Annotated in this window: 39 protein-coding genes and 3 tRNA genes (1 of these 42 running past the window's edge); 17 read left to right on the top strand and 25 right to left on the bottom strand. The window is 64.2% G+C overall.

Annotated features, from left to right (window positions below; genetic code table 11):
• The first annotated feature begins 270 nt into the window (after positions 1-270).
• Positions 271-1,737 (top strand): beta-barrel assembly-enhancing protease, encoded by a 1,467-nt coding sequence (locus GTA51_RS08625; RefSeq protein WP_160960306.1) that lies wholly within the window; start codon positions 271-273, stop codon positions 1,735-1,737.
• Between the two features lie 22 nt (positions 1,738-1,759).
• Here GTA51_RS08625 and GTA51_RS08620 read toward each other — a convergent pair whose 3' ends face one another.
• Positions 1,760-2,617, bottom strand: a complete 858-nt coding sequence (locus GTA51_RS08620) for a hypothetical protein (RefSeq protein WP_160960304.1) — start codon at positions 2,615-2,617, stop codon at positions 1,760-1,762.
• A 124-nt stretch (positions 2,618-2,741) separates the two neighbouring features.
• On the opposite strand from GTA51_RS08620, the gene GTA51_RS08615 reads away from it, so the two are divergent.
• Together GTA51_RS08615 and GTA51_RS08610 are read left to right on the top strand one after the other, a co-directional pair.
• Positions 2,742-8,213, top strand: a complete 5,472-nt coding sequence (locus tag GTA51_RS08615; protein ID WP_160960303.1) for an alpha-2-macroglobulin family protein — start codon at positions 2,742-2,744, stop codon at positions 8,211-8,213.
• A gap of 10 nt (positions 8,214-8,223) precedes the next feature.
• Positions 8,224-9,444: a type IV pilus twitching motility protein PilT gene (locus tag GTA51_RS08610; RefSeq protein ID WP_160960301.1), complete on the top strand. Its 1,221-nt coding sequence runs from the start codon at positions 8,224-8,226 to the stop codon at positions 9,442-9,444.
• On the opposite strand, the gene GTA51_RS08605 is transcribed toward GTA51_RS08610, so the two are convergent.
• Positions 9,441-10,319, bottom strand: coding sequence for an esterase/lipase family protein (locus GTA51_RS08605; RefSeq protein WP_246198054.1), 879 nt, complete (start codon positions 10,317-10,319; stop codon positions 9,441-9,443). The genes GTA51_RS08610 and GTA51_RS08605 overlap by 4 nt on opposite strands.
• 136 nt (positions 10,320-10,455) lie before the next feature.
• On the opposite strand from GTA51_RS08605, the gene GTA51_RS08600 reads away from it, so the two are divergent.
• The 4 genes from GTA51_RS08600 (at position 10,456) to GTA51_RS08585 (ending at position 14,282) form a co-directional block, all read left to right on the top strand.
• Positions 10,456-10,531: transfer RNA gene (locus tag GTA51_RS08600), tRNA-Val, on the top strand.
• A gap of 18 nt (positions 10,532-10,549) precedes the next feature.
• Positions 10,550-10,626, top strand: a tRNA-Asp gene (locus GTA51_RS08595).
• Between the two features lie 91 nt (positions 10,627-10,717).
• Positions 10,718-10,794, top strand: a tRNA-Asp gene (locus tag GTA51_RS08590).
• Positions 10,795-11,255: 461 nt separating this feature from the next.
• Positions 11,256-14,282: a PAS domain-containing hybrid sensor histidine kinase/response regulator gene (locus GTA51_RS08585; protein ID WP_160960300.1), complete on the top strand. Its 3,027-nt coding sequence runs from the start codon at positions 11,256-11,258 to the stop codon at positions 14,280-14,282.
• A 26-nt stretch (positions 14,283-14,308) separates the two neighbouring features.
• Here the strand turns inward: GTA51_RS08585 and GTA51_RS08580 are convergent, their stop codons facing one another.
• Together GTA51_RS08580 and GTA51_RS08575 are read right to left on the bottom strand one after the other, a co-directional pair.
• Positions 14,309-15,631, bottom strand: coding sequence for a sensor histidine kinase (locus tag GTA51_RS08580; protein ID WP_160960298.1), 1,323 nt, complete (start codon positions 15,629-15,631; stop codon positions 14,309-14,311).
• Positions 15,624-16,331, bottom strand: a complete 708-nt coding sequence (locus GTA51_RS08575; RefSeq protein ID WP_160960297.1) for a response regulator — start codon at positions 16,329-16,331, stop codon at positions 15,624-15,626. Before GTA51_RS08575 ends, GTA51_RS08580 begins: the two co-directional genes overlap by 8 nt.
• Before the next feature lie 300 nt (positions 16,332-16,631).
• Between GTA51_RS08575 and GTA51_RS08570 the strand changes: the two genes are divergently transcribed.
• Entirely contained in the window at positions 16,632-17,009 is a 378-nt protein-coding gene (locus tag GTA51_RS08570; RefSeq protein ID WP_160960295.1) for a hypothetical protein, read from the top strand.
• Positions 17,010-17,209: 200 nt separating this feature from the next.
• Here the strand turns inward: GTA51_RS08570 and queC are convergent, their stop codons facing one another.
• The 3 genes from queC to GTA51_RS08555 all read right to left on the bottom strand — a co-directional run bounded on the left by queC (position 17,210) and on the right by GTA51_RS08555 (position 19,037).
• The gene (queC, locus tag GTA51_RS08565) at positions 17,210-17,917 is read right to left on the bottom strand and encodes a 7-cyano-7-deazaguanine synthase QueC (protein ID WP_160960294.1); all 708 of its coding nucleotides are present in this window, start codon (positions 17,915-17,917) and stop codon (positions 17,210-17,212) included.
• A gap of 10 nt (positions 17,918-17,927) precedes the next feature.
• Complete coding sequence (locus GTA51_RS08560; RefSeq protein ID WP_160960292.1) at positions 17,928-18,560, bottom strand: 7-carboxy-7-deazaguanine synthase QueE; 633 nt, start codon at positions 18,558-18,560, stop codon at positions 17,928-17,930.
• A 105-nt stretch (positions 18,561-18,665) separates the two neighbouring features.
• Complete coding sequence (locus tag GTA51_RS08555) at positions 18,666-19,037, bottom strand: 6-pyruvoyl trahydropterin synthase family protein (RefSeq protein ID WP_160960291.1); 372 nt, start codon at positions 19,035-19,037, stop codon at positions 18,666-18,668.
• A gap of 107 nt (positions 19,038-19,144) precedes the next feature.
• Here GTA51_RS08555 and queF point away from each other — a divergent pair, with 107 nt between their 5' ends.
• On the top strand, positions 19,145-19,573 hold the full coding sequence (gene queF / locus GTA51_RS08550; protein ID WP_160960289.1) for a preQ(1) synthase: 429 nt from the start codon (positions 19,145-19,147) through the stop codon (positions 19,571-19,573).
• 70 nt (positions 19,574-19,643) lie between these two features.
• Here queF and GTA51_RS08545 read toward each other — a convergent pair whose 3' ends face one another.
• Positions 19,644-20,498, bottom strand: a complete 855-nt coding sequence (locus tag GTA51_RS08545) for a tetratricopeptide repeat protein (protein ID WP_160960288.1) — start codon at positions 20,496-20,498, stop codon at positions 19,644-19,646.
• A 250-nt stretch (positions 20,499-20,748) separates the two neighbouring features.
• Between GTA51_RS08545 and GTA51_RS08540 the strand changes: the two genes are divergently transcribed.
• Entirely contained in the window at positions 20,749-22,035 is a 1,287-nt protein-coding gene (locus tag GTA51_RS08540) for an HD-GYP domain-containing protein (RefSeq protein WP_160960286.1), read from the top strand.
• 30 nt (positions 22,036-22,065) lie between these two features.
• On the top strand, positions 22,066-25,956 hold the full coding sequence (locus GTA51_RS08535; protein ID WP_160960285.1) for a class I adenylate cyclase domain-containing protein: 3,891 nt from the start codon (positions 22,066-22,068) through the stop codon (positions 25,954-25,956).
• A 175-nt stretch (positions 25,957-26,131) separates the two neighbouring features.
• Here the strand turns inward: GTA51_RS08535 and GTA51_RS08530 are convergent, their stop codons facing one another.
• The 6 genes from GTA51_RS08530 to rsfS form a co-directional block, all read right to left on the bottom strand.
• Positions 26,132-26,605 carry a hypothetical protein gene (locus GTA51_RS08530; RefSeq protein ID WP_160960283.1) on the bottom strand — a complete coding sequence of 158 codons (474 nt, stop codon included), beginning with the start codon at positions 26,603-26,605 and terminating at the stop codon, positions 26,132-26,134.
• Positions 26,602-26,853 (bottom strand): hypothetical protein, encoded by a 252-nt coding sequence (locus tag GTA51_RS08525; RefSeq protein ID WP_160960282.1) that lies wholly within the window; start codon positions 26,851-26,853, stop codon positions 26,602-26,604. Before GTA51_RS08525 ends, GTA51_RS08530 begins: the two co-directional genes overlap by 4 nt.
• Before the next feature lie 209 nt (positions 26,854-27,062).
• The gene (gene pgm, locus GTA51_RS08520; RefSeq protein WP_160960312.1) at positions 27,063-28,715 is read right to left on the bottom strand and encodes a phosphoglucomutase (alpha-D-glucose-1,6-bisphosphate-dependent); all 1,653 of its coding nucleotides are present in this window, start codon (positions 28,713-28,715) and stop codon (positions 27,063-27,065) included.
• A 408-nt stretch (positions 28,716-29,123) separates the two neighbouring features.
• A complete protein-coding gene (locus GTA51_RS08515; RefSeq protein ID WP_160960280.1) occupies positions 29,124-29,369 on the bottom strand; it encodes a hypothetical protein in 246 nt (81 codons plus the stop codon).
• The gene (gpmI, locus tag GTA51_RS08510) at positions 29,366-30,901 is read right to left on the bottom strand and encodes a 2,3-bisphosphoglycerate-independent phosphoglycerate mutase (protein WP_160960279.1); all 1,536 of its coding nucleotides are present in this window, start codon (positions 30,899-30,901) and stop codon (positions 29,366-29,368) included. Before gpmI ends, GTA51_RS08515 begins: the two co-directional genes overlap by 4 nt.
• Complete coding sequence (gene rsfS, locus GTA51_RS08505) at positions 30,898-31,365, bottom strand: ribosome silencing factor (RefSeq protein ID WP_160960277.1); 468 nt, start codon at positions 31,363-31,365, stop codon at positions 30,898-30,900. Before rsfS ends, gpmI begins: the two co-directional genes overlap by 4 nt.
• Positions 31,366-31,544: 179 nt before the next feature.
• Between rsfS and GTA51_RS08500 the strand changes: the two genes are divergently transcribed.
• From GTA51_RS08500 to GTA51_RS08490, 3 genes are all read left to right on the top strand, one after another.
• Positions 31,545-32,846: a phenylacetate--CoA ligase family protein gene (locus GTA51_RS08500; RefSeq protein ID WP_160960275.1), complete on the top strand. Its 1,302-nt coding sequence runs from the start codon at positions 31,545-31,547 to the stop codon at positions 32,844-32,846.
• A 33-nt stretch (positions 32,847-32,879) separates the two neighbouring features.
• Positions 32,880-33,311, top strand: coding sequence for an ACT domain-containing protein (locus GTA51_RS08495; RefSeq protein WP_160960274.1), 432 nt, complete (start codon positions 32,880-32,882; stop codon positions 33,309-33,311).
• A gap of 339 nt (positions 33,312-33,650) precedes the next feature.
• Positions 33,651-35,513, top strand: a complete 1,863-nt coding sequence (locus tag GTA51_RS08490) for a response regulator (RefSeq protein WP_160960272.1) — start codon at positions 33,651-33,653, stop codon at positions 35,511-35,513.
• An 82-nt stretch (positions 35,514-35,595) separates the two neighbouring features.
• Here GTA51_RS08490 and GTA51_RS08485 read toward each other — a convergent pair whose 3' ends face one another.
• Positions 35,596-36,186, bottom strand: a complete 591-nt coding sequence (locus GTA51_RS08485) for a TrmH family RNA methyltransferase (protein ID WP_160960271.1) — start codon at positions 36,184-36,186, stop codon at positions 35,596-35,598.
• Between the two features lie 56 nt (positions 36,187-36,242).
• On the opposite strand from GTA51_RS08485, the gene panB reads away from it, so the two are divergent.
• From panB to lgt, 3 genes are read left to right on the top strand one after another with little or no spacing between them, the layout of a single operon-like run.
• Positions 36,243-37,121: a 3-methyl-2-oxobutanoate hydroxymethyltransferase gene (panB, locus tag GTA51_RS08480; RefSeq protein WP_160960269.1), complete on the top strand. Its 879-nt coding sequence runs from the start codon at positions 36,243-36,245 to the stop codon at positions 37,119-37,121.
• Between the two features lie 40 nt (positions 37,122-37,161).
• A complete protein-coding gene (locus GTA51_RS08475) occupies positions 37,162-38,505 on the top strand; it encodes a tetratricopeptide repeat protein (RefSeq protein WP_160960268.1) in 1,344 nt (447 codons plus the stop codon).
• 36 nt (positions 38,506-38,541) lie between these two features.
• A complete protein-coding gene (gene lgt, locus GTA51_RS08470) occupies positions 38,542-39,336 on the top strand; it encodes a prolipoprotein diacylglyceryl transferase (protein ID WP_160960266.1) in 795 nt (264 codons plus the stop codon).
• Positions 39,337-39,489: 153 nt separating this feature from the next.
• On the opposite strand, the gene GTA51_RS08465 is transcribed toward lgt, so the two are convergent.
• The 10 genes from GTA51_RS08465 to GTA51_RS08420 form a co-directional block, all read right to left on the bottom strand.
• Entirely contained in the window at positions 39,490-39,729 is a 240-nt protein-coding gene (locus GTA51_RS08465; RefSeq protein WP_160960265.1) for a hypothetical protein, read from the bottom strand.
• Positions 39,730-39,929: 200 nt separating this feature from the next.
• Complete coding sequence (locus GTA51_RS08460; RefSeq protein WP_160960263.1) at positions 39,930-40,736, bottom strand: glutaminyl-peptide cyclotransferase; 807 nt, start codon at positions 40,734-40,736, stop codon at positions 39,930-39,932.
• The gene (locus GTA51_RS08455; RefSeq protein WP_160960262.1) at positions 40,720-42,096 is read right to left on the bottom strand and encodes a sigma-54 interaction domain-containing protein; all 1,377 of its coding nucleotides are present in this window, start codon (positions 42,094-42,096) and stop codon (positions 40,720-40,722) included. The genes GTA51_RS08460 and GTA51_RS08455 overlap by 17 nt, the downstream gene beginning before the upstream one ends.
• Positions 42,097-42,322: 226 nt before the next feature.
• Entirely contained in the window at positions 42,323-42,592 is a 270-nt protein-coding gene (gene rpsT, locus GTA51_RS08450; protein WP_160960260.1) for a 30S ribosomal protein S20, read from the bottom strand.
• Between the two features lie 82 nt (positions 42,593-42,674).
• Positions 42,675-44,768, bottom strand: coding sequence for a glycine--tRNA ligase subunit beta (glyS, locus tag GTA51_RS08445; protein ID WP_160960259.1), 2,094 nt, complete (start codon positions 44,766-44,768; stop codon positions 42,675-42,677).
• 12 nt (positions 44,769-44,780) lie between these two features.
• Entirely contained in the window at positions 44,781-45,653 is an 873-nt protein-coding gene (locus GTA51_RS08440; RefSeq protein WP_160960257.1) for a glycine--tRNA ligase subunit alpha, read from the bottom strand.
• Between the two features lie 85 nt (positions 45,654-45,738).
• On the bottom strand, positions 45,739-46,488 hold the full coding sequence (gene recO, locus GTA51_RS08435; RefSeq protein ID WP_160960255.1) for a DNA repair protein RecO: 750 nt from the start codon (positions 46,486-46,488) through the stop codon (positions 45,739-45,741).
• An 86-nt stretch (positions 46,489-46,574) separates the two neighbouring features.
• Complete coding sequence (locus tag GTA51_RS08430; RefSeq protein ID WP_160960254.1) at positions 46,575-48,056, bottom strand: RodZ domain-containing protein; 1,482 nt, start codon at positions 48,054-48,056, stop codon at positions 46,575-46,577.
• A gap of 73 nt (positions 48,057-48,129) precedes the next feature.
• Positions 48,130-49,125 carry a peptidylprolyl isomerase gene (locus tag GTA51_RS08425; protein ID WP_160960252.1) on the bottom strand — a complete coding sequence of 332 codons (996 nt, stop codon included), beginning with the start codon at positions 49,123-49,125 and terminating at the stop codon, positions 48,130-48,132.
• Between the two features lie 189 nt (positions 49,126-49,314).
• Positions 49,315-49,357 carry the 3' end of a peptidyl-prolyl cis-trans isomerase gene (locus tag GTA51_RS08420; RefSeq protein ID WP_343039501.1) on the bottom strand. Its footprint extends 1,706 nt past the window's final position, so the window shows 43 of its 1,749 coding nt (coding positions 1,707-1,749); the start codon falls outside the window, past its right edge — the gene reads right to left on this strand; its stop codon occupies positions 49,315-49,317.

The following is a 49,357-nucleotide window of genomic DNA, read 5'->3' as shown; positions in this document are numbered from 1 at the left end:
CCGGTCGCGCGCCGCCGCCGGGGCAGGGTCGTTTCCGGCCCAGGCCTGCCCACTGTTTTTCGCGCCGCAGCATTGCCGGAGTAGCACCACTTCCACGTCGTTTCCGGCGCGGGCCTGTTCCTTTCCTGCGCCGTTTTTGCCAACAGCCCCGCGCGCTGCGCCAGGCCCAAGCCGCCTGCCAAAGGCCGGGCGGCTGCGGCGCTGCCGCCCCTTGGGCCAGTCCCCATCGCGGCACTTTTCTTCGCTGCCGGATGGGCGTATAGGCGGACTATGTACGTCCCAAGCTTGCGTCACCGGCCGGGCGCGACCCGGCGACTGGCGGCGGCGGCTGCCGCTGTCTGGTTGGCAGTGTCCCTGGTGCTGGCCCCAACCGCCCAGGCCTCGTTTTTTTCCTTTGATCTCAAAGACGAACGAGAGCTTGGCGAAAAATTCAACACGCTGATTCGGGCCCGCATGCCGCTGATCGAGGACACCGAGATCAACGACTACATCAGCGGCGTGGTGGAACGCATCGTCAAAGTCATGCCGCCCCAGCCTTTTCCCTTCAACGTCGCCATCATCAACAATAACGCCGTCAACGCCTTTGCCGGGCCGGCCGGCTACGTCTTCGTCTTTACCGGGCTGATTCTGCAGATGGAGCACGAGTCCGAGATCGCGGGTGTTGTGGCCCACGAACTGGCCCACGTCAGCCAGCGCCACATCGCCAAGCGCGTGGGCGAGATGAAAATGCTTTCCATCGGCCAGCTGGTCGGCGTCCTGGCCGGCGCGGTGCTCGGTCAAGCCACCGGCAACCAGGATCTGGGCACGCTTATGGCGGTCGGCTCCCAGGCTGCCACGGCCCATGCCTATCTCAAATATTCCCGCGACGACGAACGCGAGGCCGATCAGGTGGGCATGAACTATCTGGTGGCCGCCGGCTATTCGCCCCAAGGGTTGGTGGAAGCCTTCGAGACCATGCGCAAACTCAAATTCATGCAGGGCGGCGGCGACATCCCCACCTATTTAAGCACCCACCCGGGCCTCAACGAACGCATGGCCTACTTAAAAGACCGGGTGAAGATGCTGCCCAAGGACGTCCAGGACCGCAAGGATCAGGACGCGGCTTTCAAACGCGCCCAGGTGCTGGTGCGCGCCCGCTATACCGACCCCAAAAACGCCGTGGCCTACTTTCGAAAGATTGGCGACAAGGCGACCTGCCTGGACAAGCTCGGCCTTGCCATCGCCCTGTCCCGGTCCCTGGAGGATATGAGCCAGGCCAAGGCGGCCTTTGATGCGGCTTTGGCCTGCGGCGGCACAGACCCGCTGGTGCTGCGCGAGTCCGGCCGCTATTATTTAAAGATCCGCGATTTCGCCCGGGCCAAGACCCTGCTGGAGGCGGCCCTGCGGCAAAATCCCGGCGACATCGATTCCAATTTCGAATACGGCCGCATGCTGGCCCAGGAAGGCAACCCCAAGGCCGCCATCAGCTATATGGAAAAGGTGCGCCTGCGCGTGCCGGAAAACGGCGAAATCCGCGCCATCTACGGCCAGATCCTCGGGCAGGCCGGGGATATTTTCCACGCCTACCTCAACCTGACCTACGCCGCCGTGTACGAAAACAACCCCATGCAGGTCAAATTCCAGCTGGAAAAAACCAAGGCTGCGGCCAAAACCGACGACGACCGCCGCGAGCTGGCCAAGCTGCAGGCGGCCATCGAAAAACGCGCCGAATTCTGGAAGAAAAAGATCCTGAATTAAACGCGCTGCGGTTAGCTCGCCCTTACGGCCAGCAGGTCTCCTTACCGGCCGCTGCCGCCTTTCCAGTCTTTAAGACCAGCGCCATGGGCCGCACCGCCGTCTTGCCGGCCGGACAGGCCGTTTTGCGCCCGGTCTCGGGGCGCTTTTCCGTATAGAACAGCCGCCCCTTGGCCACCGTTGCCCCCGGCGCAACCGTGGCGTCCAGGGTCTGCTTTCCGGCGGCCAGATCGACGGCCATCAGCCCGTGTATCTCTTGGGGCGCGCCGTTTTGCACCAGCAGCGTGTCGCCGGCCAGACCGGCAAAGGCGAAGTCGCCGCCGTTGGGGATCTCAAACAGCGGCGTGCCCTGGGCCAGTTCGCAGACCGCGTCCGGCGAATCGGCCCCGGTGTGGGCCGCAACCCGCAGGGTGTGGCCGTCGGAATAGGACGCCAGCGTCTCGACCACGGCGTAACGGGGGAAAAAATAACAGGTCTTGTTATGATAGGCGTGGACCTCGGCCGCATCGGTCCCGGGCAGGCCCACCGGCTGGTTGCGCGTGATGGTGGTGGCCCCGTATTCCGCCGTCAGAGGCTTTATCTCGTCCACGGCCAGAATGCGGTAGCTGACACCCTGGCGGTCCACGGTTTCGCGAACCACACCCACGACCCGGACCTTGATGCCCACCACCGAACCCATAATCGCCCCGGTATCGAAGGGAATATAGACCACGCCGGGCTCCTGGGGACTGGTCAGCTCGATGCCCCCCTGGGCACTCTGCCGAAACATGCCGTAAACCGTCGTTTTCCGGGTTTCGGCCTCGGCCTCGGCCGGCTCGGCCGCCCCCAGAAGGCAGCACAGCACAACAGCGAGCAGTACAAGCAGGGACTGGATGCGAAACATAGGGCCTCCTTGGCGTGATGGTCTGGGGTATCAGAGCGGCGACATTTTGCAAACGCGTCATTTCCTCGCATCGCAGTTGAAAAAATATGGAACGCGGGTATGAAGGTAAGCATCGGAGGCCGCAATGAACCAATCGCCCACAGACGGCACACGGCAGACCTGGAAAAACTGGCTTATCGCGGCCCTGGCCGTCATCGCCCTGGGCGAGTTTGCGCTGCTGGCACGCCAGCCGGCCCCGCCGCCAGCTGCCTCCTCCGAGCCGACAGGCCAGGTCGCACCCGCGCCCCAGGCCGCCCTGGACGCCGTGCGCGTGGCCGGTCTGGCCATGGACCCCGAACGCGGCCGCTATCTGCTGGCCGCCTTTGACCGGCCCGTGGGCGCGGCCAAGGAAGGGGCCTCACCGGCCGCCGATCCCGCGGTCATCGAACCGCCCATACCAGGGCGCTGGACCTGGATTTCGCCCTACATGCTGCGTTTTGAGCCCAAAGACGGTTTTGCCCAGGCAACGGTCTACACTGTAAAATTTTCCTCCCAGGCCCTGGTGGCCCCGCCCCAGGTACTGGCCGGCCAGGACAGCTGGCAGGCCAGCTACGGCAGCTTTGAAGTGGCGCGCCTGACCGCCCACCTGGAACCGGCGGCCGCAGGCGGGGCCATGGTGGTGGTGCGCGGCGAAGCGGCCTTTAACCGCTCCGTCGAGCCCAAGGCCCTGGTTGACCACATAAAACTCGTTGATCCCCGCGACCCGTTAAAACCCGTGGCCATTGCGCTGAGCACCACCCACAGCGCCAAAAAAATCAGCTTTGTCTCCGATCCCATCGAGAAAACGCCCCAACAGCGCGATGTCAAAGTCGTGATCACTCCGGGGCTGCTCCCGGATAAGGGCGACATCGCCCTGGCGCGCGAAGCCGTGGCCGTCATCCCCGTGGCGCTCGACCCCCATCTGCGCCTGCGCGAGGTCAAGGCTGCTTCCGAGGAAGGAACCGCCACCATCCGCCTCACCATGTCCACTCCGGTCGAGGCCAACGAGGAAACAGCCGGGCACATCCGCATTGAACCGGACATGGCCACGGAACTGGCGTCCGATGGCGCGGAGTTGCTCTTAAGCGGGGCCTTTGAGCCGGGCCGGGAATACAGCGTCGTCCTGGAAAAGGGACTCATCGCTGCCGACGGCGCGGTTCTTGACGCCGAGGTCACGCGCACGGTGCGCGTCCCAGACCTTGAGCCCAGCGTGGATTTTCGCGACCAGGGGTTGTTCCTGTCGCGCAACGGCTACAAGAATCTGGCTGTTAAAAGTGTCAACGCCACCACGGCCGAAGTCTCCATCGACCGGGTCTATTTCAACAACATGTGTCCGCTTTTTACCATGGACTACTCGGCTTTTGAGGACTTCTACGGCGGCGGCGGGATCAATTCCAGCCTGGGCGACCGGATAACAAGCGACCGGGTGCCCTTGCGCCACAAAAGCAACACCGTGGAGACCACGCCGCTTAATCTCGAAAAATTCATCCAGGGGCAGGAACCGGGCCTCTACCGCGTGGCCCTCACCGTTCCCGGCAAGTTCGAGGGCTTCCAGCGATTTGTGTGTATCACCGACATCGGCATCATCGCCAAGCAGGGACCGGGCGATCTGCTGGTCTGGACGGCCTCGGTGGCCAGCCTTGCCCCCCTCACCGGAGCCAGCGTCAAGGTCTACTCCCACCAAAACCAGGAACTGGCCGGTGGCACAACCGACGCCCAGGGCCTTTTCCGGGCCAAAATCAATCCCAAGGCAGCTTCCGACAAACGCCCCTATTTGATTGTGGTGCAAAAAGGCGCGGACACGAGCTTTCTGCTCTACGACCGCTTCCGGGTGGACGAAGCCGGCCTCGACGTCGGCGGCGCGGTCATTCCGGCCGCCGGCTACACGGCCTTTATTTACGGCGAACGCGACATCTACCGCCCGGGCGAAACCCTGGAGGGGCTGGCCGTGGTGCGCGACGTGCGTCTGGGCGTGCCGCCCTCCATGCCGGTGACCATCCGGCTGGCCGATCCCCAGGGCCGGAAAATCAGCGAACAGGCCGTCGTCACCGGCGCTGAAGGGGCGGTGAGCCTCAAACAGTCCCTGCCGTCCCAGTCCCTGACCGGGGCCTATACCCTGGAAATCGCCATCGGTGAGACCGTCATCGGCCAGTACCGTTTCCAGGTGGAAGAATTCGTGCCCGACCGCATCAGCGTCGCGGTGACGGCCGACCCGGCCCTGGCTGTCCCAGGACAGGCCGTGCCCTTTGCCGTGTCCGGGCGCTATCTCTTTGGCGCGCCCGGGGCGGATCTGCCGGTGGAGGTGCGCGCCCGGCTGGTCAAGGCGGCCTTTGCTCCCAAGGGGTTTGAGCAATACGTCTTTGGCGATCCGGAACGCAGCTTTGAGGACACGGAATTTTTCCAGGAGTCGGGCGCGCTTGACGCCGAAGGCAAGGCCGCCTTCGAGGCCGCCCTGCCGGACGGCCTGTCGCCGCCGGCCGCCCTGGAAGCCATTTTCACCGCCCGGGTGCGCGAAGGCGGCGGCCGGGGCGTGTCCAGCCTGGCCCGGATGCCGGTGCATGTCTACGCCAGCTATCCGGGGCTCAAACGGTTGGCCAGCGATGCCGCCCCCCCGGGCAAGCCGCTCACCTTTGATTGCGTATCTGTGGCCTCCGGCGGCGCGCTCGCCAACACGGCGGAGCTATCGGCCACGCTGTACCGCGACGCCTGGCAGACCGTGCTGCGCAAAGGCCCGGACGGTTCGCTCAAATACGAATCCGTGCGCGATCCCAAGGTGCTCGACACCAAGACCGTGGCCCTTGCCGGCGGCAAAGGCCGGGTGAGTTTCACCCCGCCGTCCTTTGGCAGCTACCGGGTGGTGCTCACCGACGACGCTTCGGGCGCGGCCACCCAGGTCGATTTCTATGCCGGCGGTTTTGGCTATTCGCCCTGGGCCATGGAGAATCCGGCCCGCATTGAACTGAAACCCGACAAGACCGAATACGCCTCGAGCGAAACAGCCAAATTGCAGGTGCGCGCCCCCTTTGGCGGCAAGCTGCTGGTGGCGGTGGAAGGCTCGGCCATCCACGACGTGCAGATCATCGACCTGCCCGGCAACACCGGCGAAATCACCGTGCCCATTAAGCCCGAATACATGCCCGGCGTGTATGTGACCGCAACCCTGGTGCGCAAGGTCGGCGACGTCGTCTCCGGCAGCCCGTCGCGCGCTTACGGCGCAACCCCCATCGGCGTGGACAAGGCCTCGGGCAAGCTGCCCCTGACCCTTGCCGCCCCGGCCGAAATCCGCCCCGGCACAACGCTTTCCGCCGAGGTCAGCGCTCCCCCCGGCAGCGTGGTCACCGTGGCTGCCGTGGACGAGGGCATCTTGCAACTCATCGCCCAGAAAACCCCCAACCCCTTTGCCGCGTTTTATGCCAAGCGCCAGTTGCAGGTGGAAACCAGCGACACGTTTGCCCTGCTCCTCCCGGAAGTGGCCCCTATCCTCGGCAAGGCCCTGGCCGGCGGCGGCGACGGTCTGGAAGACCTGTCCAACTTCGTGCGCTCCCAAAGCCCGGCCGCCAAGACCGTGGCGTTCTGGTCGGGGCTGGTGTCCGTCGGCCCCACCGGCAAGGCGACCGTGCATTTTGATATCCCCGAATTCCAGGGACAGGTGCGGCTTATGGCCGTTGGCGCGTCGGGACGCCGCTTTGCCTCGACCGAGGCCAAAACCATCGTCAAAAGCCCGCTCGTCCTGTTGCCGTCGTTCCCCCGCTTCCTGTCCTTTGGCGACAAAGCCCTAACGACCCTGACCGTTCGCAACGACACCGGCAAGGACGGCTCCTTTGCCGTGACGCTGACTGCCTCCGGCCCGGCGAGCGTGGCCAATTCCCCGCAAACCGTGGCCATTGCCAAAGGAGCCACGGCGGCCATCGTCTTCCCGGTCACGGCCGGGGAGAGCGAGGGCGTGGCCTCCCTGGCCGCCACCGTCAGCGGCGGCGGGGAATCATCCACGGATTCGGCCGACATCCCGGTGCGCTCGCCGCTGCCGGCGCGCACCTCGGTGCGCTCGGGCAGTCTTGAATCCGCCAACCTGACCATTCCCGAACTGGCCTCCGGGGAATTCCTGCCCGGCACGGCCCGGCGCGACGTCACCGTCGGGGCCTCCCCGCTGATCCGTTTCACCGGCAACTTAAAAGCCCTGCTCGGCTATCCCTACGGCTGCCTGGAGCAGACCACCTCCAAGGCCTTTCCCCTGCTCTATTTTGCCGATCTGGCCCGGGCCATGGACCCGGCCGCCTTTGAAAACCAAAATCCGGCCGCCATGGTGCTCTCGGGCCTGCGCCGGATAACGGGCATGCAGCTGTATAACGGCGGGTTTGCCATGTGGCCCGGCGGGGATGAACCGCAACCCTGGATGAGCCTGTATGCCACCCATTTCCTGGTCGAAGCGGCTGCGGCCGGCTATCCCGTGGACAAGGACGTCCTGGGGCAGGCGTTGCGCTATGCCGGCGAAACCGGGCGCGAGGCCAAGCTCGACACGGCTGACGGCCAAAAGCTCGCCGCCTATGCCCTGTTCGTCCAGGCCAAGGCCGGCCGGGCCGACATCGGGGCCATGGACAATCTGCGCGATGCCCACGGCAAGGGCATGGCTGCCGAATCCAAGGGCCTGCTCGCCGCTGCCTACGCTGCCGTGGGCAACACCCGGGCCGCCGATCTGCTGGTGGCCGGCCCTGTCCCGTCTGGCGAAGCGCGCAAGGAAACCGGCGGCACGCTGGACTCCACCCTGCGCGACAAGGCGCTCTATCTGTCGGCGCTGATGGACGCCGCCCCGGCCGATCCGCGCCTGGGCAGCCTGGTCGTGGAGGTCGGACGGCTCCTGGAGGGCGAAGCCTACCCGTCCACCCAGGAAAACGCCTTTGCCCTGTTGGCCCTTGGCAAGTTCTACGCCCGCCAGCAGGCCAAAAAGCCGTTTTCGGGCCAGCTTTTTGCCGGCTCGGGCCTGCTGTCGGATTTTTCGAGCGCCAAGGTCTTAAGCCTGCGCCGGCTTGCAGACACCGGCGATCTGCGGCTCAGCGTCACCCAGGGCTTCGAGCCGGGCAGTTGCTTCTACTCCGTGCGCACCCGCGGCATCCCGGCACCGGCCGCCTATGCGCCCCATGCCGCCGGGCTGGAGATCGCCCGGACCTATCTGACCCGAAACGGCGAGCCGCTGCTCGCCAACACCGTGCCCCAGGGGGCGCTGGTGGTGGTCAAATTCGCCGTGCGGGCAACGAGCGGGCCGGTTGCCAACGTTGTCCTGGAAAATCTGCTGCCGGCCGGCCTTGAAGTGGAAAATCCGCGCCTGGACAGCACCGAACGGCTGCCCTGGATGGGCGAGGACGACAAATCCAGGAGTAACGCCCTTGACCTGCGCGACGACCGTATCCTCATGTTCACGGATCTGCCCGACACCGGCTGGCAGGTCCACTACGCCCTGCTGCGGGCTGTGACGCCCGGCGAGTTCCGGCTGCCCCCGGCCCAGGCCGAGGCCATGTACGCCCCGGAATTGCGGGCCAGCGGCGAAGCCGGCTCCTTCGTTGTCACCGGATCGGGAAAATAGCCCACGACTTATGGAAAAATTCAAAAAACTCGTCACGTCCTGTGTTCGCAACAATGTATCCGACCTGCATCTGCGGCCAGGGATGCCCGTGGCCGCCCGCAAAAACGGGCTCCTCCACTTCCAACGCGACATCACCTTTGCCGCCGAGGAACTCGATACCCTGCTGCACAGCCTCACCACCGACCGCCAACGCCGCATCCTGGCCGAACGCTGGTCCGTTGATTTCTCAGCCCATTTCCCCGATGCCCAGATGCGCTTAAACGCCTTTCATACCGCCGATGGCCTGGGCCTGACCATCCGCTTTCTGCCCGCGACCATCCCCGATTTCGAGGCTTTAAATCTCCACCCCTCCCTGCGGGACTTGTGCAGCCAGCCCCATGGCCTGATTCTCATCTGCGGCCCGACGGGCAACGGCAAATCCACCACCATCGCGGCCATGGTCCGGGAAATAAACGAAACCCGGGCCGGCCATATTGTCACTTTGGAAGATCCCATCGAATACCGGTTTGTCTCCGAGCGCTCGCTGGTGGACCAGCGCGAACTCGGTGCCCATTTCCCGAGCTTTGAACAAGGGTTGCAGGATGTATTGCGCGAAGACGCTGATGTGATCGTGGTGGGGGAACTGCGCGACCCGGAAACCATGCGCCTAACGATCAACGCCGCCGAGTCCGGCCATCTGGTCATCGCCACCCTGCACGCCGCCACGGCCGAGGAGGCGCTGTTGCGCCTGTGCAACGCCTTTACCGCCGACGCCCAGGATTTTGTGCGCTCCCAACTGGCCTCCTGCCTGGGGGCCGTGGTGGTGCAGCATCTGGAACTGTTGCCCAAGGTGGGCTTTCGGGCACCTGTCCTGTCCATCATCCGCAGCGCCCCGGCCCTTCGCAATATCATCCGGGAAAACCGCTTCAACCAGATTGAAAACATGCAGCAGGCCGGCCGCTCCGACGGCATGTTCACCTTCGAGCGCTACCGCGAGGAATTTCTCGACGCCCGGACCAGCCTGACCCCGCCCACCCTGGTCTTTCGGGCCAGCAGCCGGCCAGCCCCGCCGCCCATCCGCCCCGCCGAGCCACAGCCGGCCCGACCCGTGGCCCCGGTCAGCCCCGCCCCCCACCCGGCCGCCGGCAACGCAGGCCATGATCTCGATTCCGACCGGCCCGAGCCCTACCGCATCGACGACGAGATGTCCCTGGAGGAACTCGTGGCCCAGATGCACGGCAAAAAGCCTTAGCTTGCCCCCTCGCCTTGCCGGTCGGGGTTTGGCCCCAGACTGCGCCCAACGGCCGCCACCACCAGGGCGATGGTGGCCGGATGGTAGAGCATGGCCACATGGGCCACCGGCGGCGTGACCACATGCTGCCAGCCCGGCCGGCCCGGGTCCAAGCCGGTATCCGGCACCACGAGTCCGTCCACCGGGGAATACAGCGCCGTGCAGCGCGCGCCGGGCGGATCGGGCAGCGCCGCCAGACGGGCCAGGAGCCGGCTGCCCGGACGCAGCGACCGGCCAAGCCGGCCCACGGCCAGGATGGCGAGAGCACTGCCCTGATGCGGCGTACCCAGCGTCACGATGGCCCGCGTGCGCCGGGCTAAGTCCGGTTCGGCGGCCAGCCGCCGGGCCAAAAGCCCGCCCAAACTGTGGCCGAGAAAACACAGCGGGGCATCAGGGGCGAGCGTGGCGCGCAACACGGCCAGCAGGCGTTGGGCCTCGGCCTCGAAATCCGTCCCAAGCGAGCGGTAGGCCAAAATGGCAACCTGGGCATAGCCGGCCCGGGCCAGGGCCGGTCGGATGGCCAGAAAAGCGGCCGGGGTGTGGTAAAGCCCGTGCAGGCATACCACCGTCGGCTGTCCGGGAACCGGCGGGGAGCCTCGCCGGCGGGGAGCCAACAATGGCCCCAGGGGACAGGTGAGAATCATGACCAACTGGGCAACCACGGCCGAGAGGATGCCCTGGGCCAGACAGGCGGCCCCCTGGCCCGGACAGGCCCGGCCGAACAGGCTGTTGTGCCCCCGATAGACAGCCAACCCGAAGGCGGCATAGCTGCCAGCAGCCAGGGCCAGGGCTGCTCCCAGGGGGAGAGCCAGGAGCACAAGGAAAACGGTCATCATGTCCACCCTGCCGGTTGTGGTTCAAAGCTGCCTCTAGCATAGCGGAATACAACAGGAATGAGAATTGGCCCTAGAGCCGTGAAAAAAAATGTTGACGCCGGGGGGCGAGATGCGTAGATACCGTGTCTCGCCGGGCGGGCGGGTAGCTCAGCTGGGAGAGCATCGGCCTTACAAGCCGGGGGTCACAGGTTCGAGCCCTGTTCCGCCTACCACGAGTTGCCGAGCGATCTGGGGCCGTAGTTAAGCTGGTTATAACGCCGGCCTGTCACGTCGGAGGGCGCGAGTTCGAGTCTCGTCGGCCCCGCCAGATCTTAACAAGCAGTATAAACTGCTTGTCGGGGCCTCGAAGCACAATCCCTTCGAGGCTCCTTACTTTCAAGTTTGCGGATTGTCGATCTGGGGCCGTAGTTAAGCTGGTTATAACGCCGGCCTGTCACGTCGGAGGGCGCGAGTTCGAGTCTCGTCGGCCCCGCCAGATCAAATCAGACAGCATTGGCTGCCTGTCGAGGCCTCGAAGGAAACCCTTCGAGGCCTCTTGTTTTTTGCCATCGCTGCTTTTTCGCTGTCGCTGCTTTTTCGCTGTCGCTGCTTTTTCGCGCCCCCCCGACGGGGTGCGCCCCGACCGGCGGCGGCTCGTGGGGCACCGGCAACGCCCGGGACGCCGCCTTGCCCCTGGCAGGCCCCAGCCAGTCCCTGTTTGACGCCCTGCCCCAAGGCGTTTATAGAAATAATACGTTCTTTGAATTTTCTCTCCTCTCGTAAAGGAACGCAGCTGCGGCGCATCCTGGCGGGCGTGGTCAATCGCAGCCTCACCGCACTGTGGCACCGAGGCTGCCAACGCCTGCCCGGAATCAAGTTGTTCGCGACGAGCCGCCAATTCTGTACCGATCTGTTTTCTGCACGGCCAGCCGGACAAGAAACCAAGGAAGTGACAGTATGAGCTGCTGGCTCCCGATAGCCTTGATCGCCGGCGCAGTCTGCTTCTCCCTCTTTGTCTTTTTGTATTTCTTCCTCTACGGAAAATACAAAGACCGATTCCTGTTGCTCTGGGCCCTGGCCTGGCTGGCCCATGCCCTGCGCAACATGGTCATCCTGGTCAACGTTTCCAATGGACCCTGGCCCGGCCTCCTGCTCGTCGAACAACTGCTGGTGGTCGCCACCGGCACCCTCCTGCTGTGGGGTTCCCTGGAATATGCCGGCCGACGTCCCGGCCGGAGTCTGTCCCTGGTCGCCGGATTGACGGCGGCCTGGTGCCCGGTCTCGCTCGCCCTTTCCATCCCGGCCCCCTGGTTTTACATCCCCACGTACTTTTATTTTGCCGTTTCCCAGATCATTAACGGACGCGTCCTGCTCCATGGGGCTCCAGTCAATGCCGTCGGCCGCCATGTGGCCGGCTGGGCCTTGATCCTGTGGGGGCTGCACCACCTGGACTATCCGTTCCTGCGCCCGGTGGCCGCCTTCGCTCCCTGGGGTTTTTTGATCGGGGCCTCCCTGGGCCTTCTCTCGGCCGTGGCCATCATCGTGACCTACCTGGAAGCAATACAAGGCCGGCTGGCCCAGAGCGAGCGCATGTTTCGCGCCCTTTTCAACAGCCATCAGGCACCGTTTTTTCTGCTCGACGCCACCACAGGCGACATCGTGGACGCCAACGTGGGCGCGGCCGCCTTTACCGGCTACTCCCAGGACGAACTGCGCGGCCAAAACATCTCCCGGATCAGTGCCATGCCGCCCGAAACCCATACCGACCTGCGCCAGGAAGTCTGTGCGGGAACGCGGCAACGCTACAGCGCCGTACACCGGCTTAAAAACGGCGAAGAGCGCCTCACCGAAGTCTACCCGTCCGTGGTGGAACTCTCCGACCGGCCGCTCCTGTTCTGCATTGTTCATGACGTCACCGAGCGCCGGCAAGCCGAGCAGGCGCGCCAGGAAAGCGAGGAGCGCCTGCGCACCCTCATCAATGCCATACCGGATCTCGTCTGCTTCAAGGACGGCCAGGGCCGCTGGCAGGAAACCAACCCCTGCAATCTGGAATTGTTGGGACTGTCCGAAGCAGACTGCCTGGGCAAAAGCGATGCGCAGTTGGCCAGGGAATATCCGTTCCTGCAGGAAACGTTGCGGCACTGCGAAACCACTGACGAGAACGCCTGGGAACGTCGTGGCCCCAGCCGCAGCGAGGAGACCCTGCCCCTGCGAAACGGCACGTTGCGCCTGTACGACCTAATAAAGGTTCCCACCTATTACCCGGACGGCCGCCGCAAAGGGCTGGTGGTCGTTGGCCGCGACATCACCGAGCACAAGAGCCTGGAAAAAACCTTGACCTTTCTGGCCACCCACGGCGTCAGTGACGGTTTGGATTTTTTCCAGGCGCTGGCCAGATTTCTGGCCGAGCTTTTGAACATGGAATTCGTGTGCATCGACAGACTGGAAGGGGAAGGCCTCACGGCCCGGACCCTGGCCGTCTATCACGACGGCCACTTCGAGGACAATGTCACCTATGCGCTCAAGGATACCCCCTGCGGCAATGTGGTGGGCAAAACGATCTGCAGCTTCCCCCGCGATGTGGCCGAACTGTTCCCCAACGATCCGGTACTACGCGACATGGCCGCCGACAGCTATGTCGGGACCACGCTGTGGGACGCCGCAGGATACCCCAACGGCCTGATCGCCGTCATCGGCCGCCGCCCCCTGGACAATCAACCGCTGGCGGAATCCGTCCTGCGCCTGGCCAGTATGCGGGCGGGGGCCGAATTGGAGCGGCTGCTGACCGAGGAAGCGTTGCTGGCGGCCAAGGACAGCGCTGAATCAGCCAACAAGGCCAAATCGGAATTTTTAGCCAACATGAGCCACGAAATCCGCACGCCGCTTAACGGGGTGCTCGGCATGCTGCAACTGCTGGCCACCACTGCCACCGACGACGAGCAGCAGACCTACCTCGGCCACGCCATAGCCTCCACCCAGCGCCTGACCCGGCTGCTGGCCGACATTCTCGACCTGTCCAGGATCGAAGCCGGCAAATTGATCATCCAGGAAGCGGCCTTCAATATGGGGACGTTGCGGGAATCAGTCCTGGAGATTTTTGGCCGGTCTGCCACGAGCAAAGGCCTGGGGCTGGACTTTAGCATCGATCCCCGCATCCCCCCATTGCTTTACGGCGACGAGGCCCGCATACGCCAGATACTGTTTAATCTCATCGGCAACGCCCTCAAATTTACCGACCATGGGGCGGTCCATGTGGAAGCCGCGCCCCAGCCCCGCACGGCCACAGCCGGTGTCCGGGTTCTTTTTACCGTCAGCGACACCGGCATCGGCATTCCTGAATCCCGCCTGACCGATGTCTTTGAGCCTTTTGTCCAGGCCGAGGGAAGCTACGCCCGCCGTTTCCAGGGGGCCGGCCTTGGTTTGTCCATCGTGCGCAAACTCGTTAAGCTTCTGGGCGGCGACCTCTCCATCGACAGCACCGAGGGCCTGGGAACGACCATTTACCTGTCCCTGCCCTTTGGCCTGCCGCCGCCCGCGTCCGACCCGGGCAGTGTCGCGGACGCGCAAAAGCTCCAGGCGACCGGGGCCGCCCCGCGCGTCCTGTTCGTCGAGGATGACCCGGTCAATCTGCTGGCCGGCCAGCGGATGCTCGAAAAGCTCGGCTGCGCCGTGACCACGGCCACCGATGGCCGGCATGCCCTGGAGATATTTAACCGGCAGTCCTTTGACATGATTTTCATGGACATCCAGATGGCCGATACAGACGGCGTCCAGGCCACCCGGGCCATCCGCTCCGGCCCCTTTGCCGGCAGCGCCAAGGCGGCCATTCCCATCATCGCCATGACCGCCTACGCCATGACCGGCGACCGGGATAAATTCCTGGCGGCCGGCATGGACGACTACCTCGCCAAGCCCGTGGATATGGCGATGCTCACGCAGATTGTGGAAAAATACCGGGGCACCGGGCGAAAGGCTTCGGACTGATCGGCGGGGCGGTTGATCGCGCCCTCTCAGCACACTGGCCCCGCGGGCGGGCGGGGAATCTCCACCGTCACCGCCAGCCCGCCCCCGGCAACGGCAGCGGCCGCGATTCGCCCGCCATGGGCGCGCACGATGGCCTGACACAGGCTCAGCCCCAGGCCAAAGCCGCCGGTGTCACGGGTCCGCGAGGCGTCCACCCGGTAAAACGGCTCGAATATATGCGGCAAGGCTTCGGCCGGAACACCCGGGCCGTGGTCAGCCACCACCAGCACGATGCGCTCGTCTGGGGCGCTCAGGGTCAAGGCCACTGCGGCGTCGCCCGGGCGGGCGTACTTGCAGGCATTGTCTAAAAGATTTCCCAGCACAGTGGCCAGTTTTTCAGCGTCGGCCACGACCGCGACCGGGGCCTCGGGCACGGTCAGCACCAGCCCGGGCCGGCAGTCGGCGTAGCGGGCGGCCACGGCAACGGCCAGTTCCCGGACATCCATCGGGGCCGGGTGCACGGCACCGGCCTGATGGCGCAACCGGGCCGATTCGAGCAGCGAGACCACCATGGTTTCCATCTCGCCCACATCCTCGGCCATGGCCTCGGCCCGTTCCCGGTCCGGCAACAGCTCCAGGGCGAGTTTGAGGCGGGTAATGGGCGTTCGCAACTCATGGCTCACGTCCAGCAGCAACCGCTTCTGGGCGCAAAGCGTGGTGCGAAGAGCCAGGGTCATCTCATTAAACGTCCGGCCAAGTTCCAACAACTCCCCGCCGCAGGTCTCGGGTGCCCGGTAGTTGAGATCGCCGTCGCGCACCGCTGCCGCTGCCGCCGACAGCCAGCGAACCGGTCGCAACAGCCAGCGCATCAGGCCGTAACCGGCCAGCACTGCCACCCAGGTCAGGACCAGGGACAGGACGGCAAACTGGCGAAAAGCGGCCAGCTCGGCTGCGGTGGGGAACACGTCAAAGGTAAGCTTGGCCCCATCCGGGCCGGCCACCACCATCCGCCGATGGCCATGGACCAGTCCGCCTTGGACGCCGTCGCCCAGGGGACGCAGGGTGAGAGAGGCCTCGGGAAAGACCCCGCCCTGCCCAACGCTCCAGGCCTGCGGCCCGGCAACCGTGACGCGAAGGGGCAGCTCTGCCGTCAGGGCCTCGGCTTTGGCCCGATCCGGCGGATTGCCCACGGCCTCGGCCAGAAACCGGGCGTAGCGGGCCATATGCCGGCTGTCGGCGGTGTCGGCCCGGCTGTGAAAATGGATGTAGAGAAACCACGTGCCGCAGTTGATGACCAGCACCATGCCGAGCATGACCAGGGCCAGCCTGGTAAAAATCGAGCGGAACTGGCGACGGAGGAAATCAAGCATGTGCGTCGGCCTTGGCAATAAAGACATAGCCCGCGCCGCGCACGGTCTTGATAAAGGCCGGGGCCTTGGCGTCGTCGCCAAGCTTTTGGCGCAGCCGGCTCATGGCAATGTCAATGGAGCGGTTATAGACATCGCTTTCCAGCCCGCGCAAGGCGCGCAGCAAAGCGTCACGGTCGAGCACCCGGCCGGCGTTGCGGGCCAGCAGGGACAGGGCCTCAAATTCCGAAGTGGTCAGGCCCAGGGGCACTCCATCGAGAAAAGCCTCCCGAGCGGCCGTGTCCACCCGCAGCCGGCCAAAGGACAACACCGCCTCGGCCGGTTGGGTCAAAGCACCTTCGCCCCGGCGCAGCACTGCCTGGATGCGGGCCACGAGTTCGCGCGGTTCAAAGGGCTTGGACACATAATCATCAGCCCCGATTTCCAGGCCGGCCACCCGGTCGGCCACATCGACCCGGGCGGTCAGCATGATGATCGGCGTGGCCCCGCGCCGACGGATTTCCCGGCAGGCCTCGAAGCCGTCGATGTCGGGCAGCATGAGGTCAAGGATGATCAGGGCCGGGGCAAAAGCCTCCAGGAGGTTGAGCCCCTCCTGGGCGTGGCCGACAGTTTTGACCTCGTAGCCGAAGGTGCCCAGATACTGGTGCAGGAGGTCTTGCAGCCGCCTGTCGTCTTCAATGACCAGAATGCGTTTTGCGCCCATGGCGTCTCCTCCTGGCCGGCCGGCTGGCCGGAGGCGGTCGAGGTTGGAACCGATTCTAAGGCCCTCGGCCGGACTTGTGAACCCCGGGCGATCACGGCACCAGCGCCGGGCGACCCTGCGTCCAAGTCTACCCCGATGGACGCGTCCCGGCATTTCCGGGGCGCAACGGATTGTAACGAAATGTGTCAGTCGGATTGCAACAGTCTGTTACAATCTGTTGCGCCCTGGAGACGCCGGGACGCGGTCCTTTTGGCATGGTCCGGTGGCGGTCGCAACCGACGCCGCGAAAGGAGACGCATCATGGAACAAACACTCGTTACCCCGCAAATTCTCGACGCCTTCCACCTTATGTGGGATCTCCACCCCGGTCCGGTCATGCTGGTGCGGGCCAACCGCGAAATTGTTGCAGTCAATACCACCGGCAAGGAGCTGGGCATCCCTGCGGGAGCCAAGTGTTTCAGTCTGGCCGGACGAGAAAGCGTCTGCAAGCACTGCCAGGCCAACGCCGCCCTGTCCGAGGGCAAAGCCCGGCGCGCCGGGTCCTATGCCGAAAGCCTCGGTGGGTTCGTGGACGGTTATTGGACGCCCCTGGCCGGGGTTCCCGGGCTGTATCTGCACTATGGCAACAACATTTCCGAATACGTCCGCCCCGAGCTCTTGGTCCCAACGGCCGATTGAATCCGGCCCATACCCTAGAAAAAGCCGGTCTCCAAACGGAGGCCGGCTTTTTTGTATTTATCGGACAGGGCAGCGGGCGGAGTGGAAACGACATGGGATGGGGGCTGGCCCGGCGTCTGCGGCCGGCACGTGGCCCGGCTGACCGGCAGCGTCCAGGCGGTCGGCGTTGGGGACTGCTATCGGGGTGCAGCGGCAGCTTTTTAAAGGCTTGGCCGATAGCGCGTCGGATCGACCACGCCGGCTTCCTCGAAGCCTTTCTGGCGCAGCAGGCAACTGTCGCAGCGCCCACAGGCCAGACCGGCGGGATCGGGATCGTAGCAGGAATGGGTCAGGCCGTAGTCCACGCCAAGGCGTGTGCCCAGCCGCACGATCTCAGCCTTGGACAGGGCCAGAAGCGGCGTGTGGATGCGGATATGCAGTCGCCCTTCCACCGCCTCCTTGACGGCCAGATTGGCCATGGCCTCAAAAGCGGCCACAAATTCCGGCCGGCAGTCGGGATAGCCGGAATAGTCCAGGGCATTGACCCCGATAAAGATGTCGCTGGCCCCCAGCACCTCGGCCCAGCCCAGGGCCATGGACAGAAAAATGGTGTTGCGGGCCGGCACGTAGGTGACGGGTATCTCGGCCTCCATGGTGGCCACATCGCGGTCCTTGGGCACGTCGATGTCGGCGGTCAGGGCCGAGCCGCCGATGGCCCCCAGGGGCAGGGGCAGGATGAGATGGGCCTGGACCTGCATGGCCTTGGCCACCCGCCTGGCTGCCTCGATTTCGACGATGTGGCGCTGGCCATAGGCAAAACTGAGCGCACAGGGCAAAAAACCCTGGTCGCGGGCCACGGCCAGACAGGTGGTGGAATCCAGGCCCCCGGAAAAGAGGACCACGGCTTTTTTCAAATTGTCTGCGGGCATCACCGCTCCCTCACACGCCCCGGGCGTCGGGGCTCCAGATGTATTTGTGCAGTTGCAGCGAAAGCCGGGCGCGCACGCCGTCGGCCACCATCCAGGCCGCCAGTTCGGCGGCCTCGAACCGGCCGGGCACAGGCGAAAAATGGACCATGGCCCGGTCCCAGACCCGGGCCGCAATCTCCCGGGCAAATTCGTAATCGCCCCGGCCGGTCAGGACGAACTTGACCTCGTCGCGCGGCCGCAGGCGGTCCAGATTGGCGTAGTCGTTGCGCCCCTCCATGCCGCTGCCCGGGCATTTGACGTCCATGACGGCCACGGCCCGGGGATCGAGGACGCGAATGTCCAGGCTGCCGTTGGTCTCGACCAGGACGGTGCGGCCGGCGTCGGCCAGGGCGGCCACAAGTTGCGGCGTCTCGGGGGCCAAAAGCGGCTCCCCACCGGTAAGTTCGACCAGGGGCAGGCCCAGGGCGAGCAGCGCCGCAACCGCATCGGCCACGGGCATGGCGGCAAAAGACTCACCGGCATGGCGCGTATCGCACCAGGAGCACGTCAGATTGCAGCCGGACAGGCGCAAAAAGGCGCACGGCCAGCCGGCAAAGCTCGATTCGCCCTGGATGCTGGCAAATATCTCGTGGACCTTGAGCATCAGTCGTCGCGTCCCTAAAAAAATACGATAGTATTTTTCAAGAAAAATGCATGATTTTAATGTGTTACCAACGAAATACTCTATCCTCTTTTCGAGGACACGACACTAGTCGTCGCGGTAGGAGGCGGACAGCCCTTTGCTTTCCACCACCGTGACCTTGGCCACGCGCACCCGGTCGCTCCCCAGGCGCGCCTGCAGCCGGCCGAAAAGCCAGGCGGCAATGACCTCGGCCGTGGGCGGGCTCAGTTCGGGATGGTCGTTTAAGCAGGCGTGGTCCAGGCCGGTAAAGGCCTCGTCCATGGCGGCGCGCACGTCGGCGAAATCAGCCACCATGCCGTCAACAAGCTGCGTGGCGCACAGCTTGGCCGTGACCTCGAAATTGTGGCCGTGCATGGCGGCGCAGGGGCCGGGATGGCCGGGCAGGCAATGGGCGGCGCTAAAGGAACCGGAAACGGCTATGCTATATTGCGGCGGCATGGGGCATCTCCCTGGTCATTGAACATCGAGGCCCGGAAGCGTATGGAGGCGGGACGCATCTGTCAAGACAACCACGGCCGCCCCCGGCCGTCAAGGAGACTTCCCCCATGTCGCACCCGGTTCCCAGAGACGACACCAGCACCCTTCGCAGCCTCGGCCAGGGTGCCACGATTTATCCCCGCACCGCCACGCCCGAACTGCTGGAAACCTTCCACAATGCCTTCCCGGACCGCACCTACACGGTCGTTTTATCCAGCAACGAGTTCACCAGCCTGTGCCCCAAGACCGGCCAGCCCGATTTTGGCACCATCACCATCCGCTACGTGCCGGATGCGCTGTGCATCGAATCCAAGTCGCTCAAGCTCTATCTGTTCAGCTATCGCGAAGAGGGGACGTTTATGGAGACGGTGACCAATCGCATCCTTGATGATCTGGTGGAGGCCTGCTCGCCCCTGGAGATGGAAGTCGTTGGCGCTTTTGCAGCCCGGGGCGGCATCACGATTACGGTGACGGCCAGCTATAAAAAAGGCGCATAAGGGAAAAGGATGCCGGCGGCCGGGAGGGAGATGATCCCATGGGCCATTGTCTTTACAGACAAACGCGACACTAGGCACCGGGTTCGGCGTCAGTGTCCAGCACTCCGGGGGGCTTGTCCCCAGGCGGCAGCGCGCTCAGTGGCGGTTCGGCCGCGGCCTCGCCCCGCTCCCGGGAATCAAGATAGGCCAGAAAGGCCTTGGCCTCGGGAAAGGCGGCATTGAGCCGCAGGGCCTGGTTGAGCATGGCCCGGGAGCTTTTGAGCCGGCCTTTTTCGTACAGGGTCCGGGCGATGTTGTAGAGCAGATGCTCGTCGGTACGGCACAACCGGTAGGCCCGGCTGTAATAGCGCATGGCCTCGTCGTACATGCCAAGCTTGCGCATCTGGATGCCGAATTCGTTAAACAGATGCTTGTGTTCCGGTAAAAATGCCGCCTCGATGCGCATGATCTTGTGAAATACCGCATCGGCATTATGTTGTTCCTGGCGCTCCAGATAGGTCAGCCCCAGACCGAAGGCCGCCTTGACGTGTTCCTCGTCCAGCCGCAAAATGGCGTTGTATTCGAATTCGGCGGCAAAAAGCTCCTGGCGCTGGCGATGGTTGTCGGCTGTCTGGACGGCTTCTTCCATCCGGCGCATGACCGGCACAACCTTGTTGAGATAGACCGACGGTTCTGGCTGATATTGGGTGAGCAGGATCTCCCGGGTAATAAACCGCTTGGTCCCGGACGGGATGAAATTGCGGCTCAGGCGCTGGAGCGCCACCCGGCCGGCGGCGTCGAGTTGCTCGGCATAAAAAAAGATGCGCTGGCTGGCTTGCGAAACACCTCCAATACCAAGCAAGTGCTTTGAGTCAATAGAGAAAACACCCTTGACGGGCTTTTGGCCGAAAACGGGCCGGGTATGGAGTGTGGGTGGCTCTGGCATGGCTTGCAGATGGGTATTGGTGTTTCATACCCATCTCCGGGGGGTTTCGGCAAGCTCCCCCGAAAAGCAGGCAAACCACGCGTGTTGACAGTTTTTTTTCCAGGCGCGTATAAGATTGAATGCCGTCGCGGCGACCGGCGCGCCCGGTGAAACGGGAAACAGGCCGTGTTTGCCGGCAGCCAGAGGCCCGCCCCGCGCACCCGACGGGCGCGGGAGAAACAAAACGGCACCCGCAGTTTCAGGGAAGGTCATGCAGATAGACGAATATCCCATTTTGGTGGAACAGTTGTGTCCGGGGCTTTTTATCCGCATTGACGCCCCCGGCCTGTCCCACCCCTTCCCGGCCAAGGGCTTTGTCGTGCGCAACGACGCCGATGTGGCCAAAATCATGGCCCTGGGCCTGCCCCATGTCTATTGCGTGCCGGATAAGTCCGCCCGGCTGCCCATTTCTCTGGAAGAACTCGAAGGCCAGGCCGGAAAGCGGCAAAAAGGCCCCTGGGCCTCGGCCCGCACCCCGGTTTCGGCCGAACTCTCCAGCCTCAAACGCGAGACGATTGAACGCAACAAGGACCGCATCGAACGCTTTGCCGTCTGCGAACGCCGCTACGAAAAAGCCATGGACAAGGTCATGGAGGCGCTCAAAAAGGTCAGCTCCCCCAACGCCGAGGTGTTGGAAGCGGCCGGCGAAGTGGTCGGCCCCATGGCCGAGATGTTTCTGTCCGATCTCGATGTCCTTATCAATGTCATGACCGCCAAGATGCGGGATGAGGCCAAGCACTACCACGCCCTAAACGTGGCCGTGCTGTCCATGATGCTGGCCAAGGAAATGGGACTAGCCAAGGCCGAGATCGAGGAAGTGGGCACAGGGTCGCTTTTCCACGACGTGGGCAAGGGGCGCGTTCCCATCCAGCGTTTTTCCAAGGGCAACATGGTGACCATGAGCAAGGTGCTCAAGGAATACTACATGGAGCACCCCAAGATCGGGGCCAAGATGCTGGCCGCCGTTCCGGGGTTCCCCCCTGCGGCCCAGATGCTGGTCCTGCAGCACCACGAACTGCTCGACGGCACAGGCTTCCCAGGCAAATTTAGGGGCGATGCCGTGGCCCTTGGCGCGCGCATCGCGGCCGTGGCCAACGTCTACGACCGTTTTTTAAACGCCAAGGACGGCAGCCCCCTGCGCACGCCCCACGAAGCCATGAAGGCGCTGTACAAACGACGCGGCCCGCTCGACCCCAAGGCCGTGACCCTGTTTATCCGCAAGCTCGGCGTCTATCCGCCCGGGTCGCTGGTGGAGCTGTCCAACGGCATGCAGGGCATGGTCGTCTCGGCCAATATGCGCGACTCCCTGCGCCCCAGCGTCAAGGTCCATCACCCGGACATCCCCAGGCGCGAGGCGCTGATTATCGACCTGACCATTGAAACCGAATTGACCGTGACCAAAGCCATGCGTCCTGACGACCTCCTCCCGGACGTGCTGCAATACCTCAATCCCGGCAAGCAGGTTTCCTACTATGTGGACGCCGCGCCCCGGTCCTGACCGCCAAACGCCTGCGTTGCGGGGTTGCCCATGAACCGGCCGGCCTCGCCGGCCCAGGCCCTCATGCGCACGCTGCGCTCCGGGCTTTCCCTGCCGCCCAGTTCCGACATCACCCCGCTGCTGCCCCTGGCCCGCCAGGCTCTGGCCTTTATCGACCGGGGGGCGGCCGACGATCCGGTCACGGCGGCCCAGGCGTCCGAACTGGCCTATCTGCTGGTCGCCCTGCTTGAGGCCGGGGATGAGAGTTTTTCCCGCCAGGCCTTCCCCCTGCTCTTTCGCCTGGGCGTCGAAGGCGAGGTGTTGGCTGTGACCCATCTGGGCAACATGCCCGAGGAGCAGGCCCTGGCCTTGCTGGCCGGCCTTGGCGACGAGGAAAAACTTCTTTTTGCCAATGCCTTTTTTCGCCGTCCCCGGGCCGAGCGCCCCAAAACCGCCGCATTTTGCCTGGATGTCGTGGCCGCTGTGGTGGAACGCACCCCGGACGAACTGCTCATTCTGCTGGATCTGCTGGCCAACCGCCACGAATACCCGGCCCTGCCGCTGCGAAACGCCCTGATTCGGGGGCGCCTTGGCCGGTGGCTGACCCAACTCCTCCAGATGGATCTTTCGGCCGAGCAGAGCCGGTACATGGCCCGGGTGGCCGGCCGGCTGCGCGAACCGGGGCTGGTGGAAAAACTGGCCGCCCGCCTGGGCCTCGTGGATGAGGTCTCGGCCGAAATCATCTGCCGGGCCTTGGCCGAAACCCCCGGCATCGATCCGACAGTGGCGGCCGAGCCGGCCCAGGCCCTGCTCGGGGCCACGGAACCGTCTCTGACCGCCGCCGCCCTGGCCGTCCTGGTCCGTTGCGACGAGTCCCGGGCGGCAACCGCCGTGGCCGCCCTGGCCGCAGCAGCGCCCGGCCGCATTGCCGAACTGGCCCCGGCCCTGGCCGGCATGTCGCTGGCCGCCTTTGGCCAGGCCCTGCGCGGCCTGCCGCCTGAACCCAGGCGGGCCGTCCTGGTCGCGGTCTACGCCGTCCTGGCCGCCGCCCTGCCCGAGGCCGCCCAGGACGCCGCCCGGACCCTGGCCAAGGCCGGACTGGTTCCGGCCAGCCTCGGCCAAGCCCTGGCCACCGATCTGGCCAACCGCTCCCGGGCGGCCTCCCGGCCCTTTCCCAAACGCGCGCCCCTGCCCGGCCCCGCCGCTTCGCCAGAGACCTCCAAAGGCTTATGGAACCGGGTCAAAACCATGGTCTCCAGCCAACCCGGCAGCCAGCCCGGCGAGGTATCCGACACGCTGCGCCGAGAGATGCGCGAAGCAGGCGGCGTCTTTCACAACCGGCAAATCCTGTGGACCAATTTTGACGGGGTGCCTGTGGCGGCCGTCGCGTTTACGCGCAGTGTTTTAAAGGCGGTCAGCTTTGTCCAGGCCACCTTTACCGGGACGACCTTTGACGGCGTGCAGTTTACCGACGTGCAGTTCGAGCGCGCCCGGATGGACGGCGTTGTCTTTCGCCGCTGCCGCTTCCAAAACTGCCGCTTTACCGAAGCAGTCTGGGAGCAGGTCCGGTTTGAGGACTGCGATCTGCGCCTGTGCGCCTTTGGCAATCTGGCCGGACGCACGGTTGCCATGACCGGCGTGGACGCCCTGGAGTGCGATTTTTTCAGCGCCGCCCTGTCCAACCTGACAATGACCCGTTGCCGTTTTCGGGCCGTCAGTCTGGTGCGGGCCGTGTTGCACGATTTTTCCTGCCAGGGAGTGCTTTTTTCCGACTGCCTGTTTGAAATGGCGGTTTTCCCCCGGGCCGACCTCGCCGGCGTTCGCACCGAAGGCTGCTATTTCGCGGGTTCGCGCTTTGCAGGACCAACCGATGAGCCGGACATCCTCGGGGCCATGGCCAAGGACGAAAGCCTGGCCCTGCTCGACGCGGCCGGCTGCGGCCCGCCACTGCCGGCGGAGCTGACCGACAGCACCGGGCTGCGCTTGCTGGCCGGAATCTGCGATGCAATGCTCTCAGGCCGCGACATCCGCCGCCGCCGCCTGTCCCTTTTGGCCAACAACAAGCGGCGTCTGGCCTGGGCCAGACGCCGGCTCGGCGAGACCGGGGCCGGGTTCCTGGAAATGCTGCCGGGACTGATCGCAGCCGGGGCCGTGCGCGACGAAACCGGCCTGCGGCCGGCCCCGGCCGCCCGCATCGCCGGCTACCATCCCACGCTGACCGCCGCGCGCCTGCTGGCCACGCATTTCGGCCAGCAGGCAGTCCAGGCCCAGGCCGCTTCCCCGGACGCCATCGCCGTGGAAGCGGTCTACACCATCGGCAGCGTCGGCACTGTGGCCCAGTCCGACGATTCCGACCTCGACGTCTGGGTCGTTGTGGCCCAGTCTGATGCCGACCGGCCGGATCTGCCCGCTTTCCAGGACAAACTCGACGCCATCAGCCGGCAGGCCGACCGGGACTACGGGCTGGAGATTCATTTTTTTCGCATGAGCGTGGCCGACATCCACAACAACATTTTCGGCTATTCCGAGGACGAAGGCTACGGCTCGGCCCAGGGCTGCCTGCTCAAGGAGGAATTCTACCGCACGGCCCTGGTCATCGCCGGCAAAAAACCGGCCTGGTGGTGCGTCGCGCCGGACATCGGCCAGGAGGCCTATGCCAAGGCTTTGGCCGTTATGGGCCGCAGTGCCGCAGACGTTGCCGCCGACAGCCTGGATTTCGGCTGTGTGCGCGCCATCGCTGGCGACGAATTCTTCGGAGCCTCCTTGTGGATGATCGTCAAATCGCTGACCAGCCCGTTTAAATCCATCATCAAATTCGGCCTTTTGGAAAAATATGCCGCCCACCCGGGCAATCCCGAATTGTTGTGCGAGACGCTCAAAACCTTTGTCTGCGCCAACCAGGGCGGGCTGTGGCGGTGCGATCCCTATGCCCTCTTGTTCCAGGAAGTCAGCCGCCACTACCAGGAACTGGGACAAAAAGGCGCGGTGGAACTACTGCGTCAGGCTTTTTTGCAGAAAACCGGCTTTGACCCCGGCAACGAATACGCCAGCCCCACCGGGGAGACCATCCTCGACCATTTTTTCCCCTACGCCCCGCCATCCTTTGGCTCCTGCCCGCCGCCGCCCAAAAAGGCCGGGCAGACCGACGAGGACGGCTTTGCCCAGGCCATGGCCCTTTGCGACGCCATCTCCAGCTATTTCTTAAAGGCTTACGAACGCCTCAAAAACCGCAGCGCCGAGTTGGCCAGCGGGGGGGGGCTGACCGAGCGCGACCAGACCATGCTGTCGCGGCGCATCGGGGCGAGTTTTGGCCAGCGGGTCGGCAAGGTCATGCGCCTGCCGTTTCTGCGGCCGGGACGGCATCTGTTCGGTTCGCTGGAAATCGGGGTGGAGAAAGGGGAAGGCCGGGAGATGACCTATCTGTGCCGGGGCGAACCGGCTCCTGGCGGGGATCGCAAGACCCGCAAGCGGGAGACGCTGCGCCAGGAAGGGTCGGTGGTGCGGCTGGCGGCCTGGCTTGTGGCCAATGCCCTCTACCGAAAAGGCCTGCACCTGCAGGCGACGACCCTGCCGGCACCGCTGACCCTGCCGGATATCGCGGGCCTTATGCAGGCTGTTTGCGACGTGTTTCCGGTCTGGCAGACCTTTAATCCGCCGCTCTCCTGGGGTCTGTCCGGCGAACGGGTGACCGCTGCCTTGCTCGTCGTCAACATGCTTGCCCCGCGCGAGGAGCGCGGCACGGTCAGCGTGGACACGCTCTACGCCACCAACTGGGGCGAACTGTTTCACCTGGAGCGCACCGTTGCCCTCGGTCCGCTGTCCGAGTCGCCCCGGGACTATCTCATCGAGGCCATGGGCCTGACGCTCGACCCGGACGCCCGCATCGCCGTCTTTGCTCCGGCCAAATCCCAGTGCCAAGCCGTGCGCCGGGCCAAGCGCTGACCCGGGCGGCGTCCGGTCGCTGCTTGGCGGTGCGGCCCTGGCAGGCTGGGCACGGCGCACAGTGTTTTTCCCCGGGAACGCTCCGCCGTGGGGGCGCGACACGAGGAACGCGTTTCAAAACAATGCGAAATGGTCGTTGCTGGCAAGAGAGAAAAGACCGGACCGTGTGCTTGGCTTAGGCCCGCCCGGCCTCGTTGGCGACTGCGTGCAGCGGATCTGGCGGCGTCAGATAAAGTTCGTTGCCGTCGAAGCGGTTTGCGGCCCGATACCACAGCCAGTAAAACGACTGCTTGACGAGATGGCGGTTGCCCACCCAGTCCATGAGCATATGCCCGGTGACGCCGATGGTCAGGCCTACGCCCCAGGCTGCGGCCACGCCCGTGCCCACCAGCAGCCACAAAAAAATGACCAGCTCAAAGGAATGCAGCAGCAGATACAGGCGCGGCAGCCGGCCCTCATCACACATGGCGAAGAAATGGGGCAGGCCACCCCAGCGCTTGTTGCACAGCAGATAATCGAGCACATGGTCGCAGTCGATAAGGACACTTGAGGCCCCGGCCATAAAGGCAGCGGCCAGACTGCCGCTGGTGGCGGCGTAGGCGGCAACGGCCAGCGGTACAGCACTCATGCAATGTTGGGCGAGTTTCACGGATCGATCTTCCTTGCAGCGGCCCGGCGGCCGGCCGCAGTCAGCCGGCCGCTATAGGCCGAAATGTCGTATTCGTAATAGCCAAGGCGAACCAAACAACGGAAAAGCCGGCAAGCCCGGGCCGGGCCAAAGCCCAGATTCGTGGCCGCCTGTCCCGGCATGATCCGCCCGGGGAAAGGTGCCTCGGGCAGTTCGGCCAGCGCCTGCAGCAACCGCCAAGCGGCAGGGGAGAGGCTGTCGTCGTCCACGGCCCCACTCCTTTGCGGCCGGTTTTGGTTGCCTGCAAACCTCGCCGGCGTCAAGGCCCATGCGCTTTCCCGGCCCAGCCGCAACGGCTCGCGGCATCGCCCGTCACCTCGGTCAGGGGGGCCGGGAGGATATTCCCCCCGATGGGGGGTCCGGGGGCCTCAGGCCCCCGGCCGCCGGAGGCACTCTTCTGCCTTCTTCTCTCTCGCGCCTACACGCCGGCGGCGGCGAAGGCGTCGGCCACGATTTCCTTGGCCTCGGCCTGCAAGGCCTGCAAGTGCTCGCGGCCCTTGAAGCTTTCGGCGTAGATTTTATAGACGTCCTCGGTGCCTGACGGCCGGGCGGCAAACCAGCCGTTTTCCGTCGTGACCTTGAGCCCGCCGATGGCCGCGCCATTGCCTGGGGCGTTGGTGAGCAGCCCGGTGACGGCCTCGCCGGCCAGGGTGGTGGCCGTGACCATTTCGGGCGAGAGTTTGGCCAGGGCCGCCTTTTGGGGCTTGCTGGCCGGGGCGTCGATGCGCTCGTAGATGGGCGCGCCGTAGCGGGTGGTCAGTTCGGCATAATGCGCGGCCGGATCTTTGCCGGTCTTGGCCGTGATCTCGGCCGCCAGCAGGTCCATGATGATGCCGTCCTTGTCCGTGGTCCAGACTGTGCCGTCGGTGCGCAGATACGACGCGCCAGCACTCTCCTCGCCGCCAAAGCCAAAGGAACCGTCGATAAGGCCCGGCACGAACCACTTGAACCCAACCGGCACCTCGCACAACCGCCGGCCAAGGCCGGCCGCCACCCGGTCGATCATGGCGCTGGACACCACGGTCTTGCCCACAGCGGCGTCGGCGCGCCACTTGGAGCGGGTGGCAAAGAGATAGTTGATGGCCACGGCCAGATAGTTGTTGGGATTGAGCAAGCCGGCCGAACGGGTGACGATGCCGTGGCGGTCATAGTCGGGGTCGTTGCCAAAAGCGATGTCGTAGGCATCGCGGTGTTCGATCAGCCGGGCCATGGCATAGGGCGAGGAGCAATCCATGCGGATTTTGCCGTCCCGGTCCACGGTCATAAACGAAAAAGTCGGGTCCACCACATCGCTTATAAGCGAAAGGTTGAGGCCATAGCGCGCCACCAGCGGTTCCCAGTAGGCAACGCCGGAGCCGCCCAGGGGATCAACGCCGATGCGGATGCCGGAATCCCGGATGGCGGCCATATCGACCATATTGGCCAGATCGGCCACATACGGGGCAATATAGTCGTATTCTTCGACGCAACCGGCGGCCAGGGCGGCGGCCAGGGTGATGCGGTGCACGCCGGCCAGCCCCTTTTCCAGATAGGCGTTGGCGGCGGCCTGAACGGCTTTGGTGATATCGGTGTCGGCCGGGCCGCCAGACGGCGGATTGTACTTAAAGCCGCCGTCCTCCGGGGGATTGTGTGACGGCGTTATGACGATGCCGTCAGCCAGGATGCCCGGATGGTCGCGGTTAAAGGTCAGGATGGCGTGGGAGATGACGGGGGTTGGCGTATAGCCGCGTCCGGCCTGGATGCGCGTGGCCACACCGTTGGCGGCCAGGACTTCCAGGGCCGTGATCCAGGCCGGCTCGGACAGGGCGTGGGTGTCCATGCCGAGATAGAGCGGCCCGGTGATGGCTTTGCCCTTGCGGTAATCGCAGATGGCCTGCGTGGTGGCCAGGATGTGGTCTTCGTTAAAGGAGCCGTCAAATGACGTTCCCCGATGCCCCGAAGTGCCAAACGATACCCGACAGCCCGGATCGGACGGATCGGGTTTGACGGCATAGTAAGCAGCAACCAGACGCGGCACGTTGACGAGTAGCGAACGCGGGGCCGGTCTGCCGGCGAGGGGACTGACGGTCATGGGGGTTCCTCCTGGGACGACTGCGACTTGGGCATAGTGCCGCAAAGCGGCGGCAGCGTCCACTTCCGGCGACGATTGGATGGAAAAACGCGGGGGATCGATGCGCAGGCTGCGGCACAGCGGGCACTTGCCGGGTTTGCCCAGCCGGTCGCGCTTGGCAAACACATGGCCGCAGCCGATGCACCGGGCTGGTTGGATGCGAAGACGGGTTTGGGAACGGCGCAGGGAGCGTTGCAGATGCATAAGGGCGGCAAGGACTGCCTTTTCGCCGGCCCGGGCCAGGGCCGAGAGCTCCAGGGCCGTGGCTGGAGCATCAAGGCCAGTGAGTGCTTCAAGCAGCGCCTGGGCCACGGTTTTATCCCGTGACGGCGGAAGCGGTGCGGCCTTTGGGCGCATGGCGGGCGGGCCTTAGATGAAATCCGGGTCCACTGCCGCCTTGCCGCCGGCCAGCATGAGCTTGACAAAGCGCACCGACCGGTCGTCCACCGGCACGATGGGAAACCGGCCATGGCAGGCATCGCAGGCGATCATGGCCGGCTTGACCGGAGCCACCACCGGCACTTCGCGGCGACAAAACGGGCAGGGATAGAGAAAGACCAATTCCACGCCCACGGGCTTGGCCGGGGTGAGCGGTTTGCGCTGTTCGTTGCTCATGCCGCTGGCTCCGTGACAAGACACGCGCCGGTCATGGCCGCCGGCACGGGCAGCCCGGCCAGGGTCAGGATGGTGGGGGCGAGGTCGCCGAGCTTGCCCGGAGACAATTGCGCGTTCTTGCGGGCCGGATCGACCAGGATCAGGCGCACCGGGTTGAGCGTATGGGCGGTCATGGGGCCGCCGTCCGGGGCGATCATCTCCTCGGCGTTGCCATGGTCGGCCGTGACCAGCAGCCGCCAGCCGGCGGCCAGGACCGCCTCGGCAATGCGGGCCACGCAGGCGTCCACGGTGGCCACGGCGATTTCAGCCGCTGCCAGGATGCCGGTGTGCCCCACCATGTCGCAGTTGGCCAGATTGACCACCGACAGGCTGTGCCCCGCCTCCATGGAGGCCAAAAAGGCGTCGGTGACGGCCACAGCACTCATCTCGGGCTTTAAATCATAGGTAGCCACGTCGCGCGGCGACGGGACCATCTGGCGAACCTCGCCCGGGAAGGGTTCTTCCCGGCCGCAGTTAAAGAAATAGGTGACGTGGGCGTATTTTTCCGTCTCGGCCAGACGCAGCTGGGTCAGCCCCTGGCGGGAATAGACCTCGCCCAGGACATCGGTGACGGACACCGGGGCAAAAGCCGCCGGCAAATGAAACGACCCGTCGTATTCGGTCATGGTGGCAAAGCCGGACAGCCTGGGCACGCGCCCCCGGACAAAGCCGTCGAAATCGGCCGCCGTCAGCGCCCGGGTGATCTCGCGCGCCCGGTCGGCCCGGAAATTAAAGAAAAACACGGCGTCGCCGTCGCGGAGAATCCCCTCGCCCCCGGCCAACACCCGCGGCGTGACAAACTCATCGGTCTGCCCGGCGGCGTAGGCGGCCCGGACAGCGGCCACAGGGTCGGTAAAGGACTCGCCGGTCCCTTCGGTCAGGGCGGCGTAGGCCGCAGCCACCCGCTCCCAGCGGTTGTCGCGGTCCATGGCGTAGAAGCGCCCGGTCAGCGAGGCGATACGCCCCGCGCCGATTTCCGTCAGCGCAGCGTCAAGATCGGCCACGTAGCCGGCTCCGCTTTGGGGCGGGGTGTCGCGGCCGTCGAGGAAGGCATGGACCAGGATGTCGCGCTGCCCCAGGGCGGCAAAGGCGGCAACCAGGGCCTTGGCGTGGGTGATGTGGCTGTGCACCCCGCCATCGGAAACAAGGCCCATGAGATGCACCCGCCCGCCAGCGGCCAGGGAAGCCCGGGCCAGTTCGGCCAGGGTCGCATTGGCAGCCAGGGAACCGTCTTCCACAGCGATATCGATGCGGGTCATGTCCTGGTAGACGATGCGCCCGGCCCCGATATTCATGTGGCCGACCTCGGAATTACCCATAAAGCCCGAAGGCAGCCCCACGGCCCGGCCCGAACAGGCCAGGGTGGTGGACGGATACTCGGCCAGAAGCCGGTCCAGGGCCGGGGTTGCAGCCTCGGTCACGGCATTGCCGGGACCGGCCGGGGCCAGGCCCCAGCCGTCCAGGATAAGGAGCAGGGTCGGCGTCGGTTTCATGCTGGGTTCGTCGGTCCTTGCGCATCTTCGGATTCTTCAATATCGTCGTCATCGTCGTCTTCCGCCGAGGTTTTCGGCGCATCCGACGGTTTGGACAGGGACAAGGCAATGGGCTTGCCCTCGGACCACAGGCCTTCGAGATTGTAAAAGGACCGCTGGTCTTCCTGGAAGATGTTGACCACCACGTCGTTTAAGTCCACCAGCACCCACTGGCCGGTGCGGTAGCCTTCCATACCGAGGTAGGAAAAGCCGTGATCGCCGCAGCAGGCCAGGACATGATCGGCCAGGGCCTGGGCCTGACGGATGCTTTGGGCCGAAGCCATGACCATGGCTTCGCAGATGGGGCTTAAGCCGGTAACGTCTACGGCTTTGATGTCTTTGGCTTTTTTCTCGTGGAGCCAGGCGGCCACCCGGGTGGCCTTGTGGGCGGGGGAAATATTGGCGTCAGTCGGTTTTGCGGGCATTGTCTCTCCAAAAAAGTATCCTGTCGCCCGGTTCCCGGGCAACGTCGGTTGTCTACGCGATTTGGCGGCGTCGCGCAAATGCGCCACCAGCCTTTTTCCCGACACGCTCTTGACGCCGCCTGGTGCTTTCGGCAGGAATCCCTTTTGGATGCGCCCATGACGTCATTTGGAGGAATCCCATGATTTTCGATATGGACATCGAAACCCTGCCCAGGGAAGAACTCGAAGCCTTGCAACTCAAACGCCTGCAAACGCAGTGCGAACGGGTCTACGCCAACGTGGCCTTTTATCGCCGCGCCTTTGACGAGGCCGGCATCAAGCCGGCCGACATCAAAAGTCTGGCCGATCTGCGCTATCTGCCTTTTACCGAGAAGCAGGATCTGCGCAACCATTACCCCTTTGGCCTTTTCGCCGTGCCCAAGGACAATGTGGTGCGCGTCCACGCCTCCTCCGGCACCACCGGCCGGGCCACGGTTGTGGGCTACACCCAGCGCGACATCAACATCTGGGGCCGGCTGGTGGCCCGCTGCTTTGCCGCTGCCGGGGCCACCCGCCGTGACATCATCCATGTGGCCTACGGCTATGGCCTGTTTACCGGCGGCCTTGGGGCACACTACGGGGCCGAGGAACTGGGTGCCATCACCGTTCCGGTTTCCGGCGGCGGCACCCGGCGTCAGGCCATGCTGCTCAAGGACTTCGGGGCCACGGTTTTGTGTTGCACCCCCTCCTACAGTCTGGTGCTCTACGAGACGGCGCTGGAAGCCGGCATCGATTTCAAGGAACTGCCGCTTCGGGTGGGTGTTTTCGGGGCCGAGCCCTGGACTGACGAGATGCGCCGGGACATCGAGACCAAAATGGGCATCAAGGCCATCGATATTTATGGTCTGTCCGAAGTCATGGGACCGGGGGTCGGCATCGAATGCGCCGAGGCCCAGGCCGGTGCCCACCTCATGGAAGACCATTTCCTGTGCGAGGTCATCGACCCGGTGACCAAGGAACCGGTGGCCCCGGGCGAGGCCGGCGAACTGGTCATCACCACCCTGACCAAGGAAGCCCAGCCGGTCATCCGCTACCGCACCCGCGACATCACGCGTCTGGTCTATACGCCGTGCAAATGCGGCCGCACCTTTGCCCGCATGCAGCGCGTCCACGGCCGCAGCGACGATATGCTCATCATCCGGGGGGTCAACGTCTTCCCGTCCCAGATCGAGAGCATCCTGCTCGAAACCGAGGGGTTGACGCCGCACTACCAGTTGGTCGTTCGCCGCGACGGCAATCTGGACACGCTGACGGTCCAGGTGGAAGTGGATGAAAAACTTTTCTCCGACGAGATCAAAAACCTCCAGCGCCTGGAAGGCAAGATCCAAAAGAACATCAAGGAATTCCTGGGTGTCACCGCCCAGGTCAAGCTCGTGGAACCAAGGGCCATCCAGCGCTCCGAAGGCAAGGCCAAGCGTATCCTGGACCTGCGAAACGAATAACGGCCAAACACCCGACTTGCGGAGGGAAACGCCATGAAAGCCGAACAAATTTCCATTTTTCTGGAAAACCGAACCGGTCGCCTGGAAGAAGTGACCCGCGTCCTGGCCGAGGCCGGCATCAGCATCCGCGCCCTGTCGTTGGCCGACACCTCGGACTTCGGCATCCTGCGCCTTATTGTCAGCGATCATGAAAAAGCCAAAAAGGCGCTCAAGGACAGCGGCTTCACCGTGGGCCGAAACGCCGTGGTGGCCGTGGAAGTGTCGGATAAGCCCGGCGGCCTGCACGCCATTTTAAATCTGCTCAACGCTGGCGGCGTCAACGTGGAATACATGTATGCTTTCGTCCACCAGTGCGAACGCTCAGCCGTCATTATCTTCCGTTTTGACCGCACCGATCAGGCCATCGAGCTTTTGCAGAAAAACAACATCACCATCATTCCCGGGGATAAGCTTTACACTATCTAAGTGCCCCCGTGATGCGTCCTCGCTGCAACGGGCCGCAGTCCCCAGCCGGACTGCGGCCCGTTTTTTTGCCGGCTGCGCAGCGCCGCCCCAAGCGACACCCCAGTCCCGGTCCAGGCGGCCACGCCTTGACAAAATGCGCCCGGCATGACCAACCATGGACAAATGGCCCCATGGCCCGAGACGGCATTTCGCTTCGCGCCCAACGCCGCAAAGGGGTTGGCGAACAGGCTCAGGGAGCCTACAAGGACATCGAAGATGGTCCTCCCCCGGTTTTTTTGGGGGGCCGCCAAAATCGCCAGGCTTCGTACCCTGGCATGTAGCACAAGGGGTACCGCCGCCATGCTCGAAGGCCTGATCCGCGAAACCGACGCCCTGGGAGTCCTCACCGGCGACGGCTGGCTCCTCGTGGATAATAACGGCATCATTGTCCACGCCACCCCCGAGGCCGGCCCGTTTTTCGGGCTCCCGGCCAGCCAGCTCACCGGCCTGCCCCTGGGGATTCGCCTGGACGGCCAGCCTGGGCGCAGACTGCGCCTGCCAGCAAGCGACCGTCTGGTCAGCCTGCGTTGGGAAGCCGTGCCCCAGCCCGATCTGCCCCTGACCCGGGTGCTGCTGCGCGACGTAACCGCCCTTGCCACCGCCGAGAACCAGCTCGCCGCCGCCCGGGAAGCGGCCCAGGCCGGCGAGCGGGCCAAAAACCACTTCCTGGCCAACATCACCCACGAAATCCGCACGCCCATGATCGGCATCCTGGGCATGACCGAGTTGACCCTGGCCACGGAGCTTGCGCCCAAGCAACGGGAATACCTGGAAATGGCCCGACATTCGGCCCAGTCGCTGCTGACAGTCCTTAATGATATCGTGGATTATGCCCGCATTGAAGTCGGCGTGCTGGAGCTGGCCAGACTGCCCTTTGACCTGCGGGCCACGGCCGAGGAAGTCATCAGCGTTTTCAAGCCCCTGGCGGCCAAAAAAGGCGTCTCCCTGACCTTTCGGTTTGTGGGTGCCGTGCCCCAGACCCTTTTGGGCGACGCCAGCCGGCTGCGGCAGGTGCTGGTGAATCTGGTCGGCAACGCCGTCAAATTCACCGACGCCGGCAGCGTGGTCCTGGTCATCGCCCGCACCGGCCAGGGCCAAGCTGCCTCCCAGCTGCGGCTGCGTTTCGAGGTGCGCGACACCGGCATCGGCATCCCGGCCGATAAAATCCAGGCCATTTTCGACAGTTTCACCCAGGCCGATGTCTCCCCGGCCAGACGCTACCAGGGCGCGGGCCTGGGGCTGGCCATCGTGCGCCATCTCGTGGGCATGATGGGCGGGACGTACGGCGTTGACAGCGTCGAAGGCACAGGCAGCGCCTTTACCTTTGAAATCGAGTGCGCCCTGCCCGAGTCCTTCAAAGACGCCGTGGCCCCGGAGGTGGTCCAGGAACCGTCCAGCCTGCGGCCCCTGACCATCCTTTTGGCCGAGGATAATCCCATCAATCAGATTTACGTGCAGGAACTGCTGGAGATGGACGGCCATGAGGTGGTGGTGGCCCACACCGGACGGCGCGCCCTGGAAGCGCTGCGCAAAAAGCGTTTCGACGCCATCCTCATGGACATCCAGATGCCGGAGATGGACGGCCTGGAGGCCACCCGGGCCATCCGGTCCGACGACTCCGGCGATTTCGATCCGGCCATCCCCATCGTGGCCCTGACCGCCCACGCGCTCAAAGGCGATCGCGAAACGTTTCTGCGGGCCGGCATGGACGAATATCTGAGCAAACCCGTGAGCCCGGGCGATCTGGCCGCAGCCCTTGGCCGGGTCATGGACGCACCGGCAAAAGACGGCACGGCCGCGCCGGCGGCCCCGGTCACGACCGGGGTCGTGCTGGACTGGGCGGAACTGCTGGGCAAGGCCCGGGGCAACACCGGCTTTCTGGTCAAGCTGTTCGGGGCCTTCGTGGCCGAACAACCGGGTACGCTGGCTGCCATGCGCGAGGCCCTTGCGGCACCGGATCTGGCCCGTCTGGCCTTTTTGGCCCACTCCCTCAAGGGTGCCTCGGCCACCATGTGCGCCCCGGCCCTGCGCGAGGCCTGCCACGACCTGGAGCGGGCTTCCCGGGCGGGCGACCCGGGCAGGGCTACGGCGGCCCTGGCCGGCGTGGAAACGACCCTGGACGATGTGCTCACCGCCATGCGCGCAAAAATCGCGGCCGCTTAAATGAAACGCGCCCACCCCGGCCGGGCCCGCAGGCACGCGGCGGGGCCTGGGCCGGACCGCAACGAAAGGCACCCCGGCCGGGCTATTTGCTGGACCAGAGCTTGCCCAGCCGGGCCAGTTCCTCGGGAGGCAGGCTCGGGGTGCCATAGCGGCCGGCGGCGTCAAGCTGGCGAAAGCCTTCATAAAGGATGACTGCAGCGGCCACCGACACATTGAGGCTTTGCACCATGCCCATCATGGGGATATACAACGCCCCGTCGACGTGGGGCGCCAGATTCTCATCCACGCCCCGATGCTCATTGCCAAGGATGATCGCCGTCTTGGCGGTCAGATCCCAATGGGCCAGGGGTTTTGCCGTTTCGGAAAAGCTCGTGGCCAAAAGGGCGTAGCCCTGGGCTTTGAGCGTGGCGGCCAACGAGGCCGCATCCCGGTGACGCACGGTTTCCACCCACTTTTTGGCCGACCCCGACGATTTCTTGCCCAGGGCCGGAAAGGCCGTGTCGGTATAGAGCAAATGGACGCGGTGAATGCCAAACGCGTCGCAGCTTCGTAAAATGGCCGACACGTTGTGGGGATCATGAATGTTGTTTACAACCAGGGTCAGATCGGTCTGCCGTCTGGCCAGGACTTCTTCAATGCGCTTTGCCCGGCGCTCGGTGATGCAGGCTTGCATGGCCGTGGCACATAGGCCAATACGCGCTGCGGCGCAAGAACCAAGGAGAGGCAAGCATGCCAAGAATGACCGCCCCGGACGTGACGGCTGCCAAGGGAACGCGCAAAATCGCCATGCTGGCCGCCTATGATTTCACCTCGGCCCGGCTGGCCGAAGCGGCCGGCATCGAGGTGCTGCTCGTGGGCGACTCCCTGGCCATGGTGGTTTTGGGCCACGACGACACCCTGTCCGTGACCATGGACGAAATGCTCCACCATGTCCGGGCCGTGGCCCGGGGTTCCCAAAACGCCCTGGTGGTGGCGGACATGCCGTTTTTGTCCTATCAGGTTTCTGTCGAAACGGCCGTGGCCAATGCCGGGCGTTTTTTAAAGGAAGGCCGGGCCGGCGCGGTCAAGCTCGAAGGAGGGCAGGCCGTGGTGCCCCAGGTCCGGGCCATGACGGCCGCCGGCATCCCGGTGCTCGGCCATGTGGGGCTGACACCGCAGCATGTGGCTGCCCTGGGCGGCTTTAAGGTGCAGTCCAAAACCGCTGATGCGGCGGTCGCATTACTGGCCGACGCAAAGGCCCTGGCCGAAGCCGGCTGCTTCGCCATCGTGCTGGAGTGCATCCCGGCCCCGGTGGCAGCGGCCGTGACCCGGGCGCTCACCGTACCCACCATCGGCATCGGTGCCGGACCGGACTGCGACGGTCAGGTGCTGGTCTTTCACGACGTCCTTGGCCTCTACGACCGGCTGCGCCCGCGTTTCGTCAAACAGTTCGCCGCCCTTGGCGAACAGGCCGTAGCGGCATTGACGGACTACGTCGAGGCGGTTAGGAGTTCGGACTTTCCCGGGCCGGAGCACAGCTTTCCCATGGCCCCCCAGGCGCAGGCCGCATTCGCGGCCCAGCTCGATCAGACCGGGGCGACGGCAAACCAGACGCCAGCTAAGCCCTGACCCGCGGCCCGTCGCGACGGCCTCCGACTATGAGCAGTACATGAAAAACAAGCAGTATGATGACGATGTCCGGGAATATGTTGCCCAGCAAAACGGCGTGTTCCTGGTGGTCAGCACCGATCCCCTGTTCAATAAAAATCTTCGCGGCACCCTGCTTCGTCATCTGAGCGTCAAAGACGAATGCGTCCATAATGTCGCCACTACTGAACAATTACCCAAACAGATTAAGCAACTGCGGTCCAAAAATCACAAAATCCTCGTTTTCATCGAACGCGAGCTGAACGGCCGCAATACCTCCGACGTCATTCGGTATCTGAAAAACGACTTCGCCAGCGACCTTTTCGTCGTGGTCCTGACCACCGAAGTCGAACGCGACAAGCTTGTGCTTTTGCACGAACTCGGCGCGGACAACATCATCACCAAACCCATCTCCGCCGACACCCTGGTGGAAAAAATCGCCTTTACGGTCAAACCCCGGGGCCAGATCGGCGAATTCATGGACAAGGGCCGCCAATGCCTGGAGATGGGCGACGCCCTGGAAGCGGCCAAGCTCGCCAAACAGGTGCTGGATATAAAATCCAATAGTCCGTCAGGCCTTTTGCTCATGGGCGACGCCCTGCGGGCCATGGGCAAAAAGGACGAAGCACTGCGGGCCTACACCCAAGCCGAAAAGGGTGCCCGGCTCTTTCTCGATCCTTTGAAAAAGATTGCCGAACTGCACCGCGAGGAAGGCAACACCACCGAGGAGATCCGGTTCCTGGAACGCCTGGACAAACTTTCGCCCCTAAACGTTGACCGCAAGGTGGATCTCGGCACAGGCTACATCAAGCTCGGCGATACCGAAAAGGCCAAGGCCGCCTTTGACATGGCGGTGCGCATAGCCACCAAGGAAGCCCTCGATACCGTCAGCCGCATCACCCAGACCATTGCCGCCCGCTGCATGGAGTCTGCCCCGGAACTGTCCGAGCAGTATCTGCGTCAATCGCTTAATACCCGCAAAAACATGCTCGACCGCTCCGACATCGAGACGTTTAACCGCCTGGGACTGATGCTGCGCCGCCAGGGAAAATGGCAGGACGCCATCTCCGAGTACCGCAAGGCGCTAAAAATCTCACCCGACGATCCGGGCCTGTACTACAACATTTCCATGGCCTTCACCGAAGGCCGCCAATACATTGAAGCCTATCAGTACGTCGAGCGGGCCTTGTCGCTCAATGCCGACCTGTGGAAAAACGGCGAAGCGGTCTGCTACAACATCGCCACGGTCTATCGTCGCTACGGCAAAAAAGACCCGGCTGTTGCCTTTCTCAAAAAAGCGCTGGAACTCAATCCCGGCTATGAAAAGGCCAAAGCCCTGCTCATGGAGATGGGCGGCGGCCGCTGACCCACGCGCCCAAACCGGAGCCGCCACCCCACCCTTATGCTCATCCATCCCCAATTCGATCCCGTGGCCGTCAATCTCGGCCCGCTGGCTGTCCGCTGGTATGGCCTTATGTATCTCATCGGCTTTGCCGTGGCCTGGCTCCTGGGCCGCTGGCGTGCCACGCGCCCGGGGTCCGGCTGGACCGGCCTTGAGGTCGATGATCTGATCACCTATCTGGTGCTTGGCGTGGTGGTCGGCGGGCGGGTGGGGTATATGCTCTTTTACGATCTGCCGGCGCTTATCGCCAATCCGCTGTCGCTCTTTATGGTCTGGCAGGGCGGCATGTCGTTTCATGGCGGCTTTGTGGGCGTGCTGGCGGCGGTGTGGCTGTGGGGGAAAAAGACCGGCAAGGGCTTTTGGGGCGTGGCGGATTTTACCGCCCCCCTGGCCCCGTTCGGCATTTTCGCCGGCCGCATCGGCAATTTCATCAATGGCGAACTGTGGGGCAAGGCAACGGACCTGCCCTGGGGGGTGGTCTTTCCCGACCCCCGGGCCGGCGGCATCCCCCGGCATCCCTCCCAGCTCTACGAAGCCGGACTTGAGGGCCTGGCCCTGTTCGTCATCGTCTGGCTCTATTCGGCCAAAAAACACAAGGCCGGGGCTGTCAGCGGCGTTTTCTCGGTGTGTTACGGCACCTTCCGCTTTGCCCTGGAATTTGTGCGCCTGCCCGATCCCCAGCTCGGCTATCTGGCCTTTGGCTGGCTGACCATGGGCCAACTGCTCAGTCTGCCGGTCATTGCCTTTGGCCTGTGGCTCCTTCTGCGCCCCGGGCCGCGGGCGCAAGCCGGCTAGCCGCGCATCCTCCGAATTGCCAACCCGCGTCGCGAACCCCTTAATAACTTCTCCAATTGCAGGGGTCCGGGGGGATCATCCCCCCGGCCGCCGGAGGCATCTTCATCTTCTGCCTTCCCCCCGGCCGCCAAAGGCATATTCCCATCCGTGCCCCTATTCGCGGTGCAGGGGGATGAGCACGAACTCCCCGCACAAATCCTCGGCCTGGGTTTCCGCCCATACCGCCACATAGGTCTTGCCCCGGGCCTGCTCCACAGGGGCTGTGGCCGGAGCCGGCGCATAGCGCTTGCAATAGCCCCATTCCCCGCCCTGCATCTCCTCGGGCGGACAATAGCGGTCCTCCGGGGGAATGGGGCCTTTCCAATACCGACACATCCTGCATTTCTGCTTCATACTGCCTGCCCGGGGGCGTTGCGTTGCTTCCTGCATGCCTCGACCCTTGTCCTTTGCATAAAACATGTCCCCCGGACAGACCGCCGGGGATCGGCTCCGGGCCGCGTTCGATCCTGGCGCGTGGCCGGCGCAGACGCCATCGGTTTGCTAGGATACTCTGTATTCACAACACACAGCAGCGCTTGCTGCTGCTGGCGACATCAGGGCCGCACACCGCCTGTGGGCAGCCCTGGCGTCGTAATTTCAAAAATCTCGGACCAGTGTTTGCCCGTCACCCAGACCCGGCCCGTGGCCGGATCAGAGGCAATGCCATTTAAAACCATCTCCAGTTTGGCCGCAACGCCGCCGGGCCGCAGCCCCGAACAATCCACCCAGGCCACCACCCGCCCGCTGGCCGGATCAATGACCGCAATGCGCGTTTCGCCCCAGACATTGGCCCAGATGCGACCGGCCACCAGTTCCAGTTCGTTGAGTCTGGTCACGGGTGTACCGGCATCGGTTACAGCGATGGAGCCAACGGCGGTCATGGCGGTGGGATCGTAAAAAGTCAGCGTGTCGGAACCGTCGCTGACCACGAGCTTGCCATCCAGGGCGCACACACCCCAGCCTTCCGTGGGCAGGGGCAACTCCCCGACCGGCGAAAGATCGGCCGGATTGGCGGTGAGCACCCGCCCCTCGCGCCAGGTCAGTTGGTAAAACAGGCCGTTTAAAAGAACCAGTCCTTCGCCAAAGACCGACGCCGGCAGACTGCGTCGGGCGACAATCTTGCCGGTGGCCGCATCAATGCGGCGCAGGCTGGATTGGCCGTACAGGCCCGTGCTCTCATACAACGCGCCGTCATGATAGAGCAGCCCCTGGGTGAAGGCCGCCGGATCATGGGGCAAGCGGGCCTTGATGACTGCTGGCAACACCGGGGCGGCGGCCAAGGCCCGGGAGCCAAGGGGAAGGACAAGCAGCAGTGCCACGGCCAGGGCTGTGGCCAGGGGATGGCTAATAGTTGAGAACATGTTTGGAATCCACTCCATAGCGCCGCATACGGTTCAGCACTGTGCCGCGGCTGACGCCCAGCAACCGGGCTGCTTCGCTCTGATTGCCGCCGGTCTGGCGCAAGGCCTCGACCAGTTCGGTCCGCCCGGCCTCGCGCGGGGTCAGCGGCCGGCAGACGTCCTGCAGGACGGCCGCAGCGGCGCGTCCGAGCAAGGCCGGTGGCAGATGCCGCGGCTCCACCGGGCCAGCGTCGGTGACGACAAAGGCGTATTCCAGGGCGCTTTTGAGTTCGCGCACATTGCCGGGCCAGGGATGGGCCAACAGGATGCGCATGGCCTGCGGATCGATGGACGGCACGGCCCGGCCGGCCTGTCCGGCCAGACGCCGCAGGAAATATTCGGCCAGGGGGGGCAGGTCTTCCAGACGGGCACGCAGGGGCGGCAATTCAATGGGGATGACGTTTATGCGGAAAAAAAGGTCTTCCCGAAACCGCCCCTGGGCCGCAAGGGTGGCCAAGTCGCGATTGGTGGCCGCAATGACGCGCACATCCGCGCGCATCGAACGCGTTTCGCCCACCCGCTCAAAGCTCTTGGTTTCCAGAACGCGCAACAGCTTGACCTGGATCGAGGCCGGCGCGTCGCCGATTTCGTCTAAAAAGATATCCCCGCCGTCAGCCGCCTCGAACCGGCCCTGTCGATGGCGGTGGGCTCCGGTAAAGGCCCCCTTGGCGTGGCCGAACAGTTCGCTTTCCAGCAGGGCCTCGGAAAAGGCGGCGCAGTTAAACGGGACAAACGGCCCCAGCCGACGCCGGCCCAGCTCATGCACGGCCCGGGCAGCCAGTTCCTTGCCCGTGCCCGATTCGCCGACCAAAAGCACCGGGGCTTCGCTGGCCGCAGCCCGCTCCAGCAGATCAAACACCCGGCGCATGGCGACCGAGGCTCCAATCATGCCGTGAAACCCCTCCTCGGCCGACAGCAGCCGGGAAAGGGCTTCCACTTTGCGGTCAAGGCCTGCCACTTCGGACAGATCCGTCAGCGTCTCCACCGCAAAAAGCGGCCGCCCCTCGGCATCGCGCAGCAGGGACTGGTTTTTGAGCACCGGCAGATAGGCTCCGGTTTTGCGCCGGATCATACAGTGCTTGGCCTGGGTGGTCTTTTCCGCGAAAAGCCGGCACCAGGCCTCGCCGCCCAGCCCACGTTCCCGCTCGCATACATCGCAGTCCAGCACCCGGCAGGAGCGGCCCACCAATTCCTCACGGCTATAGCCCGTCAGACGCGTCAAGGCCTCGTTGACCATGGCAATACGCCCATCGGCCCCGACGAGGAGCAGCCCCTCGCTCATGGTGTTAACGATTTCCTTGAGGTGTTTTTCAAATTCCATGGCGTCCCCGCCAGCCCGCGCACCCTGGGGCCAGCCGCCCCGGACCGGACGACAGACCGTGGACGTATAAATTTTGTATTATACCAACAAGTTATCACACTATGTCAAAACTGGCAAGACCAAGGCCAAAGCGAAGCCAAGCCTGGACCGGCCGCCGAGCCGAAAAGGCCAAAAGCCCGCTGCAGGCTACCGCAGCGGGCTTTGGAAAAACCAAGAAACCGAAAAGCTAGGCCGTCTTGGTCTTGTTGACGGCCGTGGTCAGGCGCGAGATGTTCCGCGCCGCAGCCTTCCAGTGAATGATCTTTTTGGTGGCGGCCTTGTCCAGAACCTTGGTGGCAGTGAGCAGGGCCGTTTCGGCAGCGGCGACATCCCCGCCGACCAGGGCGGCGCGCACGGCCTTGATGACGTTACGCACGCGGGTCTTGACCGCCCGGTTGCGAGCCCGGGCCAAAAGGCTTTGACGGTGCCGCTTGATGGCAGATTTATGATTGGCCAAGGATCGTTCCTCCGTGAAATGTTCGCTGAAGCAGGGTTAGCTAAAACAAAGCCCCAACCCTGTCAAGCAGTTTATTGAATTCCTAGACCTGCAAAGCAGCGAAATCCGCCACCCGGCCCAGACGGTCCACCAGCGACTTGAGCAAATTGAGGCGATTAAGCCGCATATCCATGTCGTCGCACATCACCATGATGTTATCAAAAAAGGCGTCCACCGACGGCCGCAATTCATAGAGCAGTTCAAGCACCGCCCCATAGTCGCCGCCTGCAAACAAGGCATCGAAACGCGGGAAAACCGCCGTGCACACCGCTGCCAGTTCTTTTTCCGCCGGCTCGGCCAGAAGCTCGGCCTTGATCGTGCCGGTCAGCGGCACGCCGGCCCCGACTCCCTGCTTGCGGATGATGTTGGCGGCACGCTTAAACGTCAACACCGCCTGGCCAAAATCCGGCTTGGCGGCAAACGTCGCCAAAGCGGCCAGCCGGGAGGTCAGTGCGGCGATGTCGGTGTACGACGCGCCCAGGGCCGCTTCCACCACCAGGGTGTCATAGCCCTGGCCGGTGAAATAGGCTTTGAGGCGCTGGCCGAAAAAGTCCAGCAGCTTGGCCAGCCCATGGGTGCGGTCCACCTTGAACTTCACCTCGCCGTACCCGTCGATGGCCCCTTGCAGCAGTTCCATGAGATCAAGGCGCAAACCGTGCTCAATGATGATGCGGCAGATGCCAAGAGCCGCCCGGCGCAGGGCATAGGGGTCGGCCGCACCGGTGGGGGCCATGTCCAGGCCGAAGCAGCCGGCCAGGGTGTCGGCCTTGTCGGCGATGGACAGGATGGCACCGGCCAGACTGGCCGGGACCGGGCTGTCCGGGCCAGCCGGTAGATACTGCTCGGCAATGGCCCGGGAAACGGTTTTTGACTGGCCTTTGCGGCGCACGTAGATGCCGCCCATCCGTCCCTGCAGCTCGGCGAATTCGCCCACCATGTCGCTGACGAGATCCACCTTGGCCAGACCGCCGGCCTGGGAGGCTTCGAGCATGATCTCGGGCTTGCCGGCCTGCTCGGCAATAAGGCCGCACAGCCGTTCCAACCGCCGGGACTTGTCGCGCATGGAGCCAAGGCCGGCCAGAAAGACCACGCTTTCAAGCTTTTTCTGCCAGGTCTCAAGGTCGGTGGCCAGATCGGCTTCCCAGAAAAACCGCGCGTCTTCCAGGCGGGCTGTCAGCACCCGCTGCCAGCCCCGGCGCACCAGTTCGACGTCGCCCGGCATCAGGCCCAGGGTGGTTAAAAACACCGGCAGGAGGCCCCCTTTGCCGTCTTCCACGGCAAAGCTCTTCTGATGGCTCTCCATGCTGGTGATGAGCACTTCCCGGGGGACTTCCAGGAACTTGGGATCAATCTGCCCCATGAGCACCACCGGATGCTCGGTCAGGCCCGTGACTTCGGCCAAAAGCGCCGGATTGATCACAGCCGTGCCGCCGGCTTCCTTGGCCAGGGCTTCGGCCTGGGACCGCACAATGCTCTCGCGTTCCCGGGCATCGAGCACGACCTTGCCCGCCTCACGGATGATGGTGAAATAATCCGCCGCCGTCGGCACCTCAAAGGGGCCGGGGCCCATGATGCGCTGGCCCCGGGTGTGGCGGCCGGAAACGATGCCGTCAAGCTCGAAGGAAACCACGGCGTCATCATAGAGGGCCACAAACCAGTGCACCGGCCGGCCGAAAGCGAACTCCCGGCTGCCCCAGCGCATGCGTTTGGGGAATGACAGTTTCTTGACCGTCTCCAGACAGATGCCGGGCAGCAGCTCGGTGGTGGCCTGCCCGCCGGTATTTTTGCGCAGGGCCAGATACCGGCCCTTGCCCGTCTCCATGACATAGACGTCGGCCACGGTTAAGCCCTGCCCCTTGGCAAAGCCGATGGCGGCCGGGGTCGGGTTGCCGGCGGCGTCGTAGCCCACCCGCTCGGGCGGACCGCTGACCACTTCCTCTTCCTGGCGGGCGCTGGCCGCAATGTCGGGGATGCTGACCACCAGCCGGCGCGGCGTGGCAAAGGCGGCGACCGGACCGCAGGTCACCTTGGCCTGGGCCAGGGCTTCGGCAAAAAGGGTCTTGACCTCTTCGGTCAGCCCCGCGAGGAACCGGGCCGGCATTTCCTCAAATCCGATCTCAAACAAAAAATGGGACATGGCATGCGTCCTTTAGCTTTTATTCAGAAGAGGATAGCCGAGTTCCGTACGCTGGGCGGCATAGAGCCGGGCCAGAGAAGAAGCCAGATTACGCACCCGGCCGATGTAGCCGGTGCGTTCGGTGATGGAGATGGCCCCCCGGGCTTCGAGCATGTTAAAGGCGTGGGAACACTTGAGGCAATAGTCATAGGCCGGCCAGGGCAGGCTCAGTTCGCACAACCGCTTGCATTCCTTTTCGCAGGCATTGAAATGGGCCAGCAACATGGCTGCGTCGGATTCCTCGAAATTGTAGCGCGAATGTTCGTACTCGCCGCGCTTAAACACCTGGCCGTAGGTCACATCCTCGTTCCAGTCCAGATCGTAGACGGAATCCTTCTGCTGCAGATACATGGTAATGCGTTCCAGGCCGTAGGTGATCTCCACGGAGACCGGCGACAGGTCGATGCCGCCCACCTGCTGGAAATAGGTGAACTGGGTGGCCTCCATGCCGTCGACCCAGACTTCCCAGCCCAGGCCCCAGGCCCCAAGGGTGGGGGATTCCCAGTCGTCCTCGACAAAGCGCACGTCGTGATCCGAGGCGGAAAGTCCTATTGCGGCGAGACTTTGCAGATACAGATCCTGGATGTTGTCCGGCGAAGGTTTGAGGATCACCTGAAACTGGTAATAGTGCTGCAGGCGATTGGGGTTTTCGCCGTAGCGGCCGTCGGTGGGACGGCGGGAAGGCTGGACATAGGCGGCCTTCCACGGCTCGGGACCGATGACCCGAAAAAAGGTGGCCGGATTAAACGTGCCGGCACCGACCTCGCTGTCATAGGGCTGGACCACGAGGCAACCGGATTTGGCCCAGAAGTTTTGCAGCGTCAAAATGACATCCTGAAAATACATGCTCGCTCCGATTTCAAGGTTTCGCCGCCAGCCGGGCCGGACGCGGCGAGGTGTTGGAGGTACGGCCGTGTGTGGTGCGACGGCGTCAGGCCCGCACAAACCCGCCCTGCTCCCAGGCCAGGCCCATATGATAGCGTACCAGCAGATCGACCGCCCGGGAAAACTCCCTGGCCGCCGTCGGCTGGGGCCGGCAGAGCGCCCAGCAGTCCGGGCTCTGGGCGACGGCAGTCTCCAGCAGCGACAGCGCCCCGCTGGACAGCGGCAGGCGCACGCCGCCGCTTGCGGCACTGCGGCAGGCCGGGCACAAAATTTTGCCTTCCTCGACATGGCACACGGCCCCGTTATCCCCAAGGGCCCTGCCGCAGGCGGCGCAGTGGCCGCACACGGGCAACATGCCGTGCACAAACGTCATCCTGGCCCGAAACAGCAGCGGCACCAGCGACGACGGAGCCTCGGCCGCATCCAGGGCGGCCAAAAGCTCGCGCAAAAGCGCGTAGGCCTCGGCCGCGCTGTGGGCCGGGATAGGCACAGCCTCAAAAAATTTCAAGCAATTGACCGCCATGCCCAGACGCTGGGGATGGGTGCGCAATTGCCGCGGCGAATCCAGAAGCCGGCCTTCGGTCAGGCAGTGATAGGACCGGTAGCCGGACCGGCGCACCTTGAACTGGACATGGTTAAGGGGGTCAAGACAGCCCAGGAACCGGCGGCGGCTTTTCATGCCGCCAAAGGCAAAGGCAGTATAGACGCCGCGCACCGGCGAAAGCAGCCGTACCCAGGCATCGATCTCCCGAAATCGCCGTACGGCAAGTACCAGTGCCTGTTCGCAAAATTCCATGCCGTTTGCCGCCCCCTCACACCATTGGCTCGTCCGACGTTTCCAGGCGCGCCGGGTAAAGACACCTCGCGCACCCGCCGGTCGCCTCAGGGGAAACGCATGGTTTTGACGCCGCCCTTTTCGGTATTCACGGGCGTCTCCTTGCCGTCGTAGCGAAAGACCACACTGCTCGGATTGCCGAGTTTGATCTCGATTTTCTCGCCAAAGGGGATGCTGATGCGCTGGCCCTTTTTGACGTAGATTTCCTTGGACGGGGCCTTATCCGGGCTGACAATGACCCAACTGCCGTCCTGGCCGTAAATTTCCACTTCCTTGCCGCCCGGCGTTCCCTCGGCGACAGCCGGAGCCGCCGCAACCGCCGGTGCCGCTGCGCTCGCGCCCGGCGCACTTGGCGCGACCGACGCGCCCGGCGCACCCGGTGTGACAGGCACACTTGGCTGCGGGCTGCCCGCAGCCGGTGCGGTCCCGGCAGCCGGCTTGGCCGGCTCACCTTCGGTCTTTTTGGCCACGAACTTGAGCGTCTTGACGGCACCTTTGCCGGCCTGAAGCGGATACAGCTTGTTGTCGAAATGAATCTCCACCGCGCCGGCGTTGCCCAGGCGCACCAGGAGATAGTCGGTGAACCGGCCGGTGAAGGTATCACCTTTTTCCAACATGGATTCGTGCATGGAACCGCCGTCGGCCCCGGCCTGCAGCCAGCAGCGCTCATTGGCCGCAATGACGACGGTATGAGGGCCGGTCTCGCCGACAGTAAAGCTCTTGGCCGACGGAGCCGTCGGAGCCGGGACGTTGTCCGGGGCAGACGGCACAGCCGGGACCGCAGCGGCCGGGCCACTGACGGCAATGTCCTGGGTAGCCCGGTCTTCGGGGGTAAGGCCGGGGCGCGGGGTGGCGTCGGCACCGGACTTGGCCGGCTCGGCAACAGGGGCCGGGGCGACGGGAACGACCGGGACGACGGCTACTGGCGCAGGGGCCGGGACAACCGGCGCGGGAGCCGAAACGACCGGCGCAGGGGCAGGCACGACCGGCGCAGGAGCCGAAACGACCGGGGTCGGCGCAACAGGCGCGGTGGCGGGGGCTGATTTCCCGGCAACCGGGCCAGCCAGATCCCCGGCTGGCGGGGTTGCCGATGCCGGAGTCTGGTCGTCGGGGCCTGAAAAAACATGGGCCACGACAAACCAACCCAGCCCAAGCAGGAGCAGCAGGCCGCCCCCGACCAGAGCGATCAGTTTGAAGGGCGGACGCGGCGCGGACGTTGGCACGGAGCAGCCGCAATCGTCGTCCGGGATGTCGGAAACCAACGAGATCTCGCGAAAATGCGTCTCTTCGGTCTGATAGACAGTGGACAGCCCGGCATTAAATTCAGCCTGGTCAACGCCAAGCAGTTTGGCGTAATTTTTAATGAATCCCTTCGCATACACCGGATGGGGCAACGTTTTTTCGTTGCCTTCCTCGATGGCGGCAAGACAGGATCGCGATACCTTGATCCTGTCCGACACCGTATCGAGGGACAAACCCTGTCGCTCCCGTTCCTCGCGCAGTATCGTCCCTATCTCACGCAAATCCATATAAAAAACTCCTCTGTGCCCGCCACGCCGGGAGCGGGAGGTCCCCCGGACAGCCGGATCGATCACAAGCGCGCTACAGCTTGACCTCGATCACAGCCTTGGACCGCAGATTCTCGATGTATTCCTGAAAGATCTTGTCGAACTTCTGCTTGTACAGCAATTCCTGAATCTGCTCCCGGGCACCCTCGTAGGAACCGCCGGCAGGCGCGGCGGCAACAGGTGCCGGGGCAGGCTGCGCCGGGGCGGCCTTGTCCGAGCGCTGCATGAGCAGCACGGCCTTGCCGTCAAGCATCACCGGTTCGCTGACCTGTCCGGCCGGAGCCGCTTTCAGGGCATCGCGCAAAGGGGCGGCCAGATCCTTGGCCTGCACGTCGCCCAGATCGCCGCCCTGGTCGCGGCCGGGACCGATGGAAAACTTTTTGGCGGCATCGGCGAAGCTCATGCCCCCGGAATTGATTTTGGCCCGCAGTTCATCGGCCTGCTTTTTGGAAGGGACCATGATAAAGCCGATAGTTCCCGTCACTTTCGGGCCAAGGAGAGACTTGGCCGTCGGGAGATTGCCCCTGTTTTTTTCGTAATAGTCACGGATTTCGTCTTCAGTGACCAACACCTTGCGGTGAACCATGAAGCCAAGAAGACGCTTACGCATGCTGTCGTCACGCATGCGTTGGCGGAACTGCTTAAGCGTCAACCCTTCCTTGGCCAACTCGGCCACGAGCTGTTGCTGGGAAAGCGAGTTCTTCTTTTTAAGTTCATCAATCTGCGTATCAATTTCAGTTTCCGATACGTTAATCTTCATCCTTGCCGCTTCGTCTTCGATGAGCATCTCAGTGATCATGCTGTCGAGCATCTGACGCCGCAACTCATCCACCCGGGGATCGCCAGGCTTTAGCGCGACACCTTGCGTGCGCTGGACGACATCGACGACCTTGGTGTTGACGTCAAACAAGGTGATGAGCTTGCCATTGACAACCGCCACCACCCGATCCACCAGTTCGGCGGCACCAGCCGGGGCAGCCAATGCGGCCAGCAATCCGAGTATACAGAAAATTTTTGGCAGTCGCGGCAAAGTATCCTCCATGGTGAGGCGGCGTCGGCCGCGTGCAAGAGACACACCGCGCCCGTCCGGCACTGCCCCGGTTACGTCAGCAAAGCTGCGGCGTCCTCACTCCCAGGCCGGCGCAACCACGCTTTTGGGGCCTATAAACGTTTTTGCCACCCCAGGCAATCGTGCCCACCGATGCCTGGCTGCCCGTGCTCAGGGAAATTCAAGCACCCGGCTTTCTTTCCTCCCGACTTCC

The sequence above is a fragment of the Solidesulfovibrio aerotolerans genome, from assembly GCF_009856865.1.
Lineage (GTDB): Bacteria > Desulfobacterota > Desulfovibrionia > Desulfovibrionales > Desulfovibrionaceae > Solidesulfovibrio > Solidesulfovibrio aerotolerans.
The sequence above is the reverse complement of the archived record's forward strand: the minus strand, read 5'-3'. Positions and strand labels throughout refer to the sequence as shown.

What these genes read in the sequence shown, in the direction of transcription:
- GTA51_RS08625 (WP_160960306.1), top strand. Translation starts at nt 271, where the DNA reads ATGTACGTCCCAAGCTTGCGTCACCGGCCGGGCGCGACCCGGCGACTG.
- GTA51_RS08620 (WP_160960304.1), bottom strand. Translation starts at nt 2,617, where the DNA reads ATGTTTCGCATCCAGTCCCTGCTTGTACTGCTCGCTGTTGTGCTGTGC.
- GTA51_RS08615 (WP_160960303.1), top strand. Translation starts at nt 2,742, where the DNA reads ATGAACCAATCGCCCACAGACGGCACACGGCAGACCTGGAAAAACTGG.
- GTA51_RS08610 (WP_160960301.1), top strand. Translation starts at nt 8,224, where the DNA reads ATGGAAAAATTCAAAAAACTCGTCACGTCCTGTGTTCGCAACAATGTA.
- GTA51_RS08605 (WP_246198054.1), bottom strand. Translation starts at nt 10,319, where the DNA reads ATGATGACCGTTTTCCTTGTGCTCCTGGCTCTCCCCCTGGGAGCAGCC.
- GTA51_RS08585 (WP_160960300.1), top strand. Translation starts at nt 11,256, where the DNA reads ATGAGCTGCTGGCTCCCGATAGCCTTGATCGCCGGCGCAGTCTGCTTC.
- GTA51_RS08580 (WP_160960298.1), bottom strand. Translation starts at nt 15,631, where the DNA reads ATGCTTGATTTCCTCCGTCGCCAGTTCCGCTCGATTTTTACCAGGCTG.
- GTA51_RS08575 (WP_160960297.1), bottom strand. Translation starts at nt 16,331, where the DNA reads ATGGGCGCAAAACGCATTCTGGTCATTGAAGACGACAGGCGGCTGCAA.
- GTA51_RS08570 (WP_160960295.1), top strand. Translation starts at nt 16,632, where the DNA reads ATGGAACAAACACTCGTTACCCCGCAAATTCTCGACGCCTTCCACCTT.
- queC (WP_160960294.1), bottom strand. Translation starts at nt 17,917, where the DNA reads ATGCCCGCAGACAATTTGAAAAAAGCCGTGGTCCTCTTTTCCGGGGGC.
- GTA51_RS08560 (WP_160960292.1), bottom strand. Translation starts at nt 18,560, where the DNA reads ATGCTCAAGGTCCACGAGATATTTGCCAGCATCCAGGGCGAATCGAGC.
- GTA51_RS08555 (WP_160960291.1), bottom strand. Translation starts at nt 19,037, where the DNA reads ATGCCGCCGCAATATAGCATAGCCGTTTCCGGTTCCTTTAGCGCCGCC.
- queF (WP_160960289.1), top strand. Translation starts at nt 19,145, where the DNA reads ATGTCGCACCCGGTTCCCAGAGACGACACCAGCACCCTTCGCAGCCTC.
- GTA51_RS08545 (WP_160960288.1), bottom strand. Translation starts at nt 20,498, where the DNA reads ATGCCAGAGCCACCCACACTCCATACCCGGCCCGTTTTCGGCCAAAAG.
- GTA51_RS08540 (WP_160960286.1), top strand. Translation starts at nt 20,749, where the DNA reads ATGCAGATAGACGAATATCCCATTTTGGTGGAACAGTTGTGTCCGGGG.
- GTA51_RS08535 (WP_160960285.1), top strand. Translation starts at nt 22,066, where the DNA reads ATGAACCGGCCGGCCTCGCCGGCCCAGGCCCTCATGCGCACGCTGCGC.
- pgm (WP_160960312.1), bottom strand. Translation starts at nt 28,715, where the DNA reads ATGACCGTCAGTCCCCTCGCCGGCAGACCGGCCCCGCGTTCGCTACTC.
- GTA51_RS08515 (WP_160960280.1), bottom strand. Translation starts at nt 29,369, where the DNA reads ATGAGCAACGAACAGCGCAAACCGCTCACCCCGGCCAAGCCCGTGGGC.
- gpmI (WP_160960279.1), bottom strand. Translation starts at nt 30,901, where the DNA reads ATGAAACCGACGCCGACCCTGCTCCTTATCCTGGACGGCTGGGGCCTG.
- rsfS (WP_160960277.1), bottom strand. Translation starts at nt 31,365, where the DNA reads ATGCCCGCAAAACCGACTGACGCCAATATTTCCCCCGCCCACAAGGCC.
- GTA51_RS08500 (WP_160960275.1), top strand. Translation starts at nt 31,545, where the DNA reads ATGATTTTCGATATGGACATCGAAACCCTGCCCAGGGAAGAACTCGAA.
- GTA51_RS08495 (WP_160960274.1), top strand. Translation starts at nt 32,880, where the DNA reads ATGAAAGCCGAACAAATTTCCATTTTTCTGGAAAACCGAACCGGTCGC.
- GTA51_RS08490 (WP_160960272.1), top strand. Translation starts at nt 33,651, where the DNA reads ATGCTCGAAGGCCTGATCCGCGAAACCGACGCCCTGGGAGTCCTCACC.
- GTA51_RS08485 (WP_160960271.1), bottom strand. Translation starts at nt 36,186, where the DNA reads ATGCAAGCCTGCATCACCGAGCGCCGGGCAAAGCGCATTGAAGAAGTC.
- panB (WP_160960269.1), top strand. Translation starts at nt 36,243, where the DNA reads ATGCCAAGAATGACCGCCCCGGACGTGACGGCTGCCAAGGGAACGCGC.
- GTA51_RS08475 (WP_160960268.1), top strand. Translation starts at nt 37,162, where the DNA reads ATGAAAAACAAGCAGTATGATGACGATGTCCGGGAATATGTTGCCCAG.
- lgt (WP_160960266.1), top strand. Translation starts at nt 38,542, where the DNA reads ATGCTCATCCATCCCCAATTCGATCCCGTGGCCGTCAATCTCGGCCCG.
- GTA51_RS08465 (WP_160960265.1), bottom strand. Translation starts at nt 39,729, where the DNA reads ATGAAGCAGAAATGCAGGATGTGTCGGTATTGGAAAGGCCCCATTCCC.
- GTA51_RS08460 (WP_160960263.1), bottom strand. Translation starts at nt 40,736, where the DNA reads ATGTTCTCAACTATTAGCCATCCCCTGGCCACAGCCCTGGCCGTGGCA.
- GTA51_RS08455 (WP_160960262.1), bottom strand. Translation starts at nt 42,096, where the DNA reads ATGGAATTTGAAAAACACCTCAAGGAAATCGTTAACACCATGAGCGAG.
- glyS (WP_160960259.1), bottom strand. Translation starts at nt 44,768, where the DNA reads ATGTCCCATTTTTTGTTTGAGATCGGATTTGAGGAAATGCCGGCCCGG.
- GTA51_RS08440 (WP_160960257.1), bottom strand. Translation starts at nt 45,653, where the DNA reads ATGTATTTTCAGGATGTCATTTTGACGCTGCAAAACTTCTGGGCCAAA.
- recO (WP_160960255.1), bottom strand. Translation starts at nt 46,488, where the DNA reads ATGGAATTTTGCGAACAGGCACTGGTACTTGCCGTACGGCGATTTCGG.
- GTA51_RS08430 (WP_160960254.1), bottom strand. Translation starts at nt 48,056, where the DNA reads ATGGATTTGCGTGAGATAGGGACGATACTGCGCGAGGAACGGGAGCGA.